The organism is Mesobacillus maritimus (assembly GCF_019749255.1).
Taxonomy (GTDB): Bacteria; Bacillota; Bacilli; order Bacillales; family Cytobacillaceae; genus Mesobacillus_B; species Mesobacillus_B maritimus_A.
In genome coordinates, this window is record NZ_JACWFH010000007.1 from 230,264 (window position 1) to 287,934 (window position 57,671).

General features: G+C 39.7%; 56 protein-coding genes and 2 pseudogenes (2 of these 58 running past the window's edge). 38 read left to right on the forward strand and 20 right to left on the reverse strand.

The annotated features are described in order from the left end of the window. From H0185_RS04395 to H0185_RS04405, 3 genes are all read left to right on the forward strand, one after another. A protein-coding gene (locus H0185_RS04395; RefSeq protein WP_425515809.1) for a molybdopterin-dependent oxidoreductase crosses the window boundary here: on the forward strand, positions 1-439 show its 3' portion. 149 nt of this gene lie to the left of the window's left edge; 439 of the gene's 588 nt are visible here — the last part of the coding sequence; its start codon lies beyond the left edge, outside the window; it ends in the stop codon at positions 437-439. Between the two features lie 575 nt (positions 440-1,014). Further along, entirely contained in the window at positions 1,015-2,133 is a 1,119-nt protein-coding gene (locus H0185_RS04400; RefSeq protein WP_221871559.1) for a GAF domain-containing sensor histidine kinase, read from the forward strand. 12 nt (positions 2,134-2,145) lie between these two features. After that, on the forward strand, positions 2,146-2,784 hold the full coding sequence (locus H0185_RS04405) for a response regulator (protein WP_221871561.1): 639 nt from the start codon (positions 2,146-2,148) through the stop codon (positions 2,782-2,784). 349 nt (positions 2,785-3,133) lie between these two features. Here H0185_RS04405 and H0185_RS04410 read toward each other — a convergent pair whose 3' ends face one another. Then, entirely contained in the window at positions 3,134-3,286 is a 153-nt protein-coding gene (locus H0185_RS04410; RefSeq protein WP_221871563.1) for a hypothetical protein, read from the reverse strand. A gap of 296 nt (positions 3,287-3,582) precedes the next feature. On the opposite strand from H0185_RS04410, the gene H0185_RS04415 reads away from it, so the two are divergent. Next, positions 3,583-4,512: a dipeptidase gene (locus H0185_RS04415; RefSeq protein WP_221871565.1), complete on the forward strand. Its 930-nt coding sequence runs from the start codon at positions 3,583-3,585 to the stop codon at positions 4,510-4,512. 115 nt (positions 4,513-4,627) lie between these two features. Beyond that, positions 4,628-6,262 (forward strand): catalase, encoded by a 1,635-nt coding sequence (locus H0185_RS04420; RefSeq protein WP_221871567.1) that lies wholly within the window; start codon positions 4,628-4,630, stop codon positions 6,260-6,262. Positions 6,263-6,349: 87 nt separating this feature from the next. Here H0185_RS04420 and H0185_RS04425 read toward each other — a convergent pair whose 3' ends face one another. Both H0185_RS04425 and H0185_RS04430 read right to left on the reverse strand, forming a co-directional pair. Next, complete coding sequence (locus H0185_RS04425) at positions 6,350-7,465, reverse strand: AbrB family transcriptional regulator (protein ID WP_221871569.1); 1,116 nt, start codon at positions 7,463-7,465, stop codon at positions 6,350-6,352. A 131-nt stretch (positions 7,466-7,596) separates the two neighbouring features. Further along, positions 7,597-8,778 carry a MerR family transcriptional regulator gene (locus tag H0185_RS04430; protein ID WP_221871571.1) on the reverse strand — a complete coding sequence of 394 codons (1,182 nt, stop codon included), beginning with the start codon at positions 8,776-8,778 and terminating at the stop codon, positions 7,597-7,599. Between the two features lie 282 nt (positions 8,779-9,060). Here H0185_RS04430 and H0185_RS04435 point away from each other — a divergent pair, with 282 nt between their 5' ends. The 3 genes from H0185_RS04435 to H0185_RS04445 all read left to right on the forward strand — a co-directional run bounded on the left by H0185_RS04435 (position 9,061) and on the right by H0185_RS04445 (position 12,225). Next, positions 9,061-9,474: a VOC family protein gene (locus H0185_RS04435; protein WP_221871573.1), complete on the forward strand. Its 414-nt coding sequence runs from the start codon at positions 9,061-9,063 to the stop codon at positions 9,472-9,474. 1 nt (position 9,475) lies between these two features. Next, positions 9,476-10,900, forward strand: coding sequence for an aspartate ammonia-lyase (aspA, locus tag H0185_RS04440; protein ID WP_221871575.1), 1,425 nt, complete (start codon positions 9,476-9,478; stop codon positions 10,898-10,900). Between the two features lie 164 nt (positions 10,901-11,064). Then, a complete protein-coding gene (locus H0185_RS04445) occupies positions 11,065-12,225 on the forward strand; it encodes a lactate 2-monooxygenase (RefSeq protein ID WP_221871577.1) in 1,161 nt (386 codons plus the stop codon). A 41-nt stretch (positions 12,226-12,266) separates the two neighbouring features. Here H0185_RS04445 and H0185_RS04450 read toward each other — a convergent pair whose 3' ends face one another. Then, positions 12,267-13,058, reverse strand: a complete 792-nt coding sequence (locus H0185_RS04450; protein WP_221871578.1) for an HAD family hydrolase — start codon at positions 13,056-13,058, stop codon at positions 12,267-12,269. Between the two features lie 173 nt (positions 13,059-13,231). Between H0185_RS04450 and H0185_RS04455 the strand changes: the two genes are divergently transcribed. After that, positions 13,232-13,852, forward strand: coding sequence for an NUDIX hydrolase (locus tag H0185_RS04455; protein ID WP_221871898.1), 621 nt, complete (start codon positions 13,232-13,234; stop codon positions 13,850-13,852). Positions 13,853-14,009: 157 nt separating this feature from the next. Continuing rightward, positions 14,010-15,371 carry an aspartate kinase gene (locus H0185_RS04460; protein ID WP_221871580.1) on the forward strand — a complete coding sequence of 454 codons (1,362 nt, stop codon included), beginning with the start codon at positions 14,010-14,012 and terminating at the stop codon, positions 15,369-15,371. Positions 15,372-15,490: 119 nt separating this feature from the next. On the opposite strand, the gene H0185_RS04465 is transcribed toward H0185_RS04460, so the two are convergent. Next, positions 15,491-15,793, reverse strand: a complete 303-nt coding sequence (locus tag H0185_RS04465) for a hypothetical protein (protein WP_221871582.1) — start codon at positions 15,791-15,793, stop codon at positions 15,491-15,493. 543 nt (positions 15,794-16,336) lie between these two features. Between H0185_RS04465 and H0185_RS04470 the strand changes: the two genes are divergently transcribed. The 4 genes from H0185_RS04470 (at position 16,337) to H0185_RS04485 (ending at position 20,082) form a co-directional block, all read left to right on the forward strand. Next, the gene (locus H0185_RS04470) at positions 16,337-17,236 is read left to right on the forward strand and encodes a carbon-nitrogen hydrolase family protein (RefSeq protein WP_221871584.1); all 900 of its coding nucleotides are present in this window, start codon (positions 16,337-16,339) and stop codon (positions 17,234-17,236) included. A 130-nt stretch (positions 17,237-17,366) separates the two neighbouring features. After that, complete coding sequence (locus H0185_RS04475; RefSeq protein WP_221871586.1) at positions 17,367-18,083, forward strand: 3-ketoacyl-ACP reductase; 717 nt, start codon at positions 17,367-17,369, stop codon at positions 18,081-18,083. Positions 18,084-18,838: 755 nt separating this feature from the next. Then, on the forward strand, positions 18,839-19,378 hold the full coding sequence (locus tag H0185_RS04480; RefSeq protein WP_221871588.1) for an HD domain-containing protein: 540 nt from the start codon (positions 18,839-18,841) through the stop codon (positions 19,376-19,378). Between the two features lie 176 nt (positions 19,379-19,554). Then, a complete protein-coding gene (locus H0185_RS04485; protein ID WP_221871590.1) occupies positions 19,555-20,082 on the forward strand; it encodes a nitroreductase family protein in 528 nt (175 codons plus the stop codon). 174 nt (positions 20,083-20,256) lie between these two features. Here the strand turns inward: H0185_RS04485 and H0185_RS23915 are convergent, their stop codons facing one another. The 5 genes from H0185_RS23915 to H0185_RS04505 all read right to left on the reverse strand — a co-directional run bounded on the left by H0185_RS23915 (position 20,257) and on the right by H0185_RS04505 (position 25,307). Continuing rightward, positions 20,257-21,093 (reverse strand): PhnE/PtxC family ABC transporter permease, encoded by an 837-nt coding sequence (locus tag H0185_RS23915; protein WP_246629000.1) that lies wholly within the window; start codon positions 21,091-21,093, stop codon positions 20,257-20,259. After that, positions 21,090-21,878 carry a PhnE/PtxC family ABC transporter permease gene (locus tag H0185_RS23920; RefSeq protein ID WP_246629001.1) on the reverse strand — a complete coding sequence of 263 codons (789 nt, stop codon included), beginning with the start codon at positions 21,876-21,878 and terminating at the stop codon, positions 21,090-21,092. Before H0185_RS23920 ends, H0185_RS23915 begins: the two co-directional genes overlap by 4 nt. A gap of 2 nt (positions 21,879-21,880) precedes the next feature. Further along, the gene (phnC, locus tag H0185_RS04495; RefSeq protein ID WP_221871592.1) at positions 21,881-22,633 is read right to left on the reverse strand and encodes a phosphonate ABC transporter ATP-binding protein; all 753 of its coding nucleotides are present in this window, start codon (positions 22,631-22,633) and stop codon (positions 21,881-21,883) included. A 10-nt stretch (positions 22,634-22,643) separates the two neighbouring features. Next, positions 22,644-23,534 carry a putative selenate ABC transporter substrate-binding protein gene (locus tag H0185_RS04500; RefSeq protein WP_221871594.1) on the reverse strand — a complete coding sequence of 297 codons (891 nt, stop codon included), beginning with the start codon at positions 23,532-23,534 and terminating at the stop codon, positions 22,644-22,646. Positions 23,535-23,756: 222 nt separating this feature from the next. Further along, entirely contained in the window at positions 23,757-25,307 is a 1,551-nt protein-coding gene (locus H0185_RS04505; protein ID WP_221871595.1) for an ABC-F family ATP-binding cassette domain-containing protein, read from the reverse strand. Positions 25,308-25,497: 190 nt separating this feature from the next. On the opposite strand from H0185_RS04505, the gene H0185_RS04510 reads away from it, so the two are divergent. From H0185_RS04510 to H0185_RS04530, 5 genes are all read left to right on the forward strand, one after another. Beyond that, positions 25,498-25,785: an AbrB/MazE/SpoVT family DNA-binding domain-containing protein gene (locus H0185_RS04510; protein WP_221871596.1), complete on the forward strand. Its 288-nt coding sequence runs from the start codon at positions 25,498-25,500 to the stop codon at positions 25,783-25,785. A 212-nt stretch (positions 25,786-25,997) separates the two neighbouring features. Further along, positions 25,998-26,735, forward strand: a complete 738-nt coding sequence (gene pssA / locus H0185_RS04515; RefSeq protein ID WP_221871597.1) for a CDP-diacylglycerol--serine O-phosphatidyltransferase — start codon at positions 25,998-26,000, stop codon at positions 26,733-26,735. Between the two features lie 145 nt (positions 26,736-26,880). Continuing rightward, positions 26,881-28,071 carry a glycine C-acetyltransferase gene (locus tag H0185_RS04520; protein ID WP_221871599.1) on the forward strand — a complete coding sequence of 397 codons (1,191 nt, stop codon included), beginning with the start codon at positions 26,881-26,883 and terminating at the stop codon, positions 28,069-28,071. Between the two features lie 75 nt (positions 28,072-28,146). After that, on the forward strand, positions 28,147-29,094 hold the full coding sequence (locus H0185_RS04525) for an NAD-dependent epimerase/dehydratase family protein (RefSeq protein WP_221871601.1): 948 nt from the start codon (positions 28,147-28,149) through the stop codon (positions 29,092-29,094). A 150-nt stretch (positions 29,095-29,244) separates the two neighbouring features. Continuing rightward, positions 29,245-30,057: a YitT family protein gene (locus H0185_RS04530; RefSeq protein ID WP_221871603.1), complete on the forward strand. Its 813-nt coding sequence runs from the start codon at positions 29,245-29,247 to the stop codon at positions 30,055-30,057. Between the two features lie 133 nt (positions 30,058-30,190). Here H0185_RS04530 and selD read toward each other — a convergent pair whose 3' ends face one another. Next, entirely contained in the window at positions 30,191-31,243 is a 1,053-nt protein-coding gene (gene selD / locus H0185_RS04535; RefSeq protein WP_221871605.1) for a selenide, water dikinase SelD, read from the reverse strand. 192 nt (positions 31,244-31,435) lie between these two features. Between selD and H0185_RS04540 the strand changes: the two are divergent. Continuing rightward, positions 31,436-31,618 (forward strand): annotated as a pseudogene (locus H0185_RS04540) (Rdx family protein); the annotation flags it as partial. A gap of 37 nt (positions 31,619-31,655) precedes the next feature. On the opposite strand, the gene H0185_RS04545 reads toward H0185_RS04540, so the two are convergent. After that, on the reverse strand, positions 31,656-32,159 hold the full coding sequence (locus tag H0185_RS04545; protein ID WP_221871607.1) for a DUF3231 family protein: 504 nt from the start codon (positions 32,157-32,159) through the stop codon (positions 31,656-31,658). 91 nt (positions 32,160-32,250) lie between these two features. After that, positions 32,251-32,526, reverse strand: a complete 276-nt coding sequence (locus H0185_RS04550) for a YqhV family protein (protein ID WP_221871609.1) — start codon at positions 32,524-32,526, stop codon at positions 32,251-32,253. 142 nt (positions 32,527-32,668) lie between these two features. Here H0185_RS04550 and selA point away from each other — a divergent pair, with 142 nt between their 5' ends. Continuing rightward, the gene (gene selA / locus H0185_RS04555; RefSeq protein WP_221871900.1) at positions 32,669-34,081 is read left to right on the forward strand and encodes an L-seryl-tRNA(Sec) selenium transferase; all 1,413 of its coding nucleotides are present in this window, start codon (positions 32,669-32,671) and stop codon (positions 34,079-34,081) included. A gap of 80 nt (positions 34,082-34,161) precedes the next feature. On the opposite strand, the gene H0185_RS04560 is transcribed toward selA, so the two are convergent. After that, complete coding sequence (locus tag H0185_RS04560) at positions 34,162-34,308, reverse strand: small acid-soluble spore protein P (protein ID WP_221871902.1); 147 nt, start codon at positions 34,306-34,308, stop codon at positions 34,162-34,164. A 141-nt stretch (positions 34,309-34,449) separates the two neighbouring features. Between H0185_RS04560 and H0185_RS04565 the strand changes: the two genes are divergently transcribed. Then, the gene (locus H0185_RS04565; protein WP_221871611.1) at positions 34,450-34,707 is read left to right on the forward strand and encodes a hypothetical protein; all 258 of its coding nucleotides are present in this window, start codon (positions 34,450-34,452) and stop codon (positions 34,705-34,707) included. 57 nt (positions 34,708-34,764) lie between these two features. Here the strand turns inward: H0185_RS04565 and sspO are convergent, their stop codons facing one another. Beyond that, positions 34,765-34,914: a small acid-soluble spore protein SspO gene (gene sspO / locus H0185_RS04570; protein WP_221871613.1), complete on the reverse strand. Its 150-nt coding sequence runs from the start codon at positions 34,912-34,914 to the stop codon at positions 34,765-34,767. 332 nt (positions 34,915-35,246) lie between these two features. Here sspO and acnA point away from each other — a divergent pair, with 332 nt between their 5' ends. Together acnA and H0185_RS04580 are read left to right on the forward strand one after the other, a co-directional pair. Beyond that, on the forward strand, positions 35,247-37,967 hold the full coding sequence (acnA, locus tag H0185_RS04575; RefSeq protein WP_221871615.1) for an aconitate hydratase AcnA: 2,721 nt from the start codon (positions 35,247-35,249) through the stop codon (positions 37,965-37,967). 147 nt (positions 37,968-38,114) lie between these two features. Next, positions 38,115-38,696 carry a hypothetical protein gene (locus H0185_RS04580; RefSeq protein ID WP_221871617.1) on the forward strand — a complete coding sequence of 194 codons (582 nt, stop codon included), beginning with the start codon at positions 38,115-38,117 and terminating at the stop codon, positions 38,694-38,696. Between the two features lie 148 nt (positions 38,697-38,844). Here H0185_RS04580 and H0185_RS04585 read toward each other — a convergent pair whose 3' ends face one another. Next, complete coding sequence (locus tag H0185_RS04585; RefSeq protein WP_221871619.1) at positions 38,845-40,131, reverse strand: NCS2 family permease; 1,287 nt, start codon at positions 40,129-40,131, stop codon at positions 38,845-38,847. A 127-nt stretch (positions 40,132-40,258) separates the two neighbouring features. Here H0185_RS04585 and H0185_RS04590 point away from each other — a divergent pair, with 127 nt between their 5' ends. From H0185_RS04590 to H0185_RS04630, 9 genes are all read left to right on the forward strand, one after another. Next, positions 40,259-41,140 carry a LysR family transcriptional regulator gene (locus H0185_RS04590; protein WP_221871621.1) on the forward strand — a complete coding sequence of 294 codons (882 nt, stop codon included), beginning with the start codon at positions 40,259-40,261 and terminating at the stop codon, positions 41,138-41,140. Positions 41,141-41,206: 66 nt separating this feature from the next. Next, on the forward strand, positions 41,207-41,626 hold the full coding sequence (locus tag H0185_RS04595) for a hypothetical protein (RefSeq protein WP_221871623.1): 420 nt from the start codon (positions 41,207-41,209) through the stop codon (positions 41,624-41,626). A gap of 43 nt (positions 41,627-41,669) precedes the next feature. Continuing rightward, positions 41,670-42,191, forward strand: coding sequence for a peroxiredoxin family protein (locus H0185_RS04600; RefSeq protein ID WP_221871625.1), 522 nt, complete (start codon positions 41,670-41,672; stop codon positions 42,189-42,191). A gap of 215 nt (positions 42,192-42,406) precedes the next feature. Continuing rightward, positions 42,407-42,538, forward strand: a complete 132-nt coding sequence (locus tag H0185_RS04605) for an FbpB family small basic protein (RefSeq protein WP_221871904.1) — start codon at positions 42,407-42,409, stop codon at positions 42,536-42,538. Between the two features lie 68 nt (positions 42,539-42,606). After that, positions 42,607-42,750 carry an acid-soluble spore protein N gene (locus H0185_RS04610; RefSeq protein ID WP_221871627.1) on the forward strand — a complete coding sequence of 48 codons (144 nt, stop codon included), beginning with the start codon at positions 42,607-42,609 and terminating at the stop codon, positions 42,748-42,750. A 128-nt stretch (positions 42,751-42,878) separates the two neighbouring features. Next, a complete protein-coding gene (tlp, locus tag H0185_RS04615; RefSeq protein ID WP_221871629.1) occupies positions 42,879-43,106 on the forward strand; it encodes a small acid-soluble spore protein Tlp in 228 nt (75 codons plus the stop codon). A 100-nt stretch (positions 43,107-43,206) separates the two neighbouring features. Beyond that, positions 43,207-45,528 (forward strand): AAA family ATPase, encoded by a 2,322-nt coding sequence (locus tag H0185_RS04620; RefSeq protein WP_221871631.1) that lies wholly within the window; start codon positions 43,207-43,209, stop codon positions 45,526-45,528. Further along, on the forward strand, positions 45,529-45,969 hold the full coding sequence (locus H0185_RS04625; RefSeq protein WP_221871633.1) for an acyl-CoA thioesterase: 441 nt from the start codon (positions 45,529-45,531) through the stop codon (positions 45,967-45,969). It begins immediately after the preceding gene. Between the two features lie 4 nt (positions 45,970-45,973). Continuing rightward, complete coding sequence (locus tag H0185_RS04630; protein WP_221871635.1) at positions 45,974-46,264, forward strand: hypothetical protein; 291 nt, start codon at positions 45,974-45,976, stop codon at positions 46,262-46,264. A gap of 70 nt (positions 46,265-46,334) precedes the next feature. Here the strand turns inward: H0185_RS04630 and H0185_RS04635 are convergent, their stop codons facing one another. Both H0185_RS04635 and H0185_RS04640 read right to left on the reverse strand, forming a co-directional pair. Then, positions 46,335-46,625, reverse strand: coding sequence for a HesB/YadR/YfhF family protein (locus tag H0185_RS04635; protein ID WP_221871637.1), 291 nt, complete (start codon positions 46,623-46,625; stop codon positions 46,335-46,337). 141 nt (positions 46,626-46,766) lie between these two features. After that, on the reverse strand, positions 46,767-47,930 hold the full coding sequence (locus H0185_RS04640) for a CapA family protein (protein WP_221871638.1): 1,164 nt from the start codon (positions 47,928-47,930) through the stop codon (positions 46,767-46,769). Positions 47,931-48,232: 302 nt separating this feature from the next. Here H0185_RS04640 and H0185_RS04645 point away from each other — a divergent pair, with 302 nt between their 5' ends. Beyond that, positions 48,233-48,394: a hypothetical protein gene (locus H0185_RS04645; RefSeq protein WP_221871938.1), complete on the forward strand. Its 162-nt coding sequence runs from the start codon at positions 48,233-48,235 to the stop codon at positions 48,392-48,394. 99 nt (positions 48,395-48,493) lie between these two features. Here the strand turns inward: H0185_RS04645 and plsY are convergent, their stop codons facing one another. Beyond that, positions 48,494-49,096, reverse strand: a complete 603-nt coding sequence (plsY, locus tag H0185_RS04650; protein WP_221871640.1) for a glycerol-3-phosphate 1-O-acyltransferase PlsY — start codon at positions 49,094-49,096, stop codon at positions 48,494-48,496. Positions 49,097-49,285: 189 nt separating this feature from the next. Between plsY and H0185_RS04655 the strand changes: the two genes are divergently transcribed. After that, a complete protein-coding gene (locus tag H0185_RS04655) occupies positions 49,286-49,699 on the forward strand; it encodes a CoA-binding protein (protein WP_221871642.1) in 414 nt (137 codons plus the stop codon). 309 nt (positions 49,700-50,008) lie between these two features. Further along, positions 50,009-52,332 (forward strand): annotated as a pseudogene (helD, locus tag H0185_RS04660) (RNA polymerase recycling motor HelD). A gap of 38 nt (positions 52,333-52,370) precedes the next feature. Here the strand turns inward: helD and H0185_RS04665 are convergent. Beyond that, complete coding sequence (locus H0185_RS04665) at positions 52,371-53,792, reverse strand: S8 family peptidase (protein ID WP_246629003.1); 1,422 nt, start codon at positions 53,790-53,792, stop codon at positions 52,371-52,373. 386 nt (positions 53,793-54,178) lie between these two features. On the opposite strand from H0185_RS04665, the gene parE reads away from it, so the two are divergent. Beyond that, on the forward strand, positions 54,179-56,158 hold the full coding sequence (gene parE, locus H0185_RS04670) for a DNA topoisomerase IV subunit B (protein ID WP_221871644.1): 1,980 nt from the start codon (positions 54,179-54,181) through the stop codon (positions 56,156-56,158). Next, positions 56,155-57,671, forward strand: partial view of a DNA topoisomerase IV subunit A gene (gene parC, locus H0185_RS04675; RefSeq protein WP_221871646.1) — the 5' portion only. It continues 934 nt past the right edge of the window; 1,517 of the gene's 2,451 nt are visible here — the first part of the coding sequence; its start codon is at positions 56,155-56,157; its stop codon lies beyond the right edge, outside the window. Before parE ends, parC begins: the two co-directional genes overlap by 4 nt.

Genomic DNA, 57,671 nt, shown 5'->3' on the forward strand with positions numbered 1-57,671 from the left:
GAAATTACCCAAAACCGTTTCTACTGTTGATATGCATTGTGTGACGACTTGGTCTAAATTTGGGACAACCTTTGAGGGAATCACTTTTCGAGAATTATTGAAACTGATTGAATTAAATGAGGGTGTAAATTATGTGCAGATTTTTGGTTATTATGATGGTGACCGAATGGGGTATTGTGCGAATTTACCACTTGAAAAGCTTCTAGGAGATGATTCATTATTTGTGTTTCGCTGGAAGGACGAGCATCATGATTGGGAAGAGCTTGATCCTAAACATGGGTATCCGCTTCGGTTTATACCACCAGATAGCTTTTACTTGTGGAAAGGAACCAAGTGGGTATCAGGTATTCGGTTTCTAAAAGAAGACGAAGCTGGGTTTTGGGAAGAGATGGGGTATTCAATGACAGCTAATCCTTTTAAGGAAGAACGATATCGGTAACATTAAAAAAAGCTAGTGATCCGTTTTAATTCCGTATGTACGGACTTTTCAATTTCCTGAAATCATTTTAGGCAAAAAATGAGCTTCAATAGTGGTCCTTACTCTTTATGTTGAGTATAAAAGGTGGAACCTTGTAAGATTGTTCCACCTTCTTAAATCTGCTGATTTCAGCATGACGAGCCCCCCGCACAATGAAAAGTAGTATCTAGAGACTTAGTTTTAGACCTAATAATGTTATTTGATATTTTTTCCTGGCTTTTGTTGGATCAGAATAAAGATTGTATATCTCTATTTCTCGCATTCTTCTTTCTAAGACTTCTTTTTGGCCACGATACTCAGACTCTATTTCAAAAAGGTTACATTCATTTTTTCCCCTCCTTTAGCTTATTTTCAGTATACTGGTGTTGGAAACATAACCCATTCGGCATTGTGTTGATTTTTACTACTAGGATGGACCGAACTTTGTTTGTGAATTTCTACATCAAAAGTCTGAGTAATCGTCAGCCAATCTTTTGAAGATACTTAGAGCAGTTATAGTTATAATAAAAATAGAAGTGAATGTTGGAGGGGTATCAATGAATGAGGAGGCAAAATACAAGAAAATCTCAATTTTAAAAGAGATTGCGGAGCTTTTGAACGAAGGAACGGAAGTAAACAGTGTTTTAGCTGAGGTTTTAAAAAAACTCTTAGATGTTACTGGCCTTGAGATAGGGTGGATCTTTTTAATCGACGGGAATGGTAATCATCAATTAACTGCGCATGCAGCGTTGCCGCCAGCGTTAACAAATGAGAACTATCACCGAATGTGCCAAGGTCGATGTTGGTGTGTAAATCGCTATCATTCTCGTAAGCTAACAAAGGCAACCAATATTATTGAGTGTCAAAGAATTGAAGAGGCTATCGAGGAAAAGGCGGGTGCTACATGTGGGTTGACCCACCATGCTACGGTTCCATTAAGAGCTGGAGAAGAAAGATTCGGTCTTTTAAATGTTGGAGCTCCCTATAAAACCTACTTTGAACAAGATGAACTTGCTTTACTAGAGTCAGTGGCTTTTCAAATTGGTACGGCATTAAAAAGAATCACGTTAACACAGAAAGAACAAGAAACGGCCCTTATAGCCGAAAGAAATCGCCTAGCAAGAGACCTACATGATTCTGTTAACCAGCTTTTATTTTCCCTCAGTTTGACTGCAAGAGCAGGAGTGGAAATGACGGAAAAAGTGGATGTCAAACAAACGTTTAGCTATATTCAGGATCTAGCTCAAGATGCATTAGGTGAGATGCGAGCATTGATTTGGCAATTAAGGCCACAAGGTTTGGAAAACGGGATTGCCAGTTCCTTAAGCGGTTATGCAGAAATGCTAGGGCTTTCAATTGAAACAAAGGTCACAGGGGTCATGAATTTACCTGGTAAAGTGGAGGAGGTTTTGTGGCGGATTGGTCAGGAAGCCCTTGCCAATTGTAAAAAGCACTCCCAAACCCTTAAAGTTTCGCTTAGATTAACGATGAACGAAAACCTAGTTCAAATGGTGATTCAGGACGATGGATGCGGTTTTTACTATGATGAGAAGCTTGAGATTCCATCACTTGGGTTGAAAAATATGAAGAAGCGTACCGAGGCGCTGAATGGGAAGTTTCAATTAGAAAGTTCTCCGGGCAAGGGGACTGTGGTTCAAATTCAAATACCGGTTTAGGGGGGAAGAGCAGTGGGAATACGAGTGTTAATTGCAGATGACCATCATGTTGTAAGAAGAGGGCTAGTATTCTTTTTGCGAACACAAGGAGATATAACCATTATTGGGGAAGCAGGAAATGGGAAAGAAGCAGTAGAAATAGCAAGAAGCTTAAATCCTGATATTATTTTGATGGATTTATCGATGCCAGAAATGGATGGAATTGAGGCAACGAAAATCATAAAAACAGAGAAACCAGACATTAAAATATTAATTCTGACGAGTTTTTCTGATCAAGACCATGTACTGCCAGCCTTAGAGGCAGGTGCTTCTGGTTATCAGTTGAAAGATATTCAGCCTGATGAGCTAGTAAACTGCATTAAAAAAGTCATGAATGGTGAAAATCAGCTCCATCCTAAAGCGACTTCACATTTACTAAGTAACTTGGCTAAGAAGGACAAACAAGATCGGAGTCAACTAGATGAACTGACAAGGAGAGAACTAGAAGTTCTGAAAGAGATTGCTAAAGGGAAAAGCAACAAAGAAATTGCTTCCGCTTTATTTATTACAGAGAAAACGGTCAAAACTCATGTCTCGAATCTGCTTTCGAAGCTTGAATTAGCAGATCGGACCCAAGCAGCACTTTTTGCTGTGAAAAACAAATTGGTCTAATCCTGTGAAATTAGTAAGTTAGGAACTGTGTAAAAGCCGGGATTGGCAATTGTAGTATTGGAAATAATGTGCGAGATAAAGGATACAGCAATGATGAATTGAAATGTACCCATAAGGAAATTCCAATTGAAGCGGACTGCTAAGGTAAGATAAAAGGGATAAATGTATCATTGACCGAGCGGGTAACATGATTAGGATGTTAGCGAAAACACCATATAATCTGGTTTTTGCACTGAAACAGAAGCACAAGCTGCAGGGTACCTTTGCGGCAAAAAGGTAGGTTTTTTGTGGATGGGTGTAAACTTATGTTGGAGTCTCTCAAAAGAAAAAAAGGAAGCTAGCCTTACCGCTATTCGCGGTTGCGACCAGCTAATTCCGTTAATTCTCGATCATCTAATTTTAGGATTTCTGCCTCAGACAAATCATTATTTGCATTCAACACATGATCTTCAAGTTCCAAGCGCTCTTTTTCACTTAAAAAATACGATTTTGTGATAATCATCTCTTTAACCTCACAGATTAAATTTGGTCACCCTGTCAAATTTATCAAAAATAATGAATGTTCATTCATTTTTCAATCTTTATTTTAATACATGTGAGAAAAGATATCAAATTTTATATCTTTAATTTATTTAAATATTTAAAAAATATTCAACCGATTGCCCTTTTAAAGGATTAAATGATTGAGAAATATAGGAAAAGGCTTATCCTTACGAAGGATAGTACTCATCTATGTTAGATTAATGATAAAATAAACAGGCATTACAGGTCGTGATTAGCTGGAAAGGCGGTAAATGTATGAAGATTATTGATTTACATTGCGATGCATTATTAAAACTTCATGAAGCAAATGATCGTATTCGGTATGCTGATGCAGAAGAGCTCGAAACAAATAAAAGGCGTTTACAACAAGGAGAAGTGGCTGTACAGTGCTTTGCGATTTTTATTGAACCTGGCATCAAACAAGAGCATAAATTCGATGCCGCACTAGGGCAAATTGATTTATTCTACCGTGAAGTACTTGGAAAAAATCCTGAAATGAAACATATTAAAAATTGGTCTGATTTTGACCGTTTAGAGGAAAATCAAATAGGGGCCATGCTTACGTTGGAGGGCGTGGATGCAATTGGTAATGACATAACGAAATTACATATCCTTTATCAATTAGGTGTACGCTCTGTGGGGCTTACTTGGAACAATGCCAATTTAGCTGCTGATGGCGCTGGGGAACCACGAGGAGGTGGGCTAACTTTATTCGGAAAGGAAATCGTTGAATTCAATAATCAACATCATATATTGACTGATGTCTCTCATTTATCTGAAAAGGCATTTTGGGACGTTATGGAAACAGCCAAATACCCGATTGCCAGCCATTCGAACTCACGGCACTTATGTAATCATCCACGAAATTTGTATGGAAACCAAGTTAGGGCTCTTTTCCAAAGGAATGGTATGCTGCATGTTGTTTTTGCCCCACATTTTGTTAAGGAAGACGCAAATGCTACGATCCAAGATGTTGTGAAGCATATTGATTATTTCTGTTCACTAGATGGTGAAAAAAATATCGGTTTAGGATCTGATTTTGACGGGATATCTTCTCATGTAACTGGACTAGAGCATGCAGGAAAGTATCAAGATTTGATTAATGAACTGCTTAAACACTTTTCAGAAGACCAGGTAAAAGGCTTTGCGTATCAAAACTTTTTAGACCATCGACCAACGGATTAAAAGAAGGACCAGATAGAGTAAATCTCTGTCTGGTTTTATTTTGGAATATTTTAGCTGTTAAAGGGCAAATTAGGTTAGGTTAGTTAAAATTTCCATATAGAGGTGAGCTTTAGCGATGAACAACGAAAACAAGAACAACAACCAAGAAAATGAGGAAACGCTGACAACACGTCAGGGACATCCTGTCTCAGATAATCAAAACATTCGTACCATTGGGGATCGTGGCCCAGCTACACTTGAGAATTACCACTTTATTGAAAAGATTTCACATTTTGATCGTGAAGAGGTGCCAGAGCGTGTCGTCCATGCACGCGGAGCTGGAGCATTTGGTTATTTTGAAACGTATGGAAAAGTTGGAGATGAGCCGGTAGAAAAGTATACTCGTGCGAAGGTGTTTTCTGGAGCGGGGAAGAAAACGCCATTAATGGTTCGTTTCTCGACAGTGGCAGGAGCTAAGGATTCACCTGAAACAGCAAGAGACCCCCGTGGTTTTGCAGTAAAAATGTATACAGAAGATGGAAACTGGGATCTAGTTGGGAACAACCTTAAAATTTTCTTTATTCGTGATGCGATGAAGTTTCCTGATATGATTCATGCATTTAAAGCGGATCCAGTTTCAAACGTTCCAAACCCACAGCGAATGTTTGATTTTGTATCCCGTACACCTGAGGCGACACATATGATTACATTTCTTTTCTCTCCTTGGGGAATTCCTGCTACATACCGCCATATGCAGGGTTCTGGTGTAAACACCTATAAATGGGTGAATGCAAAAGGGGAGGCAGTGTTGGTAAAATATCATTGGGAGCCAAAACAGGGTATTCGGAATTTAACACAAGAAGAGGCAGATTCCATACAAGCAAAAAACGTCGGTCATGCGACACAAGATTTATATGAAGCGATTGAAAAAGGAGATTATCCGGAATGGGAACTTTTTGTTCAAATCATGGAGGATGACTATCATCCAGAACTTGATTTTGATCCGCTCGATGATACAAAACTTTGGCCGGAGGATAAGTTTCCATGGTTACCTGTAGGAAGGATGGTCCTAGATCGGAATCCAGTAGATTTCCATGCGGAAATTGAGCAAGCTGCTTTCGGTACAGGGGTTTTAGTTGATGGAATGGACTTCTCTGATGATAAAATGTTGCAAGGCCGGACCTTCTCCTACTCCGATACCCAACGCTATCGTGTTGGTGCAAACTACCTGAAATTACCTGTTAATGCGCCAAAGACAACTGTACGCACAAACCAGCGCCGTGGCCAAATGGATGTACACAGTCAGGAAGAATATGGAAATAATCCTCATATTAACTATGAGCCATCCATGCTCGGAGGCTTAAAGGAAGCAAATACAGAAGGGCGTGCGCCGCATCAGCCAACATATAATGCAGCCGCAATGAGCGCGCCTATTGATCGTCCGAATAACTATGGTCAAGCTGGTCACACCTATCGAAGTCTTGAAGATTGGGAACGTGATGAATTAATCAAGAACCTATCTGAAGCACTGGCTGTATGCGACAAAAAAATCCAAGATGCTATGATTGAACATTTCACGAAAGCAGATGAAGATTATGGTCGTCGTGTCAAAGAAGGCATGGAAATGAAAATGAAAGAACAAAGTGAGATGGAGAGTGGAAAAATTCCAGGTCGTGAAGCAGGGAAATCGAAATATGGTCAAGGTTCATTAGCAGCAAATAAAGCGACTGAAGATGCTGTTAAGAAAAGCCACGAAGCTGATCCTTATTAATTTTCAAATGTTATAGTTATTTATGAGGTAGTTTAGAACTACCGACTTAAAAACAAAAACAGGCTGGAGCCTGTTTTTTGTTTTTCATTATCCTGATCTCTGTTTGGTCTGTTCATTTGCTTTAATGATTGATTCACGGAAAATCCACCTAAGAAAGGGGGGAACAGCAAAAAAGATAAACAAAAGCCGAAAGATTTGAAACGCTGTAACCATAGAAATATCTGCATTTGTTTCATGAGCAAGTATTCCCATTTGATCCATCCCACCAGGTGCTAAGCTTAGGAAGCTTGTCGAAATCGAAACTCCATAATAGTGGACAAGCAATAAACTTAACAGCATGGACCCAAATATCAACACAATCCCACTTAAAACTGCAAGAACCATCATTTTCCCTTTTGCTTTTAGTTTATCTGGTTTTAACATAAGCCCAATATAAACACCAATCATAACTTGAGAGATATCTAGTATATAGGTTGGTAGGGTGGAGGCGTGTAAATCTGTAAGATTAAGAATCGTCGTGCCTACAATCGGTCCTAGCAGGTAAGGAGTCGGCACCTTCATTTTTTGCCCGATAACGGCCATCACAACACAAAGGAGTGCATAAATAAGCCCATTAGGAAAAATCGGTGCGTATTCGGTTACATTCCCATTTAAGATGGACGATAGGGTATTACCCTCAGAAAAAGGACCACTAACCACGATAAAAGGAACGATAAACACAATCATTAATAAACGAGTGACTTGTAGAAAGCTTACAGTTGTGATGTCAATTCCTTTTGCTTCCTCAGCGAAAAGAATCATTTGCGATAAACCGCCAGGGATGCTTCCTGTAAGGATGGTCGGGTAATCAACACCTGTCCCTTTTGAGATGAAATAGGCAATTGCCGCACAAAAAGCAATTAAAGCAATTGTTAGAATGAGCATCGCCGGCAGTTTTGCACTAATTTCAATGAGCGCTTCTTTTGTTAGAGATAACCCAAAAGAATAACCGATGATGATCATTCCAGTATTCCTTACACTGACAGGCCAGTAGAGCTCATTTTTACTAAATTTGGTGGTAAGCATCACAGCAGCAATTGGCCCTAACAGCCAAGGTACGGGTGCCCCGATTAAGGTGAAAATACCTCCACCAGCCAAAGCGGCAAAGAAAGCCGTTAAGGTAGGGGAATGTATTGATATGTACTGATGCCATAGTTTTTTCATCTAGACCCTTCTTTTCGATATAATACATGACATCTTTGATTTTACTATACTTTTCATTCACTGAGAGGAGGGAAATTAAATTCTACGCATAAAAGCAGTGGATGAATGTTCCACTGCTTCCTTCAAGAAGATTATTTCCAAAGTTTCCACCATTTTTTTGATGGATCCTTTGCAGCTGCGGCTTCACGGTAGCTAACAACCATATTTTGGAAAACTTCATCGCGCTTATTAATCTCACTTCTAAATTGTTCGCGCTCCAATTTAAGTGTTTCGAGATAATATTCCCGATCCATTGCTAATTGTTCATTCATCGTGCTTAATTCAGTTGTTGTCATTTCATTATTCTTAGAAAGATAATCAGTGAGAATCTTAAACTCCTCGGAGGATTCATCAAATTTTGCGGCAAGGGTTTGAATCTCTTCGGAAGTTCCCTTTGAAACCTTCGAAAGTGCTTCCGTTAGTGAAGACATTTCTTTCGAAGTTCCTTTTGAAAGTTTCGCGACCGATTCCGAAAGATGAGTTAGATTCTTTGTCGTTCCTTTTGATAACTTTGATAAATTATCCTTTATTGCCGCTACTTCTTTCTTCGTTCCGTTGGTTATCTTCGTAACATTCGAAGTTAAATTGGAAATTTCCTTCGAAGTTCCTTTCGAAAGCTTCGTAACATCTTCCGAAATGGTTGACACCTTTTCTGCAGTCCCTAATGAGACTTCCGAAAGGGTTGCGAATGATTCAGAGGTTTTCTCCGTAGCATCCGTAACATGGTGTGAAAGCTCGTTAAGGTCTGCTTTCATGCGGTCCTTAGAGCGTTGGATGGACAAAGACAGAGCTTTTATGGTTTGGAGGGAATTTGAAGCAATGTCCTTTTTCACCTCTTCAACAATCTCGGTTCGAAGTTCATTCCGAATTTCACTTCGAACATCTTTAATCAGATCCTGTTTATACGTTTCAAGCGCATTAAAAAAGCCCTCCACATCGAATTCTGGTGCCTGTTCAGCAGGTGGGGCTGCCTCCTGGACGGCAGGAAGAGTGGTTTCTACTAGTTCATCTGAAGTATCATTCTCAGTAACCATACTCAAATGTTTTTGCATAAGCTGACGAATCATATCTTTGCTAAGGTTCTTACTGCGCATTTGTTTAATATTTTCAAGAAGCTGAATTTCTTTATCAGTATAAAATCTTGCTCCTTGTCTAGTTCGTGGGATAACGAGTAACCCGTCTAGGTCCTTTTCCCATTGACGGATTGTACCAGATGGAACATTGATTTTTTTAGAAACCTCTTTAATCGTATACGCCTTCATAAATTGATTCATTTTTGCCAACCCTTTCTATATTTTAAAATTTGTTCGTTGTAGAGATGGAACCAATTTTGTATGTGAATTTATTCAGCATCAGGGGTGTGGTTTTCCTGCATGATGACAAAAGCTATCAAAAGAAGTGTAGATTCCTCATAGGTTCGCAAAAACCAACAATTACAAAGCGGTTTTGACAAAATCAAAAAGAGGACTAATAAAAGCATAAATAGTTGTTTCAAAGTCAATTTCGGTTACACTAATCTTATTAAGGTAAATTAAGTGTTTAATCGGGGGGAGAACATGAAATCAATCATTGCAAGCCTTGCAATGGAAAATTGCAGTCAAGCTCTAGAATATTACCAATCGGTCTTTGGCGGAGAAGTAAAAAACACCCAACAGGCTGACGGTGTAGAAATGTTCAAGGGACATGAGGGAAAGTATATTCATGCTGAACTACATATCAATGAAAATTGTATCCTTTATTTAACAGATGTTTTTCACTCAAATCATCAGATAGGCAATCAATTTCAACTGGTCCTTGAAATGAGCAGTGAAGAGGAGCTCTCTTCTGTTTATAAAAAGCTTTCACAGGATGGAACCGTGCAATTCCCTTTATCTGATACCTTCTGGGGAGCGAAGCATGGGGTCGTGAAGGACTGCTTTGGAAACATTTGGGGTTTGAATTATACGAAAAATCAATTGGAGGGATCCTGACTTGTCGGAAGCAAATGTTAGAATTGAAAAGGATTTTCTCGGTGAAAAGAATGTACCAGCCGATGCTTACTATGGAATTCAAACACTAAGAGCTGTGGAAAATTTCCCTATAACAGGCTATCGGATTCATGGAGAGTTAATTAAAGCCTTAGCAATGGTTAAAAAAGCTGCGGCTCTTGCGAATATGGAGGTAGGGAGATTATATAAAGGGCTTGGCGAAGTTATCGTACAAGCTGCTGATGAAATTATTGACGGGGAATGGCATGATCAATTTATCGTTGATCCGATTCAAGGTGGCGCAGGAACATCCATCAATATGAATGCAAACGAAGTCATTGCAAATCGTGCCTTAGAGATTCTTGGGGAACAAAAAGGAGATTATTTTAAATTAAGCCCCAATACTCATGTAAACATGGCACAATCTACGAATGACGCCTTTCCAACAGCCATGCATATCTCAGTGCTATCACTTTTAGATCAACTCCTTGAAACGATGAAGGTGATGTACCGTGTGTTTGAGGGAAAAGCGGAGGAATTTGATTCTTTTATCAAAATGGGCAGGACCCATTTGCAAGATGCTGTTCCCATTAGGCTAGGACAGGAATTCAAGGCGTATAGCAGGGTGATAGCAAGAGATATCAAAAGGATAAGTAACACAAAAAACAGTTTATATGAAGTAAATATGGGAGCAACAGCAGTAGGTACAGGCTTAAATGCAAACCCAAAATATATCAAACGAGTGGTCGAGCATCTTGCTGAAATAAGTGGACTTCCGCTTGTAAATGCAGAACATCTTGTCGATGCAACGCAAAATACGGATGCTTATACAGAGGTTTCTGCGTCGTTAAAAGTTTGCATGATGAATATGTCGAAAATCGCAAATGATTTTCGATTAATGGCCTCAGGTCCTCGAGTTGGATTTAATGAGATCTCTTTGCCGTCAAGACAGCCAGGTTCATCGATTATGCCTGGGAAGGTAAATCCGGTTATGGCAGAGGTCATTAATCAAGTTGCTTTCCAAGTAATCGGCAATGATAACACCGTTTGTCTTGCATCTGAGGCAGGTCAACTTGAACTGAATGTAATGGAGCCTGTGCTCATCTTTAATTTGATTCAGTCCATCTCAATCATGAACAATGCGTTCCATGTGTTTACTGAATACTGCGTGAAAGGGATTGAAGCAAATAAAGAAAAGCTGCAGCAGGATGTTGATCAGAGTGTAGGAATTATTACAGCCGTTAATCCTCATCTAGGGTATGAAGTAGTCGCTAGAATTGCTAGAGAAGCGATCCTCACGGGTAAATCCGTCCGCGAGCTTTGTCTTGCTTATGATGTTTTAACCGAAGAAGAGCTTGATTTAATTTTAAACCCTTTTGAGATGACAAACCCAGGAATTGCAGCCGAGGAACTGTTAAATAAAGATTGACGCTATGAGGGGTGCCAGCTTTTAAAAGTGGTGCCCTAATTTCTGTACAAACGAGTAAGTGCAAACCTATATTTCAGAAAATTCAGTTGACGAAACCCGGGTTCTCTCTGTATTCTATTAATATACATATGTGAAAGCGCTTTATAATAGAAGGAGTTGGAACGATGAGTTACGGAAATCAAGTACAGTTTAAGGTCTATAAGGAACAGGAAAAAGCAGTAGTCCCTGTTTCATATGAAGAATTGGAACAGGCTGCTAAAGAAAAACTTGATGAATCTCCATATTATTATGTGGCGGCTTCGGCTGGTGGGGAAGAAACCGCACGAGCAAATCGTGAAGGCTTCCATTCTTGGAAAATTGTCCCACGAATGCTCTGTGACACTAGAAAGAGAGACTTAAGTGTCGAATTATTTGGAAAGACCATTCCTTATCCAATTCTTTGTGCTCCAGTTGGTGTTCAATCGATCGTTCATCCTGAAGGCGAGATTGCATCAGCAAGGGCGGCTACTTCGATGGGCGTTCCATTTATCTCAAGTACTGCATCGACCCATAGTCTAGAAAAGGTAGCTGCTGCAACGGCAGATGAATCAGTAAAATGGTTTCAGCTTTATTGGAGTTCTGATCGCGAAATTGCCGCTTCAATGGTGCAACGTGCTGAGAAAGCAGGTTATGATGCCATCGTTATTACGCTTGATACCCCGATGATGGCATGGCGCGAAAAGGATATTGAAAATGCTTATCTCCCATTTCTAATGGGGCAGGGAATTGGAAACTACCTTGAAGATCCTGTTTTTTGCTCGAGACTTGAAAAACCACCTCATGAAGACTTAGTGGGTGCTGTGACCTATTGGTCACAGGTGTTCGGCAATCCAAGCTTAACTTGGGATGATCTTCAGTTTATCAAGATGCATACTTCACTCCCTATTTTATTAAAAGGAATCCTTCATCCAGACGATGCGAAGCTAGCGTTAGAACATGGTGTGGATGGGATCATTGTTAGTAATCATGGTGGACGTCAGGTGGATGGTGCTATTGCCGCCATTGATGCTTTGCCCGAGATTATTGACGTTGTAAACGGTGAAATTCCGGTGTTGATGGATAGCGGGATTCGAAGAGGAGCCGATATTGTTAAAGCACTGGCGCTAGGAGCAAAGGCTGTTTTGGTAGGAAGACCGTATATATACGGACTAGCACTTGCTGGTGATGCCGGGGTAAACCAAGTGTTACGAAACCTCATTGCAGACCTTGATTTAACGATGGCATTAGCGGGTAAAAAGTCAATTAGGGAATTAGACAAATCTCTTTTAAAAAGGGTAGAACGATAGATAAAAATGGCAGCCATTATCGTATGGCTGCCATGATGCTTTTATTCTTTTATTAACCCTAGTGATTTTAACCCATTATAGATCCCGGATTGTGTTACTGAAGTAGTCCTATGTTTCGCATATTGAAAGAGATTTTCGTGAGCGTTTCCCATCGCAAACCCCTCACCAACTGAACTAAGCATCTCTTTATCATTCATGCCATCCCCAAAAGCAATCGAGGCTTCCTTAGGGATTTTAAGTGATTTCAACAAATATTCAATGCCAACGCCTTTATTCACTTTATCTCGAATAACATCGAAACAATGGCGCATTCCGTTTACATTCACTTGTGAAAAGTGGAACCCATCTTCAAGAGCATATAGAAGGTGGTCGTTTTCCCCATTGGTCATAACCGTGATTCCGAGAATTTGATTCATGATTTCTTGTGTAAAGAGTTTATTATTTTTCAAGTCAAATGTTTTAATAAACGATTCTACGTTAGGGGTATCAAGCGTAGTAAAATAATTTGTGTCCTTGGTATATAAAACAAGTTCGTGCCTATGCTGTGTAGCGACATCAAGGATTGCTTGGACGCTCTCAGCCTGTATAGTTTCGACGAACACTTCTTCGTTTTGATAAATAGCCAATGCTCCATTGTAGCCAATATAGGAGTGAATGTTTAATTCCTCTCCAAGCTCCCTAATTTCATGGACAGGTCTCCCTGTCGCAAGAACAGTCACGAGACCTTTTTCTTGCACTTGTAGAATCGCATCCTTCGTTGAATCTTCAATGGTGTGATCAGGGCGAAGGATTGTCCCATCGATATCTAGAAATAAAATTTGGTATGAGTTCATCTAATATCTCCTTACTATCCTTGTTTCTCTCTATTCTACCTTTAAACAAAAATCCAGACAAATACTATAAGTCTCATGAGGATATTATTCACAACCTACTCGATAAAAATCATGCTCAGCAATGTTTCGTTGTATAATAAAGAAATAAACTGTTTTAAAGAGGTGATAAAATGATGGAAGCTGAAACTATTTTTAACAAGCTAAAAGGCAGAAAACCAAAAATTCTCGGCGAAGAAGATTTCTTTCGAGTTTCCGTCCTTTTGCCACTAGTTGAAAAAGATGGAGAAACCCATGTCTTATTTGAGGTAAGGGCTAGCCATATGCGGAGACAACCAAATGAAGTGTGCTTTCCAGGTGGGAAAATGGATGATAAAGATCCAACTGAAATGCATTGCGCCATCCGCGAAACGACTGAAGAGCTTGGGATTTGTGAGAGTGATATCTCAAATGTGATTCCCCTTGATTACTTAGTGTCTGCTTTTGGTACCGTTATCTATCCATTTGTGGGTTTTATAGATGACATCCATAAACTGCGCCCAAATCCAGATGAAGTAGGCAATACCTTTACTGTGCCGCTATCCTACCTAAGACAAACAGAACCAGAACGATATAAAATTAATTTTGAAGTTCAACCAGAAGATGGATTCCCTTTTGACTTAATCGTCGGGGGCGAAAACTATAACTGGCAAACAAGACATGTGGATGAACTTTTCTATCAGTATGATGGAAATGTAATTTGGGGACTAACGGCCCGAATTCTTACACATTTTCTGGAGTTAACAGCAACAGAATAGTTTTCATGCATTATGATCACGCCTCTCTAGTCGTTTAGATCTTTTCTGAGAGAAATATTCTCCTAGTAAAGTAATTCTTCAAACAAAAGAGAAAATTCTTGCATCTCACGGATGAACAAGGGATAATGAAAAACAAAACGATAGCGGAGGATGGAAAATGAAAGTCGTTAAATTCGGAGGCTCATCTTTAGCCTCCGGTCAACAGGTTGAAAAGGTATTTAATATTGTTGTCTCAGACAAAGATCGAAAAGTAGTGGTCGTTTCTGCTCCAGGGAAAAGGTATTCGGAAGACATTAAAGTAACTGACCTTCTTATTGCATGTGCAGAACATGTAGTAGAAACAGGGAATGGGGGCGAATTTTTTGACGCCGTCATTCAAAGATATACCGACATTGCCGCAGATCTTGGTTTAGACAACGAAATCATCGAGATTATTACGGATGATTTGTTAAAATTATTAGCAGACCGATCGAAGAGTCATGAGCGATTTATGGAGTCCATAAAAGCGAGTGGCGAGGACAATAATGCGAAATTGATTGCAGCCTATTTTCAATCACGCGGGGTTGAAGCACATTATGTAAATCCTAAGGATGCTGGACTCCTTGTAAGTGATGAGCCTGGTCATGCGCAGGTACTACCTGAAACGTATGATCATTTATATGAATTGCGGACAAAACCCGGTATTTTAGTGATCCCTGGCTTCTTTGGTTATACAAAAGCAGGGGATGTTGTGACCTTTTCACGAAGTGGCTCGGATATTACCGGCTCGATTTTAGCGAATGGTGTCAAAGCGGATGTTTATGAAAATTTCACGGATGTTGATGCAGTTTGTTCTGTCAACCCAGGTATTGTTACCAATCCAAAGGAAATCCGAGAGTTAACTTATCGTGAAATGCGTGAGCTTTCCTATGCAGGCTTTTCTGTGTTCCATGATGAAGCCTTGATGCCAGCCTTTCATGCGGGAATCCCGGTACATGTTCGGAACACAAATAATCCAGAAGCACAGGGAACAAGGATTGTTAGCAAACGTGAAAATCAAAATGGACCGGTTGTTGGAATTGCAAGCGATAAAGGCTTTTGCAGTATCTATGTGAGTAAATACTTAATGAACCGAGAAATAGGATTTGGACGAAAACTCCTTCAGATTTTAGAAGAATATGAGTTGTCCTATGAACATTTGCCATCGGGGATTGATGATATCTCCATTATTTTGCGACAAGACCAAATGAACCTTACGTTTGAACAAGATATGTTAAAACGCATTAAAACAGAACTTGAAGCAGATGAGGTTAAAATTCAGCATAATCTTAGTTTGATCATGGTTGTAGGCGAAGGGATGCGCTGCAATGTTGGGACGATGTCTAGAGCAGCAAAAGCTCTCTCGAATATTGGGGTAAATATTGAAATGATCAATCAGGGTTCTTCTGAAGTCAGCATGATGTTTGGCGTAAAGGAATCGGACGAAAAGAAAGCGGTCCAAGCACTATATAACGAATTTTTTGCTAGTGTTATTGCTTAATTGCCACAAGCGAATACCTGTAAGAATAATCAATAGTTAATTTTTATATAAAAAAACACTGACTTCCTGTTTCAATTTAGGGAAGTCAGTGTTTTTTTATTTGTAGGTATCATGAAAATCTACTGTTTGTAACGGATATACTCGTAATGGGATGTTGGTTCCTTTTTTTCTATCTCGCCATTTTTATCATAATAAACCTCATATTCGCGGTAGGTTTCCACGATTTCCCCATCGACTTCATCTTGACTCACGAGGAACATTTCTAAGGTAGGAATATCCTGGAGAGGCCTATCACCATCTGCTTTTAAAGATGAAACCGTTACGGCATCCTCAGAAGGAAATTTCATGACTTCATTTAAGGTTAACTGAATAACCCCTAAAAACAACACTATAAATAACCCCAATGGAATTAACGTCCTCACCAACTTTACCTCCCATTTAAGAAAATTACTCTACTAGACTATATGCTTGTACCGGTCAGGTAGTACATTTTTTCTTACCCCAGACTGTTGTATGTAGATAAACTAGCCAAAATTTATTCTGTTTTATTTTAAACGTTTAGCTAAGTTAGAATATTTCTTGGGTAAGCGCACAAAGTGACAGGTTTCTATGAAAACACAACCAGGTTTAGACATCTTTGTTGCGAATCTTTTCTAATTATGGTGGTTTATCTTTCGTTTAAGCGTTAATAGAAACTTAGCTATACATATTTTAGCAGTTACTAGGTGATTGCTATATTCCTGCTATAAATGTTATACTTCATGCCTAAATGAATGTCATGTATTCTAGTGACATAGGAAAAACTCATTCAGACTAAACTTTTTGTCGTTTTTTTAAAGTGAGTTATGTACATTTCAATTATTTTAGTCAAACGGTATCCATTCATAGAAGGATGCTATATAATGATTGTCGATGTTTTTTTCTTGTGCCAATTTAATTTTCTATAAGCTTGGGGGGATTATCGTATGAAAATGAGAGTTTCAGCGGTTCAATATCATCTTCATACCATTAAGGCGTTTGAAGAATTTGCGGCCCAATGTGAGCATTACATCAAAACCGCTCAAGAATATGGGTCCGAGTTTGTTTTGTTTCCCGAGTTTTTTACAACTCAACTGCTTTCCATTGGCAGTGAGCTTGAAACGAGTCTGACAATTAATGAATTACCCGGATTTACTGACCAATATTTAGATCTTTTTCAATCTTTTGCGATAAAAACAGGTATGCACATTATTGGTGGGACCCACATCATTTCACGTTACGGGAAGCTTTACAATGTAGCTCACCTTTTTTATCCAAATGGACGAATTGAGGAGCAGGCTAAATTGCATATTACTCCTAGTGAAATACAGGAGTGGAATATGTCCGCAGGTGATAGCTTTAGAGTGTTTGATACGGATAAAGGTCGAATAGCGATGTTGACTTGTTATGATATAGAGTTTCCAGAAATTGTCCGAATGGCCAAAGTGAAGGGTGCCGATGTGATTTTCTGCCCATCGTGTACAGATGAGCGTCATGGTTTTCATCGGGTACGTTACACTAGTCACGCTCGTGCAATTGAGAACCAGATTTATGTTGTTCTAACAGGCACTGTAGGAAGTTTGCCGACAGTTGATTTTATGAGAGCGAATTTCGGGCAGGCAGCCGTGATTACTCCAAATGATATTCCGTTTCCACCAAAAGGACTGATGGTCGAAGGGGAGTTAAATCATGATATGGTGGTTACAGCTGATCTTGACCTTAATCTTTTGTATGAGGTACGTGAACGTGGCTCCGTTACTACCTGGCGTGACCGCCGAACGGATTTATACACTGATTGGGAGAAGGAAGAGAGAGTTAGTGCTAGGGACATTTCTTGGAATGAGTAACTTTGTAGCGATGTCGGACCAACTTTGTTGGTCTTTTTCTTTTGTTGGTGTAAACTATCTTTTGTTGAACTTAGTCAGTTCAATATTATCTTAGCTATTTCCTTGAAGGAAATAGGGAAGGAGAAGAGGTATGCAGGAGTTAAAAGGTAAAACAGCGATTATTACTGGAGGTGGAAGAGGAATTGGTCGTGCAGCAGCCATTGCCCTTGCACGAGAAGGTGTAAACATTGGGCTCTTAGGAAGAACTCTCACCAACTTAGAAAAAGTGACGGAAGAACTGGAAGCTTTTGGTGTGAATGTATCCGGGGCGGCTGCAGATGTGGCGGATATTGAATCTGTTCAGCATGCTGTTGAGCATATTAAATCAGAGTTGGGTCCGATTGATATCTTAATTAACAATGCGGGAATTGCCAAATTTGGTGGGTTTCTTGAATTAGAACCTTCAGAGTGGGAGCAGATCATTAAGGTCAATTTAATGGGTACATATTATGTAACGAGAGCAGTCCTACCTGAAATGATAGAAAGAAGGACAGGCGATATTATTAATATCTCCTCAACTGCAGGACAAAAGGGAGCACCAGTGACAAGTGCTTATAGTGCATCAAAGTTTGCTGTGCTTGGCCTTACTGAATCCTTATTGATGGAAGTGAGAAAGCATAATATTCGTGTCACAGCAATAACACCGAGTACCGTTGCAACAGATTTGGCCGTTGAAAATAATTTAGTTGGTGAAAATACCGAAAAAGTCATGCAGGCTGAAGACCTCGCAGAAATGATTGTGGCTCAGCTTAAGCTACATCCTCGAGTGTTTGTAAAATCAGTTGGTCTTTGGTCGACTAATCCATAAGCAAGGAGAGCTGTCATACGTGTATGTATGGCAGTTTTTTTATTGTCTAAAAATGATATCGATAGGGGAGGGGAGGCAGGATGCGGAGTTTGTACACTTTGTCCATCTGAGATGGACACTGAATTTTAGGTGATAGGAGCAGGTACTAAATATCACTTGAAACAGTTAGGGGATGTAACTAATACAGAGGTGAATGCATATTTTCCTAGTATACAATTGTTCTTTATTGAGTATAACAACACCATTATATCTTGTTCTGTGGATAACTCCAAAATAGGACAAAAGACCTTGTGGATAAGAGTGGTTTGTGAATAAGTTTTTAGAAATGTGGATAACAGGATGTGGATTGTTTGCCACCCTTTTTTGAATGAAAAAACAAAAGAGAGCAAAAGGTAAAAAAACCTGGATTGTGAAATTGAGCGAAGATAGCTACCTTCAACCATAAGGGTGGCCTTTTTTATTAAACTGAATGGATCTTTATGACGTTTCTTAATTCTTGTTAATAAACTAGTAGGAAGAGCATCCTCTAATAAAAACCGTTGTAGTCTGCCAATTTCTGATAATTGGCACCTTTTCTCACAAAACTCTTGTGAAGAATACTATATTGTGTTATCCTCACAAAAATCATCTAAAAAAGACAAGGATTATTTCAATATAAAGAACCACTAAGAAGGAAGAACAGAACCCTCTAATCCTCAAATGGTAAATAACAAGAAGTATTTTATGAAAAGCTATCAACAAAGGAGGAAAAATAGATGCGTGATGTAACGCTTTTAGATATATTTGAACACCATATTACACAGAAATATGTTAAACGTTCAGGCTTTGCCCATGCCATTGCTGTTGCGTACCATGCCTTCCATTTTGCGAAACAATATCATGAAGATGTTGATATTGCCACGAAAGCTGGATTTTTGCATGATATTGGTCATTTCACATGGTATCGAAACGGAAAGTGGGATTATGAATTGTATAGACAAAACGATATTCACCCAATCAAGGGAGCGGAAAGGGCCCATAAGCTTTTGATTCGTTTAGGTGAGAATCCGATTCAAGCCAAAACCATTGCGTTGGCGATTTTATTTCATACAGATTCCTTTTTGCCTTCAAATGATATCGAGAGAACACCTTTACAAAAGATTGTCAAATGGGCGGATGAGAAAGATGAGGAAGAAGGTGGTGCGCACCATTATAGAACGATAAATAAGGAGCGGGCGAGAGAGAGTATCATAAGGCTAGACAAAATGATTGATGAGGAACTACAAAGTTTTGAAAAGAAAAGATTGACGAAGTAAAAAAACGAGCATATCGGTAGCTCGTTTTTTATTTTGTCGTTAAACTCTTTAAGCAAATGTAGTTATATTCGTAGGAAGGCTATCGTGAAATAAACTGATTAATTGAAAATATTGAATTGTATTCCTATCAGATTAGGTGTATTTTAAGGGTAACAATCTATATGGAGGGAATGCACATGAACGTTTTTGATGCGATTCAAAAAAGGCGAGAGATTACTCAATTCCAGATGAAAAAAGTTCCGCAAAATGAATTGGAACTGCTATTGGATGCAGGATACTTAGCGCCAACAGGGAATAACTTACCTTCAAAGGAGCTCGTTCTTGTTACGAATCAAGAAATGCTTCATCACTTGTCAAAAACAACTCCTTATGTTCAATGGCTAGAAAATTCATCAGCTGCAATTGTTGTATTAGGCAGACCTGAGATTAGCAAATATTGGCTGCAGGATACCTCGATTGCTTGTGGGTTTATTTGGCTTGAGGCAGTAGAAGTAGGATTAGGGGCCGCCTTTGGTGCGGTTTACCATGCTGAAGATGCTAACGAGTCCAAGGTACGCGAAGATCATGTTCGAGAAGCTCTTGGCATTCCTGAGGATCGTCGAGTGGTAGCTATTTTGGGTGTTGGGTATCCAGAGAAGGAACCGGAAGCGAAGGAGCTGCTCTCTCGAGATACAGTCGTCTATTATGAAAATTTTAAGAAATAAACAAAAAAGTGGAGATGAATTTTTATATTCATCTCCACTTTTATTCAAAATATAAAACTTATAGGATAAGAATGTTCATCCGTCAGTTTTATCTGCAAAGCCTTAAAAGGACATTATCTCATTATGAGAGCTCTAATCTATATACCGCTAACAGGGCGCTTCTTACTTATCCTATTATTTTACAAAGAATCTTGATTTCTCTGAAATGAAATCTGCGATAATGACTAAAATAAGGTAACAGATTAATAACAGCGTTATTTCTGTGTAATGGAAAAAGCTCATGCTTAGTTTGAATTCTTGCCCAAGGCCGCCGGCACCAACGAATCCGACAACGATGGTCGTTCGCATGATAACCTCCCAGCGGTACAGGATATAGGTCAAGAATTGCGGTAGAACGGTCGGTAACACACCGTACATAAGAATTTGTGCTCGCCCAGCGCCTGCGGAGGCTAGGTTACGAATTGGTCGCGAGTCTGTATCCTCAATAACTTCTGCACACAACTTCCCTAAAATCCCGAAGTTATGAAGTGCTAAGGCAATCGCACCAGGGAGGATTCCTGGTTTAAAAATAAAGATAATGATCATTGCCCAAACAAGTTCCGGAATTGCTCGGCTGAAAATATAACTGATTCGAATCAAACCGAATACAACCCAACGATACCACTTCCTTGACAATGTTAAGGTTCCATCTGCAACATTGCGCGCAGCAGGGATGACTGTTAAAAACATAACGATGGTTGAAAAGCCAATGGCCATAATGCTCATTTGCAAGGTCTCTATCGTTAGTGTAAAAGCGTAAGACCAGCTGTCTCGATTCAAAAAAGCAATCTCTTCTTGCCCAACACCAAATAACCCTTTAAAAAACTTACTCGCATAAGCTACATTTTCTTTCGAAAACAACTCCAAAAAGCTTGCATTTTTTACCCCGATGACAAAATACCAAGAAGCGGCGATTAAAAGGAGGAAGGCATAGAAGGAAAAGGTAAGGAATGTAAATTTTCGTTTCTTCATAGCTGCATCCTCTTTCTAAGCATATTACTCCAGCCATCAATCAAAATAACTAAGATGATGAGGAAATAAATAAAAGTCCATACTTCATCATAATGAAGGTCATTTAATGACAGTTGAATTTGATAGCCTAATCCACCTAATCCGACAAAACTCATGATTGCGGAAGATCGGACTGCACATTCATAGCGGTACATCGTGTAGCTAATCATACTGTTTTTAACGCTCGGAAGATACCCATAAAAGAGACATTGAAGCCTAGATGCTCCAGTAGCTTTTAGTGCCAGAATGGGCTCCTCAGGAACATCATTGATCATGTCTGCAAAAATACGACCGAGAATGCCGCCATATGGAATTGCAAGAGCAAAAATTGCTGCATAGGGGGAAAGTCCAAAGGAAGCAACGAATAGCCAAGCCCACACAAGTTCATGAATTGCTCGCATGAATCCAAGGACCCCACGGAAGGACCCTTTCATATAGGTTCGGGACCGTTTCCCTGAAGCCAACACCCCAGAAGCAAGTATCCCAATAATTAAAGCAAGAATCAGGGCGAGACTCATCCCAGCGGTCGCATAGGCTAGTGTAAGCCAGGAGGATTCTATAGCAAGTATGAGGATATCCAAGGATAAATCCGGAGTAAACATCGCTGCAAAGATTTCAGCAGCAGGCCCAATCCCACTTGAATGCATAACCCCTTCTTGCCAATTTACCCCAAATAAACTCCATGCAAATAAAAGAAGCAGAAAAAGGGTGAGAACCTTTCTTTTATGAAGATCAAAGGAGAGCATCGTTACTTCAGCTCCTTTAGCTGATAAAGGTCCTGGAGTTGTTCGTCGGTCACGTGTTCAGCCGGAAGGTCAAAGAAGAGTTCACCGTTTTTAAGGGCAATCAGCCTTGTAAAATACTTACGGGCATACTCAACAGAATGAAGGCTGGCAATAACGGTTTGATGTTCTTCCTTCGCTATTTTCGTTAACATATCGAGAATGTCATCTGCTCTTGCTGGGTCAAGAGATGCCACTGGTTCATCAGCGAGGATTATCTCAGGTTTTTGCATGAGCAATCTTGCGAGCGCGACCCGCTGTTGTTCACCGCCTGAAAGGTTTGAAGTGCGTTCATATGCCTTATCAGGAAGTCCGACCCGCTCTAGTGCTTTCATGGCTACTTGTTTTTCTTGTGGAATAAACAAACTGAAAAGTGATTTAAAAAAGCCCCAATCCGCCAAACGACCAGCAAGCACATTATGAATGACGGCTAGTTGTCCGACCAAATCAAATTGCTGGCGGATAATCCCGATTTTCTTTGCGCGCTTTTTTTGATCAGCGTATTGGGTAATGGGTTTCCCGTCCACAATTACTTCACCGCTGTCTGGCTGGAGAATGGTTGCAAGTAAATTCAGCAAAGTCGTTTTACCTGCGCCGCTTGGACCGATTAAAGCGATCAATTCACCTTTTTCGACAATAAAAGAAAGGGAAGATAAGGCTATCTTCCGCTCATAATTTTTCGATATTTGATTGATTTCTAATATGTTTTGATTAGACACGCTGTGTCACCTACTTGATAATCTCTAGTTCTTTTGCCACTTTTTCAATGGCTGAGTAGTTTTCGTTCTTTGTTTCAATAAATTGGTCTGTAGAAAGAAGGTCCATGACTTCATTGTCACCAGGTTTCATTGAAAGAATCGCTTCCTTCAACTTTGCTTTCGTATCTTCATCCATCTTATTAACTGTCCAGTTGTAATCATAATAATGTGGAGTGGTATAGAAAACCTTTACTTTGCTAGTATCCACTTTTCCTTCTTCGACTGCCGCTTCCCAAACAGAGATATTAAGAGCACCGGTTTGGTATGCACCTGATTCAACTAATTTATAAGTTTTATCGTGTGATCCAGAATAGTTTGGAGTGCCATCCAGATCTTTATTAGCGTCAATCCCAGCTTCCATCATAAAATAACGAGGCATTAAATGTCCAGAAGTTGAGCTCTCGCTCCCAAATGTAAAGGTTTTTCCCTTAAGCTCTTCTAATGAACTAATCTCTAAATCTGCTTGAGCAATAAAGACAGATTCGAATTTTTCATCGACTGGGCGCTGTGCAATGGCTTCGGCTTCTGGGACAAGGTTTCTAGCTTGTACGCCAGTTAACCCACCAAACCAAGCTAATTGAATTTCGCCTCTTTCAAATGCTGTTACAAGTGCTGCATAATCAACGGATGGAACAAATTCTACTTCAAACCCTGTTTTTTCAGCTAGGTCAGCTGCAAAATCATCCATACTGCGGTTGAGGTCCGCTGTATTTTGGTCGGGAATCATCCCGATTTTAATTGTTTCAACTTCTGCTGATTCTGAACTTTTGTCAGATTCAACTGCATCATCCTCTGAATTGCCACAGGCTGCGAGGAAAAGGACCATCATGATTCCTAATAGAAGTGCTAGTTGTTTTTTCATCTTGTAGTCTCCTTGTCTAAAAAATTCCTTCTCCACTATACCATTGAATACTAGTATGCTTACAATTCATAAAATCGATGGATTAGATATTTATGTATTGATTTTTTGAATACAGTTTACATAGGGAACTTATCACTTTTTTCTAAAAATAATAACTTAACAAAGGAATAGAGAGCAAAAAAGCCCTAATGTTTAGGGCTTTTTCTGTCATTGGCACTCTATTTAAGCTTTTTCAGCCCATTCTTCGACGTTCCAAACTTTTGTTACCCAATCCTCATAAAAATCAGGTTCATGGCTAACGAGGATAATGGTTCCTTTGAATTCTTTCATGGCCTTTTTCAGCTCTGCTTTTGCGGTCACGTCTAAATGGTTGGTCGGCTCATCAAATAGCAGCCAGTTGCTTTCTTCCATCATAAGCTTACAGAGGCGGACCTTCGCTTGCTCGCCACCGCTTAACTGATTGAGCGGGCGAGAGATATGTTCGTTCTTTAACCCACAACGAGCAAGTGCTGCTCTGACCTGGTGTTGGTCAAGGCTGGGATAAGCATTCCATACATCTTCAATCGGAGTGATGTCTTTGGCTTTGACTTCTTGTTCAAAATAGGAAGGATAGAGAAAATCGCCGCGCTCAATTTTCCCACTAAGAGCAGGAATCTTTCCGAGAATTGTTTTAAGCAAGGTGGATTTTCCGACTCCGTTCATCCCCACGAGAGCAATTTTCTCCCCGCGCTCAATGGTCATGGTCAATTTAGGGAGAAGTGGGTGGGTGTACCCGATTTCAACATCCTTGCCTTCAAAAACATAACGGCTAGAACTACGGGACTCTTTGAATTCAAAGGTGGGCTTCACCGCAGTCTCCGGGCGATCAATTCGTTCCATACGGTCTAATTGTTTCTGGCGGCTTTTTGCTCGACCAGTGGTAGAGTACCGCGCTTTATTTTTTGCAATAAAGTCTTCTTGCTTTTTAATGAATTCCTTTTGCTTTTCATAAGCGTTGATATGTTGGTTCTTATTGATTTCGGCGAGCTCTAAGAACTTTTCATACGTTGCTGTGTAGCGAGAAAGCTTTGAAAATTCTAGATGGAAGATGACGTTTGATACAGAGTTCATAAATTCGGTATCATGTGAAATCAAAAGGAAAGCGTATGGATATTCTTTTAAATAAGTCGATAACCACCGGATATGCTCGACATCTAAATAGTTGGTGGGCTCATCAAGCAGAAGAACTTTTGGTTGCTCGAGCAATAGCTTCGCAAGAAGGACTTTTGTTCGCTGTCCACCACTTAACGCAGATACATCGCGGTCAAGTCCAATCGCATCAATCCCAAGACCACGCGCTGCTTCTTCTACCTTCATATCTAAAGTATAGAAACCACCAGCATCAAGTTCATCCTGAATCTCAGCCATTTTTTCAAGCAAAAGCTCGAGTTCTTCTGGAGAAGCATCAGCCATTTTCGCGGTAACTTCATTTAATTCTTCTTCTCTTTTAAATAGAGGAAGGAAGGCATCATTCAAAACGTCGCGAATCCTTTTTCCAGGGGTTAACACCGTATGCTGATCTAAGTAGCCATAATGGGTTCCAGGAGTCCACTCGACCTTTCCAGAGTCATGAATCAACTGATTGGTAATGATATTCATCAGTGTTGATTTTCCAACACCATTTGCGCCAACAAGGCCTGCGTGGTCCTCAGCAAGAAGGCGGAATGAAACATCTTTAAAAAGGGTGCGGTCACCAAAAGTGTGACTTAATTTATCTACTGTTAATAAACTCATAGTATGAATCCTCGCTTTTGTCTATTTGTATCCTATACACTCATTATTCGATGATACTAAATTCTGGCCGTTTCGGAAAGTTCTTTTCACTGGAAGTCTTTTTAAAATTATTTTGATTGTTCTGTGCATGTCCTGATGGAAAAATATGCCTGTCTTTGCTATAATTGTAGATATAAGGGAGGGGAAAAGTATGAAAGCGACAGGTATTGTTCGTAAAACTGACCAACTTGGTCGGATCGTTATTCCGATGGAATTGCGAAAAAAGATGGACATTCATGAAAATGACCCGCTTGAAATCTTTGTCGATGAAGATACCATCATTCTCCAAAAGTACTGCCCAAATAAAACCTGTATGATTACTGGACAAATAAGTTCTAAAAACCTAGAACTGGCTGGTGGAAAAATTGTTCTTAGCCCTGAGGGAGCGGAGCTTTTGATGAAAGAAATCGAAAGCTACTTATTGAACCCTGCGAGGTAAGCATTTTGGATAAATGATGCGGCGTTCGAAACGCTGCTATTTTTTTTCGCTTATTTTTGTTATGATTTTATAAGTACCCTTTGAATATACTGGATGAAATGGAACAAATTATTAGGATTGGGCTTAATCAGTATGTATGACTATTTTTAACAATCAATGAGGCAATAACAAGTAAAGATGGGATAGAGTCTTACTTGAGAAAGGCGTGCGACATGAAAAAACACATACCAAATTTATTCACCTTTGGAAACTTATTTTGCGGGTTTCTAGCCATTAGTTATATCATTAATGGTGATATGCGAAACGCCCCGATTCTGATTTTTATCGCAATTATGTTAGATGCTGTGGACGGTAGAATTGCGAGAATTCTTGGAGTTTCCAATGAAATGGGGAAAGAACTCGATTCACTTGCCGATATTGTTTCTTTCGGCGTCGTCCCTGCTCTTTTGGTTGCCTACACGTATTTTAGTGATTTTGGCATGGTGGGCATTGTGTTTGCAGGTTTATTTCCGTTGTTTGGAGCCTACAGACTTGCAAGGTTTAATATCACGGATCAATCGGAGTCATTAAAATTCTTTATGGGAATTCCAATTACATTAGCTGGAGGAATTGTCACCTTTTTAGTGTTGTTTAGTAAAACCATACCTGTGTTGATATTTGCTATTATCTTTTATTTATTAGCCATTCTAATGGTGAGCAGGATGAGAATTCCTAGTTTTAAAAAAATCGGCTTGCCTAAATACAGCGTCCTCATTACATTGTTTCTATTTTATATGGTCTATTTATTTGCAAAAACACGATTTGAACAGGTACCGGTCTATTTCTATGTAGCACTTGCAACATACATTCTGTTCGTTGTTGTTCGCTTCTTTAAAGAAAAAGAACCAAGGTTTCCGATTAGGAGAAGAAAGCTGCCGAAAAGGTTTAAATGGAAATTACGGAAAAAGTAAAAGCATATAATGATTAGAGAAGAAGGAGACGTAAAAGTTTCCTTCTTTTTTCTATAAGAAAGGTCAATTCGCAACACCTTGAAAATAAAATAACGTGAAGTTTATCTTTGAATGACATAAAAAATGGTAAGAAGGGGGAGTAAAGATGACGAGTAAAGCTTTGCAGGAATTTCTTATAGAAAATCTAAACGAGTTAAAAGGAAAAGGTCTATATAACACAATTGAACCTTTAGAAGGTGCGAATGGACCTGTTATTACGATTAATGGGAAGGTGCTTATCAACTTATCCTCCAATAATTATTTAGGGTTAGCTACGGATTCACGCTTAAAAGAAGCAGCCATCAAAGCGATAGGAACTTATGGTGTGGGTGCCGGTGCTGTAAGAACGATCAATGGCACGTTTGACCTTCATCTTGAACTTGAGGAAAAGCTTGCGGATTTTAAACAAACTGAGGCTGCAATCGCTTATCAATCTGGTTTTAATTGCAATATGGCCGCCATATCTGCGGTGATGGATCAGCAAGATGCGATTCTCTCGGATGAATTAAACCACGCTTCCATCATTGACGGGTGCCGACTTTCAAAGGCGAAGGTCATCACTTTTGCTCATTCAAACATGCAGGATTTACGAGCCAAAGCCCAACAAGCAATTTCTTCGGGAAAATATAAAAAAATTATGGTCATTACAGATGGTGTTTTTTCCATGGACGGAGATCTTGCGAGATTACCAGAGATTGTAAACATCGCAGAGGAATTAGGGTTAATTACTTATGTTGACGATGCGCATGGTTCAGGTGTTCTTGGGGATGGTGCAGGGACAGTAAAACATTTTGGGTTATCTGATAGAATTGATTTTCAAATTGGTACCTTATCGAAAGCTATCGGGGTGGTTGGTGGCTATGTAGCGGGAAAACGAGAGTTAATTGAGTGGTTAAAAGTTCGGAGTCGACCATTCTTATTTTCAACTTCCCTTACCCCAGCCGATGTTGCAGCATCAATTCGGGCAATAGAACTGTTAGGTAAGAGCACTGAATTGAATAAACAGTTATGGGAAAATGCGGATTATTTAAAAGCAGGGTTATCAAAACTAGGGTTTAATATCGGAGCCAGCGAAACCCCGATTACGCCCTGCATCATTGGGAACGAAACCCTGACCCAAGCATTTAGTAGACGGTTATATGAGGAAGGAGTCTACGCAAAATCAATTGTTTTTCCTACCGTTCCGAAGGGGACTGGACGAGTGCGGAATATGCCCACTGCTGCTCATACAAAGAAAATGGTGGATGAGGCACTTGCCGTTTACGAAAAAGTCGGGAAAGAGTTCGGAATCATCTGATAAAAATAATCCCATTCTAGGTGAATTGAATAGGATATCTTAGCTTCGTGTGTTGAATTGGAGGTAAGCTATTCAATGAAACGAATTATGATTACCGGCGCTCTTGGTCAAATCGGTTCAGAACTGACTTTACATCTTAGAGACCTATATGGGACGGAAAATGTCTTGGCAACAGATATTAAATCTGATGAAAGTAAAACAACTACAGATGGCCCTTTTCAAATTTTAGATGTGTTAGACGGGAAAACAATGGTAGAAGTAGGAAGAAAATTCCGTGCAGATAGTATTATCCACCTGGCAGCCTTGTTGTCAGCTACAGCGGAAAACAACCCAGTGTTTGCTTGGAATTTAAATATGGGGGGCCTCCTGAATGCTCTTGAAACAGCAAAGGAGCTAGGTGCCCAGTTTTTTGCACCTAGCTCAATTGGTGCATTCGGACCGAGTACACCGAAGGAAGGAACTCCTCAAGATACTATTCAACGCCCAACAACGATGTATGGGGTGAATAAGGTAGCGGGGGAGTTATTAGCAGACTATTACTTTCATCGTTATGGTGTGGATACAAGAGGTTTACGGTTTCCAGGGTTAATTTCCTATCAAACACCGCCAGGCGGAGGAACGACAGATTACGCCGTTGAGATTTATTATGAAGCCATCAAGCACAGAACCTATACTTCATACATTGCGAAGGGAACCTATTTAGATATGATGTATATGCCTGATGCTCTTGAGGCAATGATTCTATTAATGGAAACAGATGGAGGAAAATTAAAGCATCGGAATGCCTTTAATGTCACGGCAATGAGTGTCGCTCCAGAAGATGTGGCAAGTGCAATCCAAAAAGAACTTCCAGATTTTACGATAAAATACGAGGTTGACCCCATGCGTCAGCAGATTGCTGAAAGTTGGCCCAATCAAATAGATGCAACTGCAGCAAAAGAAGAGTGGGGCTTTAATCCGAAGTTTAATTTAGACGAAATGACAAAGGATATGATTATGAAACTATCAAATAAACTCCTTTGAGCATCGAAATCGATGCCAAACATAATTCTTTAGTGTCACGAAAGAATCGACAGATAAGTTTAAATAATTATAAAAAACTATTAAGTTTACATGATAGGATTTGCTTATGTATCCTCTAAATAGGTAGCTAGAAGGACAGGAGGAAAATACATGCAAATCCTTGGAATCATCTTTGGTTCAGTCATTGTTGCAATGGCATTCAACTTATTTTTAATTCCACACGAGATCTTAAGCAGTGGGTTATCAGGTATCTCGATGATTTTCGGTATTTTAACGCCGATTAATACAGGGATTGTAAACTTCCTTTTAAATTTACCATTATTGATACTGGGATATTTGAAACTAGGAAGAAAATTTATTATCCATACCATCCTGTCTGTAACGGTGATTTCTATTGGGCTTTATACCGTTCCGGTTATTACGATGGCACATGACATTATTTTGTCTTCGATTTTTGGTGGAGTTGTAGCAGGGATTGGAATTGGGATTATCTTTCGTTGTCAAGGTTCATCAGGTGGATTAGATGTAATTGGAATGCTAATCGCGAGAAAAAAAGACTTTCCAATTGGAACGATGTTAACGATGATGAATGCAGCGATTATTTTGATAAGTGGTCTGCTTTTCAATTGGGATACGGCCTTGTACACAATGGTTTCTATTTTTGTAACAGGCAAAGTCGTAGATGCTGTTTACACTCATCATGAGAAATTAACCTTAATGATTGTTACCCAAAAAGGCGAAGAAATGCGGGAACATTTACTTGGAAATATTTATCGTGGGGTAACCGTTTTTGATGGCATGGGTGGATTCACGAATGAAAAGCGTAAGATCCTCATGACCGTTATATCCCGCTATGAATTAGGCGTTGTGAAAACGTTAATTTCAGAAATCGATTCTTCTGCATTTGTGAATATTACCGAAACCGTGGAAGTCATGGGATTGTTCCATAAACCGCGAGTCTAAATCGAAAATGTTACTAACTTAACGCTGGTTTTAACTAAGGAGAGCTATTTTTTGCTGAATTAAATCAAGCAAACTTAAAAAGAAAGCAGTGTGCCTAAGGCAAACTGCTTTCTTTTCGTTTTGTTTTACCATTTTATCTTACAACTGTGATTAGCTTATCGGTTTTTGGCATTACCTGACCAACGATTGCTGCTGAAGATAAACCTGCCTTATGTACTGCCTCTACATAGGGACCGGCTTCTTCTGCAGAAAGCGCAACAAGTAAGCCTCCCGAAGTAATCGCATCGCAAAGCACAAGTTGTTCTGACTCAGTGATATGTTCGTAAGTTACATCATTTTCGAGCCATTTGTGATTTGATTTCGATCCACCAGGTACAACACCTTTTGCAGCTAGTTCAAACGTTCCATCTAGTACTGGTACTTTTGATAAGGAGATTTCAATGGTAACATCGCTTCCCCGAGCCACTTCGCTCCCATGTCCAAGTAATCCAAAACCAGTTACATCTGTTACTGCGCTAGGATGAAATGGTTTTAAGGCTTCAGCTGCTGATTTGTTTAAGAGTGCCATCGTTTCAGTAACAGCTTGTTCCTGTTCAGGGGTGACGCTATTTCGTTTAATTCCTGTTGTTAGAATTCCGACACCTAGCGGTTTTGTTAAAACTAAAACATCACCAGGTTTGGCCCCGACATTTTTCCAAATGGCATCTGGATGAGCAATTCCAGTAACAGATAACCCGAACTTTGGCTCTTGGTCATCAACAGAGTGACCACCAATCGTAATCGCGCCCGCTTCCTTGACTTTGTCAGCAGCACCACGCATAATTTCAGCCAAAATATCAGGTCCTAATTTTTTAACTGGATATCCCACGATATTTAGAACGGTTTTCGGTTCGCCGCCCATCGCATAAACATCACTTAATGAGTTTGCTGCCGCAATTTGGCCAAACATATATGGGTCATCCACCACAGGAGTGAAATAATCTACCGTTTGGATCAAGGCAATGGAATCTGTTAACTTGTACACTCCCGCGTCATCCGCGGTTTCATTGCCAACTAATAATTCAGGAACTGGTTCTTGCTTGGGTAATAGACGCAACACTTGCGTCAAGTCCTCAGGACTGATTTTGCAGCCTCAGCCTGCTTTAGAGGACAAGGTTGTTAGACGTATTTTTTCTTGTTCACTCAAAACTGAACACCTCCAGTCTCTAGTATACCGAAGCTTATTTTAAAAATCACTTTTCTGATTCTATTGTTTGCGAAACTTGGCGGTTTTTACTACAATAATAATACAAACTAGCTTTGCTTCTATGGGGGTATAAAAGAAATGGAAAAGTTCCAAATAACCGTTGAATTTTGCATGATGTGAAACTACGCACCTAAAGCTGCGAGTTTCGCAGAAGATTTATTTACTCATTTTCGCGGGAAGATTGAAAAGATGGAGTTGATTCCTGCTTCAGGTGGCATCTTTGAAGTCACGGTAAACGGCGAGAAAGTTTATTCTAAAGATGAAACGGGAATGTTTCCTTCATCTGAAGAAATTATTTCGAAGTTAGAAGACTAAAAATAGGCGTCTGGACTCCTCCAGGCGCCTTTTCATTTTAATTTTTTGTATTAAGGGGAGGTGGAATCAACCAGCCTTTTTCTTTATTCATTTTTAATAGTTTATCTTGTTGCTCGACGCGGTTTGTGTAATATTCATTGAACATTTTCCCCACATCCTCGCGAATCGCAATGCTACTCACATAACTACAAATCATTTTTCCTGCTATAAGCTCTTTCCCAATTAATGCGGCAACCTCGGGGTCATTAAACCTTGCACCCGCAGGAATGTCCTCTAAATTCACCTTTGGTCGGTCTGGTGGAGCCGGTGGTAATCTTAGACCATTTTCCTTTAGGAGTTCCTCAACCTGTTCTTCCTCTTCTTGAATACAGTCTTGTGTAAACTCGTCAATGAATGTTTTTAAATCTTCGTCTCCTGTATGACTTTTTAACACCTGCAAGGTGACAAGGAGTGTTTTGGTTTCCAACAAATGTGTCCATAAATGGTACACTTCTCCAGCATGCAATGGCTCTTCCTTTGGTTCACCACTGAGAATCCCCATAATCCAATCCCTCCTGTAGTTCTCTTTACGCTAGTTTTTCAAGAAAGGAAGGGTTTCATACTTGGAAATGATCTTATGAGTGAGTTTCAAGTTAATTGCTTCTAACTCCATATAGAATACAGCCAACTCCTAATAGGACCCAGAACATCTTTGCGAATGAAATTTTATCCGCTAATCCAAGCAAGCCAATCGTTGTGGTTAAAATAAGAATAACAGGACCAACTAGTGCCAAGGAGCTATTCACAACAAGTGCTTTGCCGACATCATTCAGCTTTAACATAAGAATCGCCGCGATGATTTCAACACTTCCCGAAAAAATCCTTAGTGCTGCCATTCCTAATACTGCTTTTTCGATTAAATTAAGCATTTTATCCTCCTGCAGACAAGTCTTTTGTGAACAATATATGCACCAAAAGCAAGAAGAAGGACAAGGAATGTATTTTAACCAATGGATTTCTTGGAAAAAATGCTATAATGAACGGGCAATTGTAAATCTGGAGGGAATTAAGGTGAAGCACTTATTAAGGCAAATGCCGCCAGTCCACGAGCTTCAAAACGATGCTCGTTTTCATACTATCGCCGAACAACTAGGAATCGATTTAAGTATCCTCACGAATCACTTAAAACAAGTGATAGATGAAATTCGTCAAGAAATCATTCAGACTACATGGAATGGACCAGAGCCTGGGGGAGCATCTTTTATCAATCACATCTACGACCAGCTTTCAAATAAGGTGGGGAATCAACAAGGGTATACGCTCAAACCAGTTATTAATGCAACAGGGACCATTTTACATACAAATTTAGGACGTGCACGTCTAAGTGACCGAGCAACTGCTCATGTGCTTGAAACCGCACAAAATTATTCAAATCTCGAATACAAGCTTGAAGTAGGGGAGCGTGGCTCAAGACATAGTCATGCGGAAGCGCTCCTAAAGGAAATCACTGGGGCAGAGGCCGCGATGGTTGTGAATAATAATGCAGCAGCTGTCTTCTTAATCCTTCGGGCTTTGGCACAAGACAAAGAGGTTATCGTTTCTAGAGGACAATTAGTCGAGATTGGGGGTTCTTTTAGGATCTCTTCCATTATGGAAGAAAGTGGCGCGAAATTAGTAGAAGTAGGGACAACAAACAAAACGCATGTGTATGATTATGAACGCGCCATTGGGGAAGACACTCGGATGATTCTAAAGGTACATACAAGTAATTTTAAAATCATGGGTTTTACAAAGTCTGTTGAAACAGAAGAGCTCGCGAAGATTGCAACACAACACGAGAATGTCATTTTTTATGAAGACTTAGGAAGTGGGGTCTTGTATGATTTCCGAAAACATGCGATCGGCGATGAACCCGTTGTAAGTGAAGTGTTAAAAATGGGTGCTGATATTGTTTCCTTCAGTGGTGATAAACTGCTTGGTGGCCCGCAAGCAGGTTTAATTGCAGGAAAAAAGGAATTAATTGAGAAATTGAAAAAGCATCAATTGGCCCGAGTGCTCCGTGTTGATAAAATGACTCTAGCTGCCCTTGAAGGCACGTTAACCGATTATCTTAAAGGGCAAAAGGGGATTGAACAGATTCCTACCATTCAGAATTTACTCTTGTCTCCTGATGTGATCAACAGCAGATCTCAACAGTTTATTGAAAAGCTAAAAAGCTCAACTGACAATTATTCGATAAAGCTAATAGCAGGAACCAGTCAGGTTGGAGGCGGGACAATGCCTGACGTAGAATTACCTACATACTTAGTGTCTCTATCACATAAAACTTTATCAGCACAACAGCTAGCACGAAAGCTTAGAACCGAAGTAAATCATGCAATCGTTGTGCGAATTCAAAAAGATGAAATTCAATTCGATCTTCGCACAGTTAGTAAAGGAGAGGAAGATTTCGTTATTCATGCATTAACCTCTTTTGATAAATAAGCTAGGATTCAAACTTCCCATAAAAAACAGGTCCCTACCAATCAAATGGAGGGACCTGTTTTTCCCAACAAGGGAAAGTCTTACATATCGTGATTGTGTCCGTGATTCTGACGAGAATGGTTACGGTTTTTCACCTTTTTTGAACCACTTAAAGGTTCTGGTTGTCCCCCGTTATGTCCCTTTGGTGCATTTTTGCGCATATCTTTGCCATCATTTTTGTTCATGATTCATCCCTCCTAGCTATAGGTTGTAAACCAGAAACTGAATTTATACTGAATATTTTCATTCGCTCCTGCACAATTTACGAATACTCGAGGAGAAGTCAAGCTTCGATATGGAAAATTCACTATAAATTAGGAGGTAAGAGAATGCCTTATCATAAAAATAAACAGCAAGCTTATCAAGCAGCTCAGCAGGGTTTTGAAGAAGTTCAAGATTTTTACAACGATATTGTTCAGGATAGTGCCAGTTATGGTCATCAGCTTAAGCATTTAAAAAACGAGGTGAATGAAGCGTATCAGCAAATTGAGAATGCACTTGAAGTAGCGTCTGATACACAGCGGCCTCAATTAGAACGCTTTATGAGTGATTTAGAGCGGATCGTTGAAGAGGTCAATCTGCAATAAAACCTAAGGCGGCGGAAGGAGGTATCCTTCCGCTTTCTCTATTCAGTCGCCAATAACTTACTGGTTTTTCTTGCGTTTTTTATTGTTTTGCTTTTGCAACTCTGTTAATGGTTCATTTGACAATTCCTCATTGAATCCAGCACCTTTTCCTTGAGCACTTGCAGCATTCATCCCAGGGATGACATGATTCGCTTTGCGTTTTCCCATTATTTCACCTCATTTCTAGTAATTTACCTGGTTATTTTGCCCTCAATACACCAATTGATACTTTTTCAAAATAGTAAAGCGCCTAAAAGGATGGAATTTATATCCCTTTTTTTTATCACTAATTAGCCTTATAATCAGGTTTGCACTGTAGTAATCTACATTTCTATAAGTTTTTCTTATCAAAAACAATAACAATCTTGTTATTTACTTATACTTAGAGTTATATTAAGATTAGAATTGTGAGAAAAGTTAGGATGTCGAAGAATATTCTAACTTTTCGACAATTACATTTATTTAGTGTATGATTGTTACTGATCAAAGGGGGTAGTCAGATGACTAAACAATTAACTGACCTAGATGTTTTTAAAGCCCGCAGTACATTTGAATCCAGCGGGAAACGCTACCATTATTACCGTCTTGCTGCACTTGAAGAAGCAGGATTAGGAAATGTATCAAAGCTTCCTTACTCAATTAAGGTGCTTCTTGAATCTGTTCTTCGCCAGTATGATGGCCGCGTTATTACAAAAGAGCATGTTGAAAATCTAGTAAAATGGGGAACTAGCGAAGTAAAAGAGGTAGATGTACCTTTCAAACCTTCTCGTGTTATCCTACAAGACTTCACTGGTGTACCAGCAGTGGTTGACCTTGCTTCTTTAAGAAAAGCAATGGCAGACCTTGGTGGAGACCCAGATAAAATCAATCCTGAAAAGCCGGTTGATCTTGTTATTGACCACTCAGTACAGGTTGATAAATATGGAACACAAAGTGCATTACAAGCGAATATGGATCTTGAATTCGAACGTAATGCAGAGCGTTACCAATTCTTAAGCTGGGCACAAAAGGCATTCGACAATTATCGTGCCGTTCCACCAGCAACTGGTATTGTTCACCAAGTTAACCTTGAGTATCTTGCAAGCGTTGTCCATTCTGTACAAAATGAAGATGGCGAATTCGAAGCATTCCCAGATTCACTAGTTGGTACAGACTCCCATACAACAATGATCAACGGAATCGGTGTTCTTGGATGGGGCGTAGGTGGAATTGAAGCGGAAGCAGGTATGCTAGGACAGCCTTCTTACTTCCCAGTACCTGAGGTAGTAGGGGTTAAATTAGTAGGCGATATGCCGAACGGTTCTACAGCAACTGACCTTGCGTTAAAAGTAACACAAGTTCTTCGTAGCCATGGTGTAGTTGGGAAATTTGTTGAGTTCTTCGGTCCTGGTGTGGTAACACTTCCATTAGCAGACCGTGCTACAGTTGCCAACATGGCTCCTGAATATGGTGCGACTTGTGGATTCTTCCCTGTCGACGCAGAATCTCTTGATTATATGCGTTTAACTGGACGTACTGCTGAGCAAGTTGAATTGGTAGAAGCATACTGCAAAGAAAACGGTTTATTCTTCGATCCAGCTCTTGAACCAGTTTATACAGACGTTATTGAAATCGATCTTTCTGAGATTGAAGCAAATCTTTCTGGTCCTAAGCGTCCACAAGATTTAATTCCTCTTTCTCAAATGAAGAAGAGCTTCAATGATGCAATCACTGCTCCAGCTGGAAACCAAGGTTTCGGCTTCGAAGCTTCTGAAGTTGAAAAGTCCGCGGTTGTTGAATTTGAAAATGGCGACAAAGCGACGATGAAAACGGGTGCGATTGCGATTGCTTCTATCACTAGCTGTACAAACACTTCTAACCCGTATGTACTTGTTGGTGCAGGTTTAGTAGCGAAAAAAGCAGTTGAACTAGGAATGGAAGTTCCGAAATTTGTTAAAACATCTCTAGCACCTGGTTCTAAGGTTGTAACAGGATACCTTCGTGATTCTGGCTTACTTCCATACTTAGAATCTATCGGCTTCAACCTGGTAGGTTATGGATGTACAACATGTATCGGGAACTCAGGTCCACTTCTTCCAGAAATCGAAAAGACAGTTGCAGATTCTGATCTACTTGTTACTTCTGTTCTTTCTGGTAACCGTAACTTTGAAGGACGTATTCATCCACTAGTAAAAGCAAACTATCTTGCATCTCCACCACTAGTAGTTGCTTACGCATTAGCTGGAACAGTGAATATCGACCTTCAAAATGATGCAATCGGGAAAGACAAAGATGGCAATGATGTATTCTTCAAGGATATCTGGCCATCAACTGCAGAAGTAAATGAAGTTGTAAACAAAGTGGTTACACCTGAATTATTCCGCAGTGAATACGAAAATGTATTCAGCGATAACGAGCGTTGGAACGAAATCCAAACAAACAACGATGCTCTTTATACATTTGATGAGGATTCAACCTATATTGCGAACCCTCCATTCTTCGAAGGTTTAAGCCCAGAGCCAGGTACAGTTGAACCATTAACTGGACTTCGCGTAGTTGGTAAGTTTGGTGATTCTGTCACAACTGACCATATTTCACCTGCTGGTGCAATCGGTAAAGATACACCTGCTGGTCAATACCTACGTTCTAAAGGTGTTGAAGTACGTGACTTCAACTCTTACGGTTCTCGTCGTGGTAACCATGAAGTTATGATGCGTGGTACATTCGCAAACATCCGCATCAAGAACCAAATCGCACCTGGAACAGAAGGTGGTTATACTACTTACTGGCCAACAGGCGAAGTAACATCAATCTATGATGCGTGCATGAAGTATAAAGAAAACGGAACAGGCTTAATGGTTATTGCTGGTAAAGACTATGGAATGGGATCTTCTCGTGACTGGGCAGCAAAAGGAACAAACCTCCTTGGAATTAAGACTGTTATCGCAGAAAGCTTTGAGCGTATTCACCGTTCAAACCTAGTGTTAATGGGCGTTCTTCCACTTCAATTTAAAGATGGAGATAACGCTGAAACACTTGGCTTAACAGGTAAGGAAAGCTTTAATGTTGAAGTTGGCGAAAACGTACGTCCACGTGACCTTGTGAAGGTAACTGCGACAGACGAAAACGGCAACCAAAAAGCATTCGAAGCAGTTGTTCGTTTCGATTCTGAAGTTGAAATTGACTACTACCGTCATGGTGGAATCCTACAAATGGTTCTTCGTGACAAACTAAAAGCATAAATTTAGCCCGAACCTCCATATGCCTTGAGCATATGGAGGTTTTTTGTTTTGGTTCACTAAATTCTCGATATTTTCTCTCTATTTCTATTGCGATCGTTATCATTCCTTTCTATTGTTAAAGTAGGAATGCCGAAAGGAGAGAGTTCGATGAGTCTTTTTTCTATTGTGGCAAGAGATAATTTTATTTCCATTGTTTTAGATTGTGAGGAGAGCTATGCACCGAATGAACGTACGATGTTTCGTGAAATCATTCCTAACCAATCCTTTTTAATCTATACAGGTCCTGTTGATCTTGGGGTAGAAACGTGGGAGTTAGTAAAAACTTTATCTTTTCAAGGTGTAAGTCTTAAAGAGATTGCTCTCATCATTCATCAACAGTGGCAAATGAAAACGGATTTAACCATAAACACGGAAGCCGTCATCGGTGGTATTTCTGAAAATGGTAAAACACAATACCATATCATAACAGCTGAAGAAGAAGTTCAGTCTTTTTATCCAAAAAAAGATGAGAGCTTGTATTATGCCAATGATGTACCTTATCAATTGGATACAATGGATGAATTAACTCGAACATTAATGATGAAAGGCATGAGCTCGATTAAACAGGCTCAGAAAGCTCAATATAAGCTGTATGAGACGTTTGCAGGAGTAAGACCCGGTACAAGCTCTCGTGCTCATTTTATGGTATTGAAAAACAGCAGTGACTCCCATTGCAGTATATTAGGTTAGAAGCGGTGCGTTGCTATAAAACCAACAAAAAACGAGCGATGTCCTATAAATAGGAACATCACTCGTTTTTTGGATAGTTTTATAAAGATACAACATAGATTGGCTCGAGAGGCAGAGCAGAGGAGCGCTAATCAATCAAAGACTTAGATTAAAATGCATACTGCAACACGAAATTACTGATAAAAAGTAGGGCAATCATATAAAGCGCAGGATGAATTTCTTTCCCTTTTCCCATGAATAGTTTCATTATTGGGTATAAAATAAAGCCGATTGCCATTCCATCAGCGATGCTGTAGGTAAGGGGAATCAAGACAATAATTAACAAGGCCGGAAAGCTCTCGGTTAGATCATCCATTTTAATATGAACGACGTTTTGAAGCATTAATACACCAATTAAAATTAAGACCGGTGAAACCGCACTTGGTGGTACGATTTTGATCACTGGGATAAACAATAAAGAAATCAAGAACAATAGACCTGTTACAATGCTTGTTAATCCTGTACGACCACCGGCTGTAATACCAGCTGCACTTTCGACAGAAGCAACCGTGGGGCTTGTTCCAAATACACCCGAAGATAGAACCGAAACAGCCGTCGCTTGCAATGACTTTTTACTACTTTCTGTACGATCTAGCATTTTGGTATGATTATGAATCAAGCCAATGTTTTCAAAGACTAGGACCATGGCTAATGAGATTGACGTCAGCCAAAAAATGAAATTCCCTGCTTGAGCCCAAGATAGTTGAGCAAACACGTTGGAATATTCACCAAATGAAGGAGCCGAAAATGAAATTCCCTCAAATTGAGAGCCACCAAAGATAATCGCAAGTACTGATGTTATGATAATACTTAACAACAAATTCCCAGGTACATTTCTAATAAATAATAAGAATGTAATCAAAAGTCCAATAAACGTAATAATTGCTGAGCTGCTACTTAAATCGCCGATGGCGAGAAGTGTATGTTCACTACTTGTAATGATACCGGCATTATCAAATCCGATTAAAATTAATAGAATTCCAATCCCAACAGATATCGCTTCCTTTAAAGAATCTGGAATCGATGAAGTGATAACTCTTGCTAATGGTGTAAATGCAATAATGATAAAGATAATTCCCGCCGTGAACACCATCGCTAACGCCTCTTGCCATGTAAACCCACCTGATTGAACAATTGTGTAGGTGAACATCGCGTTTAAACCCATCCCGGGAATAAGCAGAATAGGTGTATTGCTCCATAACCCAATGATTAAACACCCAAAAAAGCTTGTTAAAATCGTGGCAATGATTCCTGCTTCCATTGGTATTCCTGCAACCGCTAATATTGTTGCATTTACAATAATGATATAGACAACGGTTATATAGGAAATAAACCCAGCAGAAAGTTCTTTTCCAATCGTAGTGCCATTTTGTTTTAAGTTAAAAAAACGTTCCAATTCAATCACCTTTCTAAATACAGCTATAAGTTAAAAGACCAGAATCAATCGTATCATAGACAATACATATACGAAAAATATATAATTTGTATTGAAACCATACTTTTTTTATATAGAAAGGAACTTTATGGACTTTAAACAATTACGATATTTTATTGCGATTGCGGAGGAAAAGAATATCACTGCCGCAGCGAATAGGCTTCTCATGTCTCAGCCTCCACTAAGCATGCAGTTAAAGCAATTAGAGGAAGAGTTAGGGGTAAAGTTAGTAGAACGAAATGGGAAGAAGATGGAGTTAACGGATAAAGGAATCTTGCTCTACCAACATGCGCTACATCTTGTAAATAGCATGGAAGAGGTGAAAAATGAATTACAGGAAACAGAAGAAGGGAAAAAAGGAACCCTATCGGTGGGAATTAATACATTATCTGTTCCTGGGTTTTCACAGTTGTTGCAAACATTCCACAAACTGTATCCACTTGTCACGTTAAAAATTGTACAAAATGATTCATTCTATTTATCTGAAATGGTGAAATCACGGGCAATTGAGCTAGCTTTTGTGCGTCTCCCGCTTGAACATCGAGGGTTGGCTTATCATCATTTAATTAAGGAACCATTTGTATATGTGAGCCGCGAACCAAGAAAAACCATTACTCTAAAAGAGATTTCTCAAAATCCATTAATTATCCCAAGCACTGAAGGGTTAGGGAGTTACAACACAATCCATGAAGCCTTTTCAAAAGAACAGTTTCAACTAAAAAGCATTGCGGAATGTTCAGATATGAACATACTGATGGAAATGGTTACAGCTGGGATGGGGGCAACAATTATTCCCTCTTCCGTAATGGATGTATATAAGCATGACCAAATCTACTCATGCACGATTAGCGACGCCGAATTATTTTCTTCATTAGGAATCATCTGGTTAGAGCAACATTTTGTCTCATCACCTGCTCGGAACTTTTTGACGATTGTAAAAGAGAATAGAGGGCATCATTCAGGAAGATGACCAAGGTAAATGGGACAGCCTTAGCTTTTAATTAAGGGTTAGAAAATATATATAAGGAGTGTTAGGGTGTTGAATGCCGTTCAGCTAGGGCCATTTATTATTAAATACACTTGGATCTATGGATTTATTGCATTAATAATCACATATTATTTGCTAAAAAAGTTATTGGGAGGAAATGAAGACTTTCTCCAGGAATTTCTCGATGCTTTAGTGAATAGTTTGTTCATTGGAGTATTGTCATTTAAAGGGAGCATTCTCTTATATCGACCAGAATTGTTAAAAACGAACCCGTTAGGCGCTTTCTATTTATCAGGTGGGGGTAAAGAATGGCTGACAGCGACTGTTTTAGCCTGCCTTTATTTGGTTTGGAAAACCAAAAAGAGTCAATGGCCAAGTAAATTAATCGGAACGGGGATTATTTATGGACTTGTCACATTTATAACAACCTTTTGGCTCGTGCGAACCTTATTTTTGCTCATCATTTAGGATAAACTACCTCTACAGTGGTTTTAGATTGAGGTGTGGTTACATGATAAGAGGAGGCCTAACAATTCTCATCTTCTTCTTGCTGATTCTATCGGATACAATGGTTCATGCGACGAGGAATGGTGAACAAGAAACACATGGCGAAGCAATCATCGCAGGTGCAGAAGTTAGCCAGCTGGCACCCAAATTTACCTTATCTACAATAGATGGAAAAGAGGTCAAGCTCTCCAATCTTAAGGGAAGAAAAGTTATGATCAATTTTTGGGCTACATGGTGTCCTCCATGTAAAGCAGAAATGCCGGCCATGCAACAACTTTATAATCAAGCGAATGGCTATATGGAAATCCTAGGAATCAATATTGATCCTCAAAATGATGTAACAGGATTTGTACGAAAAAACCAATTAACTTTTCCAATCTTGTTAGATAAGACAGGGAGGGTAAACGAAGACTATTCAATTCTTTCTATCCCTACAACCCTGCTAATCAATGAAGAAGGCATGATTGAGAAAAAACATATTGGTGCGATGACATTAGAACAAATGGAAGAGTTTGTGATGGAGTAGGACATTTGGGAACAAGCCCAGTTGTCTTCTTTTTTTTGCCTTTTTTAGAGGAACAGATTCATCCTATTTTGTTAAGAAAAGCACAAACTAAAAGGTTTCTGCATAAAATTATTGGGTATTTTTAAAAAGGGATTAAATTTTCAAAAAGTTGTAATAATTGAAACCGTTTTTGGGCATACTTACTGTTACAATGATAACAAAGGAAGGTGAGCATGATGAGAAAGCCAAGAAAACGTTCTTTTGAAGAATTAGTTTTAGAAAATAAACGCCAAATCCTTAATGACCGCGATGCAATGGAAAAGCTTGAGGCAAAATTAGAGCAAAAGCGTCTTAGCAAAGCGGAATAATAGCATTCTTTTTCCATAAATGAAACCCCCCTCTTCAGGAGAAACTGAAGATAGAGGAGGGGATATGAATGGGTAATCCAAATCGTAAAAGCAAATACTTTGTTCCAAGCCATATTGGCACACAGCCAAGACAAGCTGGTGGAAATAAAGGGAAAAAAATGCAGGATACATCTGGTGAACACGCTCAAGTCATTCAGACAAAAGGCGAATAATGGTGCAAAGCCCGTCTATTATAGACGGGTTTTATTTTTTTGTCCTATTGGATTGACACTCTTTTCCTTTATATTTTCTGGTCATGGAACACATACTAAACTCGGTCGCATAAAGGGGGTAGAAACGAATGGCACACAATAAACCAAATCCAGATGATCGAAGCGATAATGTTGAAAAGCTACAATCGATGATTCATCATACGATCGAGAATATGGAAGAAGCTGAAGCAGCGATGGAATTCTCATCTGCGGAGGACAGAGCGCAGATTGAGGCAAAGAATGAACGTCGCCGTGATGCAATCGATGGGTTCCGTTCAGAAATTAAAGATGAGGCGCATTCCCGTAAAGATTCTTAAGATAGCGACCTAAAGACTTGCCAATGGGCAGGTCTTTTCCTTTTTTGAGCAAAAATATGGTAAGATACGTGTTAATCCTATATTAAAAGAAGTGGTGTAAATGGAACAACAACGAAGAAAGTCAGAAGACAAAGTTCATTCAGAGAAATGGGAGTTGGAATTTAAAAAAGACGGCTTCATTCATGATGAAGGGGCGCTTTTAACGTACATAAAAGACCTTTCTGATGAGGAAGATCAGACTGAGAAGGCTGATTTACTCGCGATTGCGGCACTTTCACGGTCAAAACAAACAGGGAATGACGCAGTTGTCCTCACATGGATGGAAAAGGTATTACATATCGATCCAACAAACCAACGGGCGAAGCAATATCTCGCTTCACATAAATGGAAAGGAATGGAGGGAGCGTTTGCCGAACTCACCTTTCCACCATTAAGGGAAACAGATAACCGCGCGGCGAAAAGGAAAACGGCCGAACAATTTATTCAAATTTGCCAAAAGTTCTTGGATAACACGGAAAAACAATTAGAACAACTTCAAGGTCTTCATGCGAAAGAAATCCGTGGTTTTGAGGAGCAATATCAGGTGTTAACCAGTCTTTTAGAAGAAGCTGTAAAAGAAGCTGCTTCCTTGTTAAAAGCAGCTGAGGAATATGAACAGTCAATCTCAGGTGTCTTTCATACATCCGTGCATTATGAAGAAATGAAGCTAAGGTTAAAACATCTTGGCGAACTGAAAGAGTTATGGGAAAAAGAATTTATTCAAGAAGTGAAAAAAAATGAGGAAGAAAACCCATTAACTGAATTGAAAAACCTGATCGGACTAGAATCAGTTAAAGAGCGGGTCAATCGTTATTATCAGTTTCTTAAGTATCAAAAGAAACGCAAAGACCTCGGGTTTCAGACAAAGGATGCTTTAAGTTTAAACATGATTTTAACCGGAAATCCAGGAACTGGTAAAACGACCATTGCCCGCTTATTAGCAAAAATTTATTATCAGCTTGGTGCGCTACCAAGATCAGAGGTCATTGAAGCAGACCGCTCACAGCTTGTTGGTGCGTATGTAGGACTAACAGAAGAGAATGTTCGTAAGTTTGTGGAAACGGCCCTTGGTGGTGTCTTATTTATCGATGAGGCCTATAGTTTAAAGCGAGAGGGTCAAACGGGAAATGATTATGGACAAACCGCCATTGATACACTCGTTTCGCTTATGACCGGCCAGGAATATGGAGATCAATTTGCTGTCATTCTAGCAGGGTATCCTGAGGAAATGCGACAATTCCTTGATGCAAACCCTGGTCTAAGAAGCCGTTTCCCCAATTCAAATATCATTCACTTACCAGACTACAACGATAACGAACTACTACAAATTGGCGAACAAGCGGCGACTGATAATGATTACGTATTATCAGAAGGTGCTAAAACGGAACTTTTAAATCGAATTGAGCGAGAACGAGTGGATGATACCTTTGGGAATGCTCGGACTGTCCGAAACATCGTTCAAGATGCGATTTTCAAGAAAGGCTCAAACGCAGTGAACGAGGATCTCTTCAGCTATTCGTTGTTAGAAAAAGAGGATTTTGTTCGTGACGAGGTTCAACCGAATCAAGATGCAAAGGAACAACTTCAATCTCTTATCGGCTTAGAAAATGTGAAGCAAGAAGTTCGTTCTCTCATCTCGTTTGTGAAAATGCAACAACTTCGACAAGAAAAAGGCTTACAGGCTGTACCTATCCAACTTCACTCTGTGTTTACCGGAAATCCGGGGACTGGGAAAACAACGGTGGCCAAAATCTATGCTGAACTGCTTAAAGAATGCGGGATATTAAAACGCGGTCATCTGATGGTTGGCAGTCGTGCAGACTTTGTTGCAGGCTATGTTGGACAAACGGCAATTAAAACAAAAAAGAAAATACGCGAAGCACTTGGTGGGGTGCTCTTCATCGATGAAGCCTACTCGCTTCTCAGCCAAGGAAACGGAGATTTTGGCAAAGAAGTTATCGACACCTTAGTTGATGAAATGACTCGTCATAATGAAAATTTAGTTGTCATTCTCGCTGGCTATCCGGATGAAATGAATGAATTACTTGAAAGCAATCCTGGACTACGTTCTCGCTTTAAAAAGTTTTTCCACTTTCCCGATTATACAGCTTCGGAACTATTGGAAATTATGGAAGGTTATGCAGCCTCCTATCAATATCAATTAACAGAAGCGGCAAGGAATTTTATTTTGCATCACTTAGAAACCGAACCTATCGGCGGAAATGGTCGTTTAGCCTCAAACCTGATCAACGAAGCAATCCAAGCACAGGCTTTTAGGTTGATGGAGTCAGATTCAATGCAAGAGTTAACAGAAGAAGCAATGAGTTTAGACAAGGAAGATTTAGTACATGCATTAGAAAAAGTAAAAAAAGGAGAACTGTAAATGCATATTTCAACGAAGGAAATTGAGGTTCGATACGCAGAAACCGATCAAATGGGCGTTGTTTATCACTCAAACTATCTCATCTGGATGGAATTAGGGAGAACGAAGCTTATTGAGGATTTAGGCTTTAATTATGCAGAGATGGAAAAGGAGGGAGTCATTTCTCCTGTTATTGATATCCAAGCTTCCTATAAAACACCTGTTCGCTATGGGGAGAAAGCGGTAATTAAAACGTGGGTATCTGAGTATGACGGTTTGCGGGTTACGTATAGTTATGAAGTATATACGAGTTCTGGACAACTTTCTTTGACTGGAAATTCTCGTCATGTTTGCGTCAAAAAAGACTCCTTCCGCCCGATTTCAATCAAACGCTCATACACTGATTGGCATGAGGCGTACTTGAAGGCAAAAGGACAGCCTGAAGCGACAAAAGGATCTTAACACTATGGCATTTGGAATTAAGCGCCAGGAATTAAACGAATGGAAAACGAAGGTCGCACGTGGAGAAATTGCGTTTTTGACACATTACTGGTTGGACGAGCGTTTTCCAGAATCCAAAACCGTGACAAAAGTCGGGTGTAGGGATATCGAAAAATTAGCGGCTTGGGGAAAGCAGTACGGATTACAACCAGAGTGGATTGATAAACGAAAAGCCACCATGCCTCATTTTGACTTGTTCGGAGAACGTCGTGATGCGATTCTAAAAAAAGAAGGTCTCGAGCATCTTATTTGGTAGTCATATGGGAATTTAGCTCAAAATATAAAGAAAAGCAGACGCTTGCTACGGCGTCTGCTTTTCTTTAGTTTTAGATATATTTATATTCTGGTTCTTGAGCATCCTGGTTAAACTCAACCTTTAAATCATGCCCATCAAAATACCATAAATCTTTCTCTAGAACATAATAGGTAATACCATTTACCTTTACACTGAAACCAACTGTTGTTTCTGGCTCCTGGTTTGACATTCCAAGAGAAAAACCTTGTTGAACCGGGCTAGCTCCACCATAACGAGCAAAAAAGCGGATATACCCCCCATCCTTGAGATCTAGTTCATCTTGAAACCATTTTGCTGCTTCATCGCTGATTGTAATATTCATAACCAAACTCCTTCCATAATCCATCTGTTCATTATAAGGTTTATGAAAATACCCTGTCTAAGTATTTGCTTTCACACCTTCATTATTATGGCAACAAATAGAAAAAAAACTCCCATATCATAATGGGAGTTTCATTCTTAGCTAGTTTGTTTTCAACGGTTCGGTCATATGAGACATGATTTCTTCGTATTTGCTTTTAGCTTGTTCTAAACCGTATTTTCCTGCCTGTTCTAACGGTACTACTTGATAATTACGTTGCCCGCTACTTGATACATACGTGGGACTAAACTCGGGGTTAGCAAGTTCAATTGTAGTCCCATCTGAGGTAATCTTTTTAATAATGTCGAGTGAAACCATTCCGCCAATATCTTTGTAGTCCCACATTTGCCCTGATAAAAAATTGCCTAGAGAATAAATAACAAAAGCCTTGCGTCCATCGTCAGTTTGTATCCATTCCATCGGTTGCAGAACATGGGGATGATGTCCAAAAACCACATCCACGCCCTCATTCACAATAAAATGAGCTAACTCTTGTTGAATGTTATCAGGAGTGCGTTGATACTCATTTCCCCAATGAATACTCATTACCACGACATCGGCTTGGTCTTTAGCGCGGTGAATTTCTTCTTTCATCGCTGCTTTATCGATTAAGTTGACGAGGAAATCCTTGCCTTCCGGTACTGGAATCCCGTTCGTGCCGTATGTATACGATAGATAAGCAATATTTACCCCGTCATGGTTAAGAATTCGTAGACGTTGTTGGTCCTCAGGGTTTTTGAAGGACCCAACATATGGGAGGCCCACCTCGCTTAAATAACCCATAGAACTTTGAATTCCTTTTTCTCCTTTGTCTAGAGTATGGTTATTGGCCGTTGAAACAATATCCACTCCCGCATCAATCAAAGCATCGCCTACTTCCCGTGGACTATTGAATGTCGGGTACCCTGATAAACCTAGCTCCATGCCTCCTAGAATGGTTTCTTGATTGGCTAAGAGAATGTCAGGTTTTGTGAGGGTGTCCTTTACATGGGAAAACATTGGTTTGAAATCATAGCCCTCGGCTGTTGCTGCGTCTAGAAAAACGGTATCATGAATAAGAATGTCTCCTATTGCTGCAATGTTTACTCTTTCTTGATAGTTTTTCCCTTCTACTAAAATGTCACGTTTGATATGGTCCTCTTTCGCGAACACTCTATTTTCTTGTGTTGAGCTTTGAACGGTTTGGCGGAAAAAGACGCCAGTCGCTCCTGCAATCAGTAGTAGAATCCCAATTGTCAAAATCCATTTGTTGTCCTTTTTCTTCATGTAAACGTTTCACCCTTTTGCTCTTTTGGAGCATTTTTATTTTCCAATCACTATGGATAATATAATATGGATGTTGAGATTTGGTTAAATTTGACGAAAAAGTTCACAAAATGTTCACAACTTGCGTTCAAAAACGAGTTTATTCTACAAAAGTATTGGTTGGGGGGTGAAAAAAGATGTTCAATATAACTGACCGTGCACACACTGCACTCAAAGAAGCAGTCGACAAAGAACAAAATGAAAATGAAAAGCTCTTTATTCGGGTATCCATGGGCATTGGTTGAGGGGGTCCTAAACTACAGTTGTCTCTGGAAGAGCGACCTTTAACAGATGATCACACCTATACCTTTGATGAGCTGAAAGTTCTTATTCATGAGCAGGACTTTATTTATTTTGACCATACAAAATTAGATTATGTCACCGATTCACTAGGTGTTGCTCGTTTTCAACTCTTGCAAGTGTAAGTTTTTTATTCATTAGGCAATTCTATTGCGAAAACACTCAGTTTTAAACGTAAAAAGAGGAAAGGCGACAGTGCCTTTCCTCTTTTTATAGACTTTTTCTTATTTTGTTTTTTTCTTATTAAAAAAATTCACTTTTGGTTCCGTTTTTGCTTTAATTCTACTGATATTCGCTCTATGCCGATAGATAACAAAGGCCATTAAGCAGAAAACGACAATTATTAAGGCAATATCACCAGTAAAGAGGGCATAAATAAAGGTCGCGATCGCTGTTAAAATCGAAGATAACGACACATATTTAGTTAGCAGAAGACTTCCAATAAAAAAGATAAGCATAAACAAAAACAAAAACGGTGCATAGGCTAGCAAAATTCCTCCGGAAGTTGCCACTGCTTTTCCGCCCCTAAATCCTGCGAAAACAGGATACATATGACCAATAACAGCGAAAATCCCTACCAATAGCATATGTAAGTCCACATTAAAGATGAGCGGCAAACTCGCTGCAAGAGTTCCTTTGAGAATATCCCCTAAGGTTACGGCAATTCCTGCTTTAACCCCTAATGTTCGGAAAGTATTGGTTCCGCCTAAATTCCCGCTTCCATGCTCTCGAATATCTTTTTTGTAGAAGAGCTTGCCCACAATTAACCCTGATGGGATTGAACCTAGCAGGTAAGCTAATAAAAGAATAAGACCATTTACTACCATTCAAATTTCCCCTTTAAAAATAATATAGTTATTGTACCACGTTCTTAAGAAATATCTGCTATTTTTTCATTCAAGCTGATTTCCTTTTCTCCTTATCGCAAAACTCAATCTTCTTTAAGTGCATTTCTAGGCGAACGTAGGTTAAAATGGAAGGGAGGACAAGAATAAAAAAGGAAGCGGTGATACATAGTGGCAATTGAAAATCCTAGTCGTGAAGAAATAGGGATCCTTTTAAAAAAATCAAAACGTATTGCTGTAGTAGGGTTAAGTGACAATCCAGAACGGACTTCGTATATGGTATCGAAAGCGATGCAAGACGCAGGGTATGAAATTATTCCTGTGAATCCTAAGGCTGATGTGATTTTAGGAGAAAAGGCAGTTTCGTCGTTAAAAGACATTGAGGGACATGTTGATATTGTTAATATATTCCGGCGCTCTGAGTTCTTGCCAGAAATTGCTCGTGAATTCGCTGAAATTGACGCTGACATCTTCTGGGCGCAGTTAGGGGTTGCCAATGAGGAAGCTTATGATTTTCTAACAGAAAAAGGATCTACTGTCATCATGGACCGCTGTATTAAAGTTGAGCATGCGATGACAAAGTAATCTTATATCTACGCGGGACCAATCTGGTTCCGCGTTTTCCTTCGATTCACTTTGTCGCTTAAAAATGAAGATGAACAATGAATTTCAGGCATACTATACATATTGCACCGACTTTTTTGGTCTTTTTGAGTGTTTTTGAGGGATGGTTGTTAAAATTGTAAGATGCGCCTATCAACCTGGTGGGAACACCTGTTTATAGTTTTAATTATGTTTGCAGCTCTTTTCGCAAAACGGTCGTTTTTGCAGGGAGGATACCTCTGCTCAATCGTCTTAAGTTTTAAGAAAAAGAGCCTTTCAAGGAGTGAGAGGATGAACGAAATCGAGAAGCTAGAACTACAGAAAGAACAAGAACGAGTGAAATGGATTACCTCTCAAATAAAGGAGAAGTTCACTAAACTCGAAAAACATGCAGGAAAAATTGGATCTGAAGCACTACATATCCGCAAGACTTTCTGGGAAGACGTAACCGTTAACTTTGATGAACCAGATGATATTGGTGAAACATATACAAGCATCAAACAACAGGTAGAGCTTTTATCTGAACGGGAGCGCAGCCAAACACAAATTGATAATCAGTTAAGAACCTTAACGAGACTACAGAACTCTCCATACTTTGGGCGAATAGACTTTAACGAAGACGGCGAAGGGACGCTTGAATCGATTTATATTGGGGTAGCTTCGTTCATGGATGCTAAAGAAGAGGAGTTCTTGATTTACGACTGGCGCGCCCCGATATCAAGTCTTTATTATGACTACGCCCCTGGGCCAGCACAATATGAAACAAGCCTTGAAAAAGTCACGGGTGTCATGGAGTTAAAGCGGCAGTTTGTGATAAGAGAAGCGAAAATCAAAGCGATGTTTGATACGGGTGTGACGATTGGCGATGAGATGCTCCAAGAGGTACTTGGAAATAACGCCGATACACAAATGAAAAGCATTGTCGCAACCATTCAGAGGGAACAAAATCAAATTATCCGGAATGAGGATAGTAAGCTCTTAATTGTAAAAGGTGTGGCCGGTAGCGGGAAAACATCTGCGGCGATGCAACGAATTGCTTATTTACTCTATCGCTATCGAACCATTATAAAATCTGAAAACATTATGCTGTTTTCACCCAATCCGATGTTCAATAGCTATGTTGCGACCGTTCTTCCTGAACTAGGAGAAGAAAATATGCAACAAGCGACCTTCCAGGAGTACCTGTTATCAAGAATTGGCAGAGAATATGAACTAGAAGACATTTTTAGCCAAATGGAGTATCTGCTTAGTCAAAACCATGATAAGGACTATCCAATCCGCCTTGAATCGATTCGGTTTAAATCTAGTTTACAATTCAAAGCACTCATTGACTCCTATGTAGAAGCATTGAAAGGCCAAGGCTTGCTGTTTCGGGATATCATCTTCCGTAAACAGATTTTGTTTGCAAAGGAGCAGTTAGCGGACTATTTTTATTCTCTAGATCAAAACGTCTCCATTCCAAACCGAATTCAAATGGTGAAGGAATGGTTGTTAAGGGAATTAAAGCGAAGAGCAAGACAAGAACAAAAGCAAGAATGGGTAGAAGAAGAAATTCAATTTCTCGATAAATCGGAATTTCTTGATGCGTATAAACAGCTGCAAGAAAAAAAAAATTTGATGAAGATACCTTTGATGATTATGAGCGCGAGCAAAAGGTGCTTGCGAGAATGCTGGTGACAAAGCGGATGAAACCAGTCTTTAACTTGGTGAAGAAGTTGAAATTCATAAATTTAAAGGGAATTTATGGGCAATTGTTTCACCATGAACACCATCGGCAGCTTCCAGAAACATGGGGGGGAATTTCAGAGTTAACTTTAAGAGCTTTAAAGCAATCACACATCTATTATGAGGACGCGACCCCCTATCTTTATTTGCAAGATAAAATCGAAGGACGAAAGTCAAATACAAGTATTCGTCATGTGTTTATTGATGAGGCACAAGACTATACTCCGTTTCAATTTGCTTTTATCCGCCAGTTGTTTCCATACAGCAAGGTAACCCTTCTTGGGGATCTGAATCAAGCGGTTTACGCTGGACCAACTGATTCGGAAACCGTGTTAGCGGAGGATGCTCTAGGGATAGAGGAAAAAGAAGTGATTCATTTATCAAGAACCTATCGATCCACAAGACAAATTGTGGAATTCACACGGGAATTACTTGAAGATGGCGATAAAATAGAACCGTTTAACCGCAATGGAGATCTACCAGTGGTCACGATACAAGGAAACGAAGAAAAGCTACTTACTGCTATTATCAGGAGAATGAACGAGTGGAAAACAGGGGGACATAAAACCATTGCTGTTATTTGTCGAACTGAGCAAGAAAGTAAGACTGTCTTTGAGAAAGTTGCCCCTCATTTAGATGTGAGATTAATTGAAAAAGGAACGATTGCTTATGAACGGGGTATTAGTATCATTCCCGCCTATTTAGCAAAAGGGATTGAATTTGATGCGGTTGCTATTTATGATGCCTCTTCATATAAAGAAGAAGGCGAACGCAAACTCTTTTATACAGCCTGCACAAGGGCCATGCATGAGTTAGACTTATTTGCTACAGAAATGCCAGTTTTTCTTAACGGGATTAGCAAAGAACTATATCAGCTTAAACAAGGATAGGGAAGGCCGCTAGATGGCCTCCCCTTATTTCTTAAATCTTAGCGAAAGAAATTCCGCTTTTTATTTACCTTTTCTCTTGTGGAATGTGTCTTTTCTGCCGTAATTAAAGATTTGTTCACATCAATTAATCCACTTCCAAATTCAATGTCCTTTCCTTTTGCCCCAAGATCTCGTGCAGAGGTTTGAATAATGGACATTACTTCGTTATTGGTGAGTTCTGGGTTTGCCGATTTGATTAGGCCAGCAAGTCCAGCAACATGCGGAGCAGCCATCGATGTGCCAGAAAGGGACGCATATTGTTCGTTAAAATACGTACTAGGGATATAGACACCAGGAGCAGAGATATTGATATAACTCCCGTAGTTTGAGAAATCAGCAAGTGTCCCATCGTAATTAACGGCTGAAACACTTAATACTTCTGGATAAGCAGCTGGATAGGAAGGTTGACTCGTGCCATCATTTCCTGCCGCCGCAACCATTACCACATTGTTGTTGTAGGCATATCGAATGGCTCTTTTTAACACATTCGACTCTTTGTAATTCCCAAGGCTAAGATTAATGACATTGGCACCATTGTCGACCGCCCAGATAATGCCCTTCGCAATATCAAAGGTGGTCCCATATCCTTCGGCACTCATCGCCTTAATCGGCATAATTTTATTAAACCAAGTTAAGCCTGCTATCCCTTCTCGGTTATTTGTCTCAGAGGCAATAATCCCGGCTACATGTGTTCCATGTCCGTTATCGTCATCAGGAATTGAATTTTCTCCTAAGATGTTGTATCCTTCAACAAGTCTGTTTACCAAATCAGGGTGATCCAAATCCACACCTGTGTCGATGACCGCAATGGTGATGTCTTCATCACCCTTAGAGATGCTCCAGCCTTGCTCTGTTCCAATAACAGGCAGGTTCCATTGGTATTCTTCTTGATAGAATTGGTCATTTGGTAAATTAAGGGCATTGGCACCGTCTGTGTCATTTTGCATTAATAAATAATGCAATTCAGCAAAGTCCACATTGGCTTTTCCTTTAAAATAATTTAAAACTGTTGGTGCTTCCATACTTCTTGAGCGGAAAAGAAACAGTAAGCCGTCTTTTTTTACCACACGACCATCGATATCTTGCTCCATGTGTTTTAGTTCTTCGTCAGAAGGCAAACTTTTAAAATTTACGGCTACCTCATGATCTAAATAGTGACTGGTATCCTTCTCATTATGATGAAAATGGGTTACTTCATCCCTTTGATCCAGATGTTGCTTAAGTTTATTGCCCTGACCAACGTTGTTAATCTCCATTAGGCCGCGATTGTTGGTGTCTTTATCATTAAGAATTGTCGGCGAATTTTCATTAGAATTTTGTTGTAGGGTGTTCATTCTACGAGGTTGCAACATTGTGTTAGCAGCAATAAGTACTAATACAGCGCAAACTGCAGTGAGTAAAATCTTTTTAGAACGATTCAAGATACAACACTCCTAAGAAAAGTACTTAAGTACTAATAGGTTGGTTCATGGACAAGAAAAATAATGGCGGGAATCATTGGCATATCGGTGATGAAGCGATTTCCAACTCACTGAAGTTTTTTTCAAATTTGTACCCAAAAAGACAAATTTTATGAATAAAATTACGGCCAATTTGAGAAATCAGTTTGCCAAATCAGGATAAATCGCTACAATAAAGCATATGAGACTTAGAAAGTATGGTAAAATATGAGCAAGGCGAACGTGTGTTAGTTCTTTTTTTATGTTTTCTTTAAAGGAAGAATTTACTAAATTGAAATCTTGAAACATTGACAATAGATAAACAAACTGTCAATGTCGTTTTTGTTTGTTATGAAAGGGGTATTTTAGTGGCTAGAAACCAGCAAGCATTTGATTACAACGATGACGCGATACAGGTATTAGAGGGTCTCGAGGCTGTCAGGAAACGTCCAGGAATGTATATTGGTAGTACCGACACTAGAGGCCTTCACCATCTAGTCTACGAAATCGTTGACAACTCTGTTGACGAGGTACTTGCAGGATATGGCGACCATATCATTGTGAAAATACACAAGGATAACTCCATCACTGTTCAGGATAAAGGACGAGGCATGCCAACTGGGATGCATAAGCTGGGAAAGCCAACTCCTGAGGTCATCCTAACCGTCCTACATGCGGGCGGAAAATTCGGTCAAGGTGGTTACAAAACGAGTGGAGGACTTCACGGAGTAGGTGCTTCGGTCGTGAATGCACTTTCTGAAAAGCTCGTTGTCACCATTCGACGTGATGGATTCGTCTACGAACAAAAATTCGAAGATGGTGGGAAACCAGTCACGACTCTTGAAAAAGTCGGCAAGACCAACCAAAGCGGAACAACCATCCACTTTAAACCAGATCCTAAAATTTTTTCTACGATAACTTATAATTATGATACCTTATGCGAACGACTTCGCGAGTCGGCATTTTTGCTTAAAGGACTTAAGATTGAAATTATCGATGAACGCAATGATGTTCGCGAAGTATTTCACTATGAAACCGGCATTCAAGCATTTGTTGAGTATCTAAACGAAGAAAAGGATTCTCTTCATCCTGTTGTGAGCTTTGAAGGAGAGAATAGTGGAATTGAAGTTGATTTTGCTTTCCAATTCAATGATGGGTATTCAGAAAACATTCTTAGCTTTGTTAATAATGTCCGTACAAAGGATGGCGGAACGCACGAGGTTGGGGCGAAAACCGCTATGACTCGTGCTTTCAATGATTATGCGCGCAAAGCAGGTTTGTTAAAGGAAAAAGATAAGAATCTCGATGGGGCAGATATCCGGGAAGGATTATCAGCAATTATCTCTGTTCGTATTCCTGAAGAGCTGTTACAGTTTGAAGGTCAAACGAAGGGAAAGCTTGGGACGAGTGAGGCTCGTTCAGCTGTGGATTCTGTTGTCTCTGAGCATCTCTCGTATTTCTTGGAAGAAAATCCTGAGACAAGTTCACTTTTAATCAAAAAATCCATCAAAGCTTATCAAGCTCGAGAAGCGGCTCGGAAAGCTAGGGAAGATGCTCGTAGTGGCAAAAAACGAAAAAAATCAGAAGCAATGTTGTCAGGGAAATTAACCCCAGCACAAAGCAAAAATTCTGCTAAAAATGAACTTTATCTTGTTGAGGGAGACTCAGCGGGTGGTTCTGCAAAACAGGGACGCGATCGAAAATTCCAAGCTGTCCTTCCTTTACGTGGTAAAGTCATTAATACTGAAAAAGCGAAGCTTCAAGATATCTTTAAAAATGAAGAAATCAACACGATGATTCATGCTATTGGAGCAGGTGTTGGAGCTGATTTCAATCTTGAAGATGTAAATTACGATAAAGTGGTCATCATGACCGATGCTGATACCGATGGAGCGCATATCCAAGTTCTGCTTTTAACATTCTTTTACCGATATATGCGACCACTGATTGAAGGTGGGAAAGTATTCATTGCGTTACCGCCCCTTTATAAGGTCAGCAAAGGGAGTGGAAAAAAGGAAATCATCGAATATGCTTGGAGCGATGACGAACTAGCAGGCGCGATAAAGAAGATTGGAAAAGGCTATATCATTCAGCGTTATAAAGGTCTAGGTGAAATGAACGCCGATCAGCTATGGGATACAACCATGAACCCAGAATCTAGAACATTGATTCGCGTTAAAATTGACGATGCTGCCCGTGCTGAACGCAGAGTCACGACGTTAATGGGGGACAAAGTTGAACCCCGACGAAAGTGGATTGAATCGAATGTTGCGTTTACATTAGACGAAGGCGACACCATCTTAGAAAATGAAAACATTACCGTTATAGAGGAGGGTTCAGAAGAATGAGCTCAATAGAAAAATTTCGCGACCTCCCTCTCGAAGAAGTCATTGGCGACCGTTTTGGTCGCTATAGTAAATATATCATTCAAGAACGTGCACTACCTGATGCCCGTGATGGGCTGAAACCCGTTCAGCGCCGGATCTTGTATGCCATGTACGCTGAGGGAAACACTCACGAAAAGGGCTTTAGAAAATCGGCCAAAACAGTCGGGAACGTCATCGGGAATTACCATCCACATGGAGATTCATCTGTTTATGATGCCATGGTCCGCCTGAGTCAGGATTGGAAGGTTCGAAATGTCTTAATCCAGATGCATGGAAACAATGGGAGTAATGATGGCGATCCACCTGCAGCGATGAGGTATACGGAGGCAAGACTTTCCGCTATTGCCGCAGAATTATTACGAGATATTGATAAAAACACAGTTGAGTTTATTCCGAATTTTGATGATACTTCGAAGGAACCAACTGTTTTGCCATCCATGTTTCCTAATTTACTTGTTAATGGGTCGACAGGGATTTCAGCAGGATATGCTACCGATATCCCGCCACATTCCCTTGATGAAATAGTCGAAGGCGTCATTATGCGTATGGACAACCCTAATTGTTCTGTGGAGGAGTTAATGACCGTCATTAAGGGACCAGATTTCCCAACGGGAGGCATTATACAGGGCGTAGAAGGAATTTTAAAAGCCTATAAAACAGGTAAGGGTAAAGTGATTGTTCGCGGAAAAACAGAAATTGAAACCATCCGTGGTGGAAGACAACAAATTGTCATTACAGAAATTCCTTTTGAAGTAAACAAAGCGAATCTAGTCAAACGGATGGATGAACTCCGAATTGACCGTAAAGTAGAGGGTATCTCTGAAGTTCGCGATGAAACGGATCGTACAGGTTTGCGGATTGTCGTGGAGCTTAAGAAAGATGCCGATGCAAACGGAGTTCTGCACTATTTTTACAAAAATACGGATCTACAAATCACTTACAACTTCAATATGGTCGCAATTCATAATAAACGTCCTAAACAAATGGGATTACATGATTTACTTGACGCCTATATTGCTCATCAACGGGAAGTGGTCACAAGGCGTTCTCAGTTTGACCTTCAAAAGGCTAAAGATCGTCAACATATTGTTGAGGGTTTGATTAAAGCTCTGTCGATTCTTGATGAAGTAATTGCGACGATTCGTGCTTCTAAAGATAAACGTGATGCTAAAAATAACTTGATTAGTAAGTTTGCTTTCACTGAGGCACAAGCGGAAGCGATTGTTTCCTTGCAGTTATATCGATTAACCAACACGGATGTAACCGCTCTACAAGCAGAGCAGGAAGAGCTTGCAAAGAAAATTGATGAGCTCGTAGCCATTTTGGAAAGTGAGAAAAAATTGTTATCTGTCATTAAAAAGGAATTAAAAGAAGTGAAAAAACGCTTTGCTGATGGACGAAGAACCAAAATAGAAGATGAGATTGAAGAAATCAAAATCAACTTAGAGGTTCTGATTGCCAGCGAGGATGTCAT

What these genes read in the sequence shown, in the direction of transcription:
- H0185_RS04400 (WP_221871559.1), top strand. Translation starts at nt 1,015, where the DNA reads ATGAATGAGGAGGCAAAATACAAGAAAATCTCAATTTTAAAAGAGATT.
- H0185_RS04410 (WP_221871563.1), bottom strand. Translation starts at nt 3,286, where the DNA reads ATGATTATCACAAAATCGTATTTTTTAAGTGAAAAAGAGCGCTTGGAA.
- H0185_RS04415 (WP_221871565.1), top strand. Translation starts at nt 3,583, where the DNA reads ATGAAGATTATTGATTTACATTGCGATGCATTATTAAAACTTCATGAA.
- H0185_RS04420 (WP_221871567.1), top strand. Translation starts at nt 4,628, where the DNA reads ATGAACAACGAAAACAAGAACAACAACCAAGAAAATGAGGAAACGCTG.
- H0185_RS04425 (WP_221871569.1), bottom strand. Translation starts at nt 7,465, where the DNA reads ATGAAAAAACTATGGCATCAGTACATATCAATACATTCCCCTACCTTA.
- H0185_RS04430 (WP_221871571.1), bottom strand. Translation starts at nt 8,778, where the DNA reads ATGAATCAATTTATGAAGGCGTATACGATTAAAGAGGTTTCTAAAAAA.
- H0185_RS04435 (WP_221871573.1), top strand. Translation starts at nt 9,061, where the DNA reads ATGAAATCAATCATTGCAAGCCTTGCAATGGAAAATTGCAGTCAAGCT.
- H0185_RS04445 (WP_221871577.1), top strand. Translation starts at nt 11,065, where the DNA reads ATGAGTTACGGAAATCAAGTACAGTTTAAGGTCTATAAGGAACAGGAA.
- H0185_RS04450 (WP_221871578.1), bottom strand. Translation starts at nt 13,058, where the DNA reads ATGAACTCATACCAAATTTTATTTCTAGATATCGATGGGACAATCCTT.
- H0185_RS04455 (WP_221871898.1), top strand. Translation starts at nt 13,232, where the DNA reads ATGGAAGCTGAAACTATTTTTAACAAGCTAAAAGGCAGAAAACCAAAA.
- H0185_RS04460 (WP_221871580.1), top strand. Translation starts at nt 14,010, where the DNA reads ATGAAAGTCGTTAAATTCGGAGGCTCATCTTTAGCCTCCGGTCAACAG.
- H0185_RS04470 (WP_221871584.1), top strand. Translation starts at nt 16,337, where the DNA reads ATGAAAATGAGAGTTTCAGCGGTTCAATATCATCTTCATACCATTAAG.
- H0185_RS04475 (WP_221871586.1), top strand. Translation starts at nt 17,367, where the DNA reads ATGCAGGAGTTAAAAGGTAAAACAGCGATTATTACTGGAGGTGGAAGA.
- H0185_RS04480 (WP_221871588.1), top strand. Translation starts at nt 18,839, where the DNA reads ATGCGTGATGTAACGCTTTTAGATATATTTGAACACCATATTACACAG.
- H0185_RS04485 (WP_221871590.1), top strand. Translation starts at nt 19,555, where the DNA reads ATGAACGTTTTTGATGCGATTCAAAAAAGGCGAGAGATTACTCAATTC.
- H0185_RS23915 (WP_246629000.1), bottom strand. Translation starts at nt 21,093, where the DNA reads ATGAAGAAACGAAAATTTACATTCCTTACCTTTTCCTTCTATGCCTTC.
- H0185_RS23920 (WP_246629001.1), bottom strand. Translation starts at nt 21,878, where the DNA reads ATGCTCTCCTTTGATCTTCATAAAAGAAAGGTTCTCACCCTTTTTCTG.
- H0185_RS04500 (WP_221871594.1), bottom strand. Translation starts at nt 23,534, where the DNA reads ATGAAAAAACAACTAGCACTTCTATTAGGAATCATGATGGTCCTTTTC.
- H0185_RS04505 (WP_221871595.1), bottom strand. Translation starts at nt 25,307, where the DNA reads ATGAGTTTATTAACAGTAGATAAATTAAGTCACACTTTTGGTGACCGC.
- H0185_RS04510 (WP_221871596.1), top strand. Translation starts at nt 25,498, where the DNA reads ATGAAAGCGACAGGTATTGTTCGTAAAACTGACCAACTTGGTCGGATC.
- pssA (WP_221871597.1), top strand. Translation starts at nt 25,998, where the DNA reads ATGAAAAAACACATACCAAATTTATTCACCTTTGGAAACTTATTTTGC.
- H0185_RS04520 (WP_221871599.1), top strand. Translation starts at nt 26,881, where the DNA reads ATGACGAGTAAAGCTTTGCAGGAATTTCTTATAGAAAATCTAAACGAG.
- H0185_RS04525 (WP_221871601.1), top strand. Translation starts at nt 28,147, where the DNA reads ATGAAACGAATTATGATTACCGGCGCTCTTGGTCAAATCGGTTCAGAA.
- H0185_RS04530 (WP_221871603.1), top strand. Translation starts at nt 29,245, where the DNA reads ATGCAAATCCTTGGAATCATCTTTGGTTCAGTCATTGTTGCAATGGCA.
- H0185_RS04545 (WP_221871607.1), bottom strand. Translation starts at nt 32,159, where the DNA reads ATGGGGATTCTCAGTGGTGAACCAAAGGAAGAGCCATTGCATGCTGGA.
- H0185_RS04550 (WP_221871609.1), bottom strand. Translation starts at nt 32,526, where the DNA reads ATGCTTAATTTAATCGAAAAAGCAGTATTAGGAATGGCAGCACTAAGG.
- H0185_RS04565 (WP_221871611.1), top strand. Translation starts at nt 34,450, where the DNA reads ATGCCTTATCATAAAAATAAACAGCAAGCTTATCAAGCAGCTCAGCAG.
- sspO (WP_221871613.1), bottom strand. Translation starts at nt 34,914, where the DNA reads ATGGGAAAACGCAAAGCGAATCATGTCATCCCTGGGATGAATGCTGCA.
- acnA (WP_221871615.1), top strand. Translation starts at nt 35,247, where the DNA reads ATGACTAAACAATTAACTGACCTAGATGTTTTTAAAGCCCGCAGTACA.
- H0185_RS04580 (WP_221871617.1), top strand. Translation starts at nt 38,115, where the DNA reads ATGAGTCTTTTTTCTATTGTGGCAAGAGATAATTTTATTTCCATTGTT.
- H0185_RS04590 (WP_221871621.1), top strand. Translation starts at nt 40,259, where the DNA reads ATGGACTTTAAACAATTACGATATTTTATTGCGATTGCGGAGGAAAAG.
- H0185_RS04600 (WP_221871625.1), top strand. Translation starts at nt 41,670, where the DNA reads ATGATAAGAGGAGGCCTAACAATTCTCATCTTCTTCTTGCTGATTCTA.
- H0185_RS04605 (WP_221871904.1), top strand. Translation starts at nt 42,407, where the DNA reads ATGAGAAAGCCAAGAAAACGTTCTTTTGAAGAATTAGTTTTAGAAAAT.
- H0185_RS04610 (WP_221871627.1), top strand. Translation starts at nt 42,607, where the DNA reads ATGGGTAATCCAAATCGTAAAAGCAAATACTTTGTTCCAAGCCATATT.
- tlp (WP_221871629.1), top strand. Translation starts at nt 42,879, where the DNA reads ATGGCACACAATAAACCAAATCCAGATGATCGAAGCGATAATGTTGAA.
- H0185_RS04620 (WP_221871631.1), top strand. Translation starts at nt 43,207, where the DNA reads ATGGAACAACAACGAAGAAAGTCAGAAGACAAAGTTCATTCAGAGAAA.
- H0185_RS04625 (WP_221871633.1), top strand. Translation starts at nt 45,529, where the DNA reads ATGCATATTTCAACGAAGGAAATTGAGGTTCGATACGCAGAAACCGAT.
- H0185_RS04630 (WP_221871635.1), top strand. Translation starts at nt 45,974, where the DNA reads ATGGCATTTGGAATTAAGCGCCAGGAATTAAACGAATGGAAAACGAAG.
- H0185_RS04635 (WP_221871637.1), bottom strand. Translation starts at nt 46,625, where the DNA reads ATGAATATTACAATCAGCGATGAAGCAGCAAAATGGTTTCAAGATGAA.
- H0185_RS04640 (WP_221871638.1), bottom strand. Translation starts at nt 47,930, where the DNA reads ATGAAGAAAAAGGACAACAAATGGATTTTGACAATTGGGATTCTACTA.
- plsY (WP_221871640.1), bottom strand. Translation starts at nt 49,096, where the DNA reads ATGGTAGTAAATGGTCTTATTCTTTTATTAGCTTACCTGCTAGGTTCA.